The 42,861-nt window shown below is 56.3% G+C and carries 39 protein-coding genes and 3 tRNA genes (1 of these 42 cut by a window edge); 23 read left to right on the top strand and 19 right to left on the bottom strand.

The window, feature by feature from the left end:
• On the bottom strand, positions 1 to 257 hold a 257-nt coding region (locus tag BLV11_RS17045), incomplete at its 3' end, for a transposase (protein ID WP_139173231.1).
• A 66-nt stretch (positions 258 to 323) separates the two neighbouring features.
• Between BLV11_RS17045 and BLV11_RS17040 the strand changes: the two genes are divergently transcribed.
• From BLV11_RS17040 to BLV11_RS18670, 3 genes are all read left to right on the top strand, one after another.
• A complete protein-coding gene (locus BLV11_RS17040) occupies positions 324 to 2,252 on the top strand; it encodes a hypothetical protein (RefSeq protein WP_091817313.1) in 1,929 nt (642 codons plus the stop codon).
• Positions 2,253 to 2,381: 129 nt separating this feature from the next.
• Positions 2,382 to 3,353 (top strand): viperin family antiviral radical SAM protein, encoded by a 972-nt coding sequence (locus BLV11_RS17035; RefSeq protein WP_091817311.1) that lies wholly within the window; start codon positions 2,382 to 2,384, stop codon positions 3,351 to 3,353.
• Positions 3,350 to 3,586 carry a type II toxin-antitoxin system HicA family toxin gene (locus tag BLV11_RS18670; RefSeq protein ID WP_139173251.1) on the top strand — a complete coding sequence of 79 codons (237 nt, stop codon included), beginning with the start codon at positions 3,350 to 3,352 and terminating at the stop codon, positions 3,584 to 3,586. The genes BLV11_RS17035 and BLV11_RS18670 overlap by 4 nt, the downstream gene beginning before the upstream one ends.
• A gap of 172 nt (positions 3,587 to 3,758) precedes the next feature.
• Here the strand turns inward: BLV11_RS18670 and BLV11_RS17030 are convergent.
• A protein-coding gene (locus BLV11_RS17030) for an IS3 family transposase (RefSeq protein ID WP_091817308.1) occupies positions 3,759 to 4,834 on the bottom strand; the annotation gives its coding sequence in 2 pieces (ribosomal slippage) (positions 3,759 to 4,582 and positions 4,582 to 4,834; 1,077 coding nt in all).
• Between the two features lie 290 nt (positions 4,835 to 5,124).
• Positions 5,125 to 5,739 carry a tyrosine-type recombinase/integrase gene (locus tag BLV11_RS17025; RefSeq protein WP_011786646.1) on the bottom strand — a complete coding sequence of 205 codons (615 nt, stop codon included), beginning with the start codon at positions 5,737 to 5,739 and terminating at the stop codon, positions 5,125 to 5,127.
• Between the two features lie 541 nt (positions 5,740 to 6,280).
• Here BLV11_RS17025 and BLV11_RS17020 point away from each other — a divergent pair.
• The 8 genes from BLV11_RS17020 (at position 6,281) to BLV11_RS16990 (ending at position 14,769) form a co-directional block, all read left to right on the top strand.
• On the top strand, positions 6,281 to 6,670 hold the full coding sequence (locus BLV11_RS17020) for a GtrA family protein (protein WP_091817305.1): 390 nt from the start codon (positions 6,281 to 6,283) through the stop codon (positions 6,668 to 6,670).
• Positions 6,654 to 7,682: a glycosyltransferase family 2 protein gene (locus tag BLV11_RS17015; protein WP_091817302.1), complete on the top strand. Its 1,029-nt coding sequence runs from the start codon at positions 6,654 to 6,656 to the stop codon at positions 7,680 to 7,682. The genes BLV11_RS17020 and BLV11_RS17015 overlap by 17 nt, the downstream gene beginning before the upstream one ends.
• Positions 7,666 to 9,162, top strand: a complete 1,497-nt coding sequence (locus tag BLV11_RS17010; protein ID WP_091817300.1) for an ArnT family glycosyltransferase — start codon at positions 7,666 to 7,668, stop codon at positions 9,160 to 9,162. The genes BLV11_RS17015 and BLV11_RS17010 overlap by 17 nt, the downstream gene beginning before the upstream one ends.
• Positions 9,163 to 9,169: 7 nt before the next feature.
• On the top strand, positions 9,170 to 9,853 hold the full coding sequence (locus tag BLV11_RS17005; RefSeq protein WP_091817330.1) for a response regulator transcription factor: 684 nt from the start codon (positions 9,170 to 9,172) through the stop codon (positions 9,851 to 9,853).
• Positions 9,843 to 11,153 carry a sensor histidine kinase gene (locus BLV11_RS17000; RefSeq protein WP_091817297.1) on the top strand — a complete coding sequence of 437 codons (1,311 nt, stop codon included), beginning with the start codon at positions 9,843 to 9,845 and terminating at the stop codon, positions 11,151 to 11,153. Before BLV11_RS17005 ends, BLV11_RS17000 begins: the two co-directional genes overlap by 11 nt.
• 153 nt (positions 11,154 to 11,306) lie before the next feature.
• The gene (locus BLV11_RS16995) at positions 11,307 to 11,693 is read left to right on the top strand and encodes a YkvA family protein (protein ID WP_091817294.1); all 387 of its coding nucleotides are present in this window, start codon (positions 11,307 to 11,309) and stop codon (positions 11,691 to 11,693) included.
• Between the two features lie 173 nt (positions 11,694 to 11,866).
• Positions 11,867 to 12,037, top strand: coding sequence for a hypothetical protein (locus BLV11_RS18365; protein WP_175528374.1), 171 nt, complete (start codon positions 11,867 to 11,869; stop codon positions 12,035 to 12,037).
• A gap of 554 nt (positions 12,038 to 12,591) precedes the next feature.
• On the top strand, positions 12,592 to 14,769 hold the full coding sequence (locus BLV11_RS16990; RefSeq protein ID WP_091817291.1) for an alpha/beta hydrolase: 2,178 nt from the start codon (positions 12,592 to 12,594) through the stop codon (positions 14,767 to 14,769).
• Between the two features lie 53 nt (positions 14,770 to 14,822).
• Here the strand turns inward: BLV11_RS16990 and BLV11_RS16985 are convergent, their stop codons facing one another.
• Entirely contained in the window at positions 14,823 to 15,362 is a 540-nt protein-coding gene (locus BLV11_RS16985; RefSeq protein ID WP_091817286.1) for a cytochrome b/b6 domain-containing protein, read from the bottom strand.
• A gap of 232 nt (positions 15,363 to 15,594) precedes the next feature.
• Between BLV11_RS16985 and BLV11_RS16980 the strand changes: the two genes are divergently transcribed.
• The gene (locus BLV11_RS16980; RefSeq protein ID WP_091817282.1) at positions 15,595 to 16,236 is read left to right on the top strand and encodes an MBL fold metallo-hydrolase; all 642 of its coding nucleotides are present in this window, start codon (positions 15,595 to 15,597) and stop codon (positions 16,234 to 16,236) included.
• Positions 16,237 to 16,302: 66 nt separating this feature from the next.
• On the opposite strand, the gene BLV11_RS16975 is transcribed toward BLV11_RS16980, so the two are convergent.
• Positions 16,303 to 17,568, bottom strand: a complete 1,266-nt coding sequence (locus BLV11_RS16975) for an alkane 1-monooxygenase (RefSeq protein WP_091817277.1) — start codon at positions 17,566 to 17,568, stop codon at positions 16,303 to 16,305.
• Positions 17,569 to 17,745: 177 nt separating this feature from the next.
• Here BLV11_RS16975 and BLV11_RS16970 point away from each other — a divergent pair, with 177 nt between their 5' ends.
• Entirely contained in the window at positions 17,746 to 18,987 is a 1,242-nt protein-coding gene (locus BLV11_RS16970; protein WP_091817272.1) for an MFS transporter, read from the top strand.
• Here BLV11_RS16970 and BLV11_RS16965 read toward each other — a convergent pair.
• From BLV11_RS16965 to BLV11_RS16950, 4 genes are all read right to left on the bottom strand, one after another.
• Entirely contained in the window at positions 18,942 to 20,177 is a 1,236-nt protein-coding gene (locus BLV11_RS16965) for a porin (RefSeq protein ID WP_091817269.1), read from the bottom strand. The two genes, BLV11_RS16970 and BLV11_RS16965, sit on opposite strands and share 46 nt — an antisense overlap.
• On the bottom strand, positions 20,174 to 21,370 hold the full coding sequence (locus BLV11_RS16960) for a methanobactin export MATE transporter MbnM (protein ID WP_091817266.1): 1,197 nt from the start codon (positions 21,368 to 21,370) through the stop codon (positions 20,174 to 20,176). The genes BLV11_RS16965 and BLV11_RS16960 overlap by 4 nt, the downstream gene beginning before the upstream one ends.
• A 13-nt stretch (positions 21,371 to 21,383) precedes the next feature.
• Entirely contained in the window at positions 21,384 to 22,250 is an 867-nt protein-coding gene (locus BLV11_RS16955; RefSeq protein WP_091817264.1) for an MbnP family copper-binding protein, read from the bottom strand.
• A 199-nt stretch (positions 22,251 to 22,449) separates the two neighbouring features.
• On the bottom strand, positions 22,450 to 22,869 hold the full coding sequence (locus BLV11_RS16950; RefSeq protein ID WP_091817260.1) for a DUF2946 family protein: 420 nt from the start codon (positions 22,867 to 22,869) through the stop codon (positions 22,450 to 22,452).
• A 134-nt stretch (positions 22,870 to 23,003) separates the two neighbouring features.
• Here BLV11_RS16950 and BLV11_RS16945 point away from each other — a divergent pair, with 134 nt between their 5' ends.
• Positions 23,004 to 23,639 carry a hypothetical protein gene (locus BLV11_RS16945; protein WP_091817257.1) on the top strand — a complete coding sequence of 212 codons (636 nt, stop codon included), beginning with the start codon at positions 23,004 to 23,006 and terminating at the stop codon, positions 23,637 to 23,639.
• A gap of 8 nt (positions 23,640 to 23,647) precedes the next feature.
• Here the strand turns inward: BLV11_RS16945 and BLV11_RS16940 are convergent, their stop codons facing one another.
• Together BLV11_RS16940 and BLV11_RS16935 are read right to left on the bottom strand one after the other, a co-directional pair.
• Positions 23,648 to 24,274: an L-threonylcarbamoyladenylate synthase gene (locus BLV11_RS16940; protein ID WP_091817254.1), complete on the bottom strand. Its 627-nt coding sequence runs from the start codon at positions 24,272 to 24,274 to the stop codon at positions 23,648 to 23,650.
• Positions 24,275 to 24,285: 11 nt separating this feature from the next.
• Entirely contained in the window at positions 24,286 to 24,615 is a 330-nt protein-coding gene (locus BLV11_RS16935) for a BolA family protein (RefSeq protein ID WP_091817250.1), read from the bottom strand.
• 142 nt (positions 24,616 to 24,757) lie between these two features.
• Between BLV11_RS16935 and BLV11_RS16930 the strand changes: the two genes are divergently transcribed.
• From BLV11_RS16930 to BLV11_RS16915, 4 genes are all read left to right on the top strand, one after another.
• A complete protein-coding gene (locus BLV11_RS16930) occupies positions 24,758 to 26,908 on the top strand; it encodes a DNA topoisomerase III (RefSeq protein WP_091817246.1) in 2,151 nt (716 codons plus the stop codon).
• Between the two features lie 149 nt (positions 26,909 to 27,057).
• A complete protein-coding gene (locus BLV11_RS16925; RefSeq protein ID WP_091817242.1) occupies positions 27,058 to 27,768 on the top strand; it encodes a response regulator transcription factor in 711 nt (236 codons plus the stop codon).
• A 17-nt stretch (positions 27,769 to 27,785) separates the two neighbouring features.
• Positions 27,786 to 29,444 carry a FecR domain-containing protein gene (locus BLV11_RS16920; protein ID WP_091817239.1) on the top strand — a complete coding sequence of 553 codons (1,659 nt, stop codon included), beginning with the start codon at positions 27,786 to 27,788 and terminating at the stop codon, positions 29,442 to 29,444.
• A 20-nt stretch (positions 29,445 to 29,464) separates the two neighbouring features.
• A complete protein-coding gene (locus BLV11_RS16915; protein WP_091817235.1) occupies positions 29,465 to 32,056 on the top strand; it encodes a CHASE2 domain-containing protein in 2,592 nt (863 codons plus the stop codon).
• Between the two features lie 10 nt (positions 32,057 to 32,066).
• Here BLV11_RS16915 and BLV11_RS18565 read toward each other — a convergent pair whose 3' ends face one another.
• Both BLV11_RS18565 and BLV11_RS16905 read right to left on the bottom strand, forming a co-directional pair.
• Positions 32,067 to 32,465: a fibronectin type III domain-containing protein gene (locus BLV11_RS18565; RefSeq protein WP_245726061.1), complete on the bottom strand. Its 399-nt coding sequence runs from the start codon at positions 32,463 to 32,465 to the stop codon at positions 32,067 to 32,069.
• Between the two features lie 446 nt (positions 32,466 to 32,911).
• Complete coding sequence (locus BLV11_RS16905) at positions 32,912 to 34,240, bottom strand: acetyl-CoA C-acetyltransferase (protein ID WP_175528373.1); 1,329 nt, start codon at positions 34,238 to 34,240, stop codon at positions 32,912 to 32,914.
• 265 nt (positions 34,241 to 34,505) lie between these two features.
• Here BLV11_RS16905 and BLV11_RS16900 point away from each other — a divergent pair, with 265 nt between their 5' ends.
• Positions 34,506 to 35,915, top strand: a complete 1,410-nt coding sequence (locus BLV11_RS16900; RefSeq protein ID WP_091817229.1) for a 3-oxoacyl-ACP reductase — start codon at positions 34,506 to 34,508, stop codon at positions 35,913 to 35,915.
• Between the two features lie 178 nt (positions 35,916 to 36,093).
• Here BLV11_RS16900 and BLV11_RS16895 read toward each other — a convergent pair.
• From BLV11_RS16895 to BLV11_RS16870, 6 genes are all read right to left on the bottom strand, one after another.
• A tRNA-Val gene (locus tag BLV11_RS16895) sits at positions 36,094 to 36,169 on the bottom strand.
• Positions 36,170 to 36,180: 11 nt separating this feature from the next.
• A tRNA-Asp gene (locus BLV11_RS16890) sits at positions 36,181 to 36,257 on the bottom strand.
• Between the two features lie 66 nt (positions 36,258 to 36,323).
• Positions 36,324 to 36,399: transfer RNA gene (locus BLV11_RS16885), tRNA-Val, on the bottom strand.
• A 212-nt stretch (positions 36,400 to 36,611) separates the two neighbouring features.
• The gene (locus BLV11_RS16880; RefSeq protein WP_139173250.1) at positions 36,612 to 36,836 is read right to left on the bottom strand and encodes a hypothetical protein; all 225 of its coding nucleotides are present in this window, start codon (positions 36,834 to 36,836) and stop codon (positions 36,612 to 36,614) included.
• A gap of 164 nt (positions 36,837 to 37,000) precedes the next feature.
• On the bottom strand, positions 37,001 to 37,858 hold the full coding sequence (locus BLV11_RS16875) for a DUF2846 domain-containing protein (RefSeq protein ID WP_091817223.1): 858 nt from the start codon (positions 37,856 to 37,858) through the stop codon (positions 37,001 to 37,003).
• Between the two features lie 125 nt (positions 37,859 to 37,983).
• On the bottom strand, positions 37,984 to 38,928 hold the full coding sequence (locus BLV11_RS16870) for a hypothetical protein (protein WP_091817218.1): 945 nt from the start codon (positions 38,926 to 38,928) through the stop codon (positions 37,984 to 37,986).
• A gap of 220 nt (positions 38,929 to 39,148) precedes the next feature.
• Between BLV11_RS16870 and purE the strand changes: the two genes are divergently transcribed.
• The 4 genes from purE to BLV11_RS16850 all read left to right on the top strand — a co-directional run.
• The gene (purE, locus tag BLV11_RS16865; protein ID WP_091817214.1) at positions 39,149 to 39,640 is read left to right on the top strand and encodes a 5-(carboxyamino)imidazole ribonucleotide mutase; all 492 of its coding nucleotides are present in this window, start codon (positions 39,149 to 39,151) and stop codon (positions 39,638 to 39,640) included.
• Between the two features lie 55 nt (positions 39,641 to 39,695).
• Positions 39,696 to 40,811, top strand: a complete 1,116-nt coding sequence (locus tag BLV11_RS16860; protein ID WP_091817210.1) for a 5-(carboxyamino)imidazole ribonucleotide synthase — start codon at positions 39,696 to 39,698, stop codon at positions 40,809 to 40,811.
• 167 nt (positions 40,812 to 40,978) lie between these two features.
• The gene (gene sodB / locus BLV11_RS16855) at positions 40,979 to 41,557 is read left to right on the top strand and encodes a superoxide dismutase [Fe] (RefSeq protein WP_091817207.1); all 579 of its coding nucleotides are present in this window, start codon (positions 40,979 to 40,981) and stop codon (positions 41,555 to 41,557) included.
• A 239-nt stretch (positions 41,558 to 41,796) separates the two neighbouring features.
• Positions 41,797 to 42,861: the 5' portion of a putative bifunctional diguanylate cyclase/phosphodiesterase gene (locus BLV11_RS16850; RefSeq protein ID WP_091817202.1), read on the top strand. Its footprint extends 996 nt past the window's final position; 1,065 of the gene's 2,061 nt are visible here — the first part of the coding sequence; the start codon lies at positions 41,797 to 41,799; the stop codon falls past the right edge of the window.

Raw genomic sequence — 42,861 nt, 5'->3', positions numbered from 1 at the left:
GCTTCGCGCAAAAAATCACGCTCCTTCTTCACACGGGCCAGTTCTCGCTTGAGACGGGCAACCTCCTCGTCTCTGGGAGAGCCAGAGCCTTTGAAGGCCTTGTCCGTCTCCTCATCCGCTTCTCTGCGCCAACGGGTCAGTAGGTTGGGATTGATGCCGATCTCCAAAGCTATTTGTCGACAACTCACACCGGGTTGGCGGGTCAAAGCAATGGCTTCGCGTTTGAACTCTGGGCTATATTTTCTGCGTCTGGACATGAACACTCCTTTGGCACATTGTGCCTCTTTTCAGAAGTGTCCGCAGTAACGGGGTAGAACCCGAATTTGGAGCTGCTGACACGCCATGCGGCAATCCACCAAAACTATGCGCTCTTCGATTTCGCGAAAAGTGTGGCGTTAACGTACTTTTCGGCATCGCCTTATGCCCTCTACAGCTCGATTTTCCAATCTGAATCAGCCACGTACTTACGGATCTCCTATTACCGGTTTGTCTCTGCGTTCTACGGCAAGGAATACTGCTTCTCACCTGCTCTTTTCCAGGACGAAGCACTATGGGCTGAGGGCCTAGGCGAGAGAAACGAGGTTCTCTGGGGTTTGTTTAATGCAATGACCTCATGCGCGAAACACCCTGACAAAGGGTCGGTAGACCCGCTTAGTGCCCAAATGGAGAACCTGGTTTCGGCTGTTTCATTGGAGTATCAACCGGGCCCTCCGACTAGAAGTACGTACGAATTTCTTAAGGGAATGGAGTTCTTGCAAACGTGGGTGGTATGCGATGCAAAATCCGGCCGGCTACGCAGTGAGAGCGAGGGGGTATTCCTGAAGCTGGAGGACGAGTGGTCGAGTCTACGCAGGTTGTTGCGCGCGGCAGGTTCTTCGAACGATCACTATCGAGACATGCTGGATGCTGTCGGTAAATGGTTAAACAAAAGTAAGACTAGGCTTCACGAGGCCTTATATCTCCACATGGACGTGTCCTCTGCTTCTGAGGAGGAAAAGGATGCCTGGGCCGGGCGACTGAATCACATCTTTATCCAACGGACCTATACCTTGGATATGAGCTCTAAAACCCCGGTGGAAAGTGACAACGCTCAAAGCGAGTGCCTGAAAATCTTTTGTGCACACCTGTCCCCACTGCAAATCGAAACGTGGCTTCAGTGGTCTGTCCGGCAGGATATTAAGACGGCACTGAAACATTTCGAGCGGGCAGGCTGTGGAAGGCACGTTTTCGGAGATGAAAGCAGAAAATGGTGGCTGGCAGGTCATTCGGGCGTTTGGAAGGCCAGGTTTCAGGAAGAACTGAGCGGCTCTGATATCGAAACGAGGCTGGCAGTCCTTGCTAGTCTTGGGATGCAATTTAATACAGAAGCAGCCCATCTGGAATTTCACCACTGGTGGAAAAGCCTGCTCGAAAATCTGATTCAGGACCGCGAATTTACGATTAACCTGATCCCACAATGGACCGTTGCTGCGATGGATAGGCTGGACGACGAGTTTGTGGTCCCCTTCATCGACAAAAGCATCGGGGTGCTTCGCGGCCAACTTTCCGGAGATGGAAAGCCAGAGCTTCACGCACAGCTGAAGCTATTGCTGGAAAAACTGGATCGCTTAAAGCCCTCGAAAGCGTTGCGCCATCGTCTGATGTTAATGCGCTCGTCGACCAAACCCATATCTGACGAGTCAGTTATACGATTCAGTCCGGTGAACAGCGACAATGCTGTTGTGTGGTATTTGCCGCTGGATTACCTGGCCAACGTCAGGTGGTCGAATGAGGTCAATTCTGCATCGAGGCCCTCCACCTTTGATGAATACCAACAAGCGGAAATGGAGTGCTACGAAGCGTTTTCGCGTGAACTGGTGGATTTCTGCCTGAGCCGGCTTCGCCTTCGAAAAGGGGAAAAGCCGACTGGCAACAAGTACGAGGCACACCAGGTGACCGAACCGTCCGCCATCTGGCGCCAAGGGTATTTAAAGGCTTTGTTGGAGCTCGGTTTCGATCCGAAAGGAAAGGCCCATAAGACGGTGTATTTCACCAGACAGTCAGATCCAGATGAAAATGTCCGAGCGATTGCCAAGGAGTGCTACCGGGCAGTGCGCCGGGACTCCAAGAAGGAGCGGGACCTGAAGGATTTGAAGCGAGGACTGATCGCGGCCGAATGGTGGTTACTCATGAGCCAGCGGCTCGAACTGAATTTCGATGTGAACTATGAGGAGGCACTCAGGAAACGCCGCGCCAGATTGCGCAACCCATGATAACTGGCTAGACAGCCAACCCTAAACCAAATGGTGTACTGGGGCCCGATGCCCCTACTCTGACGCCCTGCGTCCGCCATGTAGCAACTTCACGGTCCGTTTAAACGGTCCCCGTCAAGGAGTATACGCATGAACTCGAACACCCATTTTGTCGCCAACAACTCTGGCGCCGTTGTCTCTACCAACATTGCCGCGGTAGAGGAGCTAACAATAAACTGGCATGTCACTGAAGCGTGTAATTATCGCTGCCAGTACTGCTACGCAAAGTGGACAAGCCGTCCAAACCCTCGTGAGCTGTTTCATGATCCAGTTCGCACCCGGAGTTTATTGACTGAGTTATTCCGGTTCTTTCACTCTGGAAACCGCAGCAACCCATTACACCAACAACTTTCCTGGAATACGCTTCGCCTGAATCTGGCAGGCGGGGAGCCCTCGATTCTTGGTGATCGCTTGCTTGAAATCGTGCACGCGGCCCGAGAAGTCGGATTTCGGGTATCCATTATCAGTAATGGCTCGCGACTGACCCCTCTGGCGATAGAGCAATTGGCGCCGCACCTGACATCCCTAGGTATCAGTCTGGATTCGGCCGCGCCTGCGACCAACAGGAAGATCGGACGGATCGATGGAAAAGGACGACTCCTTGATATCAAAGAGTTGGTAGAAAACTTACAACTGGCTCGCCAAATCAATCCTCAGCTCGCGGTGAAGCTCAATACGGTGGTGAACCAGCGCAACGTTCGGGAGGATCTGTGTCAGTTGGCTGACCAAATCCGTCCAGATCGTTGGAAAATTCTGCGCATGCTCCCGGTTGTGGATCATTCTTTGGCCGTCAGCGACGACGAGTTTTCGGCATTTGTGGAAAGACATCGCGACTTTGAGTCCGTCCAATGTGTCGAAGACAACCATGATATGTGTGAGTCGTACCTCATGGTCGACCCGTTTGGACGTTTTTTCCAGAACCAGCCTTCGTTGAACCTGGCGTACGTGTATAGCGAGCCCGTTTTATCGGCCGGTGCAGAACGTGCGTTCTGTGAACTGGCATTCAATACCGACAGCTTTCAGTCCCGCTACACGAACGGCGTGGTTGGGGGCAAACAATGAGAAGGTACAGTTCGAACAAAGACTGGAATGTGCTTATCAAACGCCTCATCAGACATGGCTGGACCTACAAGCGTGGTGGCAAGCATGGTCGCTTAACCCACCCGGAGTGTTCCCGGACACTGATTGTTCCAATCTCCCCGAGCGATCGTCGAAGTTTGAAAAATTTCATGCAGTTTCTCAGGACGGCGCGGATTTACCTTGGAAAAATGCCAGTCAAATCTGACTTCAACTAAGGATTGGCGGGAACGTTCCTTTACCTTCTCGGGACGTTCCCGCCCCTCTACCAATGAGTCCCTTATCACTTAGCCTTTCGAAGCGAAGAAGTGCCCTATTGGGAATGGACTTACATCAGACGTTAAATCGAGCGGTAACCCCCCCATTTTTAACCGCAGCTAAAAGTAGAGGTTAAGCCACCATCAGTGGCGGCCTGCCGCCATTGGCTCTGTGGGGGCGTTCGTGATTGTAAAACCATAACCACTGCGTTGCATAATCCTGAACTTCTTCGAGGGTGTCGAACAGGTTTTTACTCAGCCAGCTGTAGCGGATGGTGCGGTTGGCTCGCTCGATATACGCATTCTGCTGCGGTTTGCCCGGCTGGATGTATTCAATACGGATATCGTGCTTTTTCGCCCAAGCGGTAAACTCATGGCTGATAAATTCAGGGCCGTTATCGCAACGAATTACCGTGGGTGTTTCCCGCCATTCGAGTAACTGGTTAAGCACCCGGATAACGCGGATTGTCGGTAGCGAGAAGCCCGCTTCGATGGCAAGTCCCTCACGTCGATAATCGTCGATCACATTGAACAGGCGGAAGCAGCGGCCATCACTGAGCTGGTCATGCATAAAGTCCATCGACCATATCTGGTTAGCCTTGATCGGCTCTTTCAGCGGTTCAGGGGCTTGGCGTTTCAGACGGCGCTTCGGCTTGATGCGTAGATTTAATGCCAGCTCGCAGTAAATGCGATATACGCGTTTGTGATTCCAGGACTGACCCTTGACGTTACGCAGGTACAAAAAGCACTGACCGAACCCCCAGTCACTGTGCAGCTCGGTCAATTCCACCAAGCGTTCAGCGATCTCGGCGTTTTCATCATTGAGCAGCGCTTGGTAGCGATAACAACTTTCGCTAACCGAAAAAGCAGCGCAAGCCAGACGAATACTGACTTGACGATTGGCCACTGCCTGCTGCGCCATCTCCTTGCGCAGAGATGGCTTTACCACTTTTTTGCCATTGCCTCCTGGATGATCTCGGCCTTGAGACGCTCTTCGGCATACATCTTTTTCAGGCGGCGATTTTCCTCTTCGAGCTCTTTCATGCGAGCCATTAAGGAAGCATCCATGCCTCCGTACTTGGCGCGCCACTTGTAGAAGGTAGCGGAGCTCATACCGTGCTCGCGGCAGAGTTCGGGAACGGGCGTGCCTGATTCAGCTTGTTTGAGGATGCTGAGGATTTGGCTGTCGGTGTAACGTGATTTTTTCATGCAGAATCTCCTGCGCGTAGGGTACGAGAAAATTCTACTTTTAGCTGCTTTGGTTTTTAGGGGGGATTACCGAGCAAGTTGTTTCTCGGAAACTACCCAGGCTCCCTAGAGCAACTCATCTCAGGCCTGCAAAAGACCCGTTTTCCCCCTACAACGTGCATCTTTACGGACGGCTTACCAATGTTCGCTTTTGTTTAGCGACGGGAGGAGCCTGTAACCCGAGGGTGATCATCGACCGGGGCTTGCAGCGTCTGAGGCATCCAAAGGGACCAAGGACACAAGTTACGCACCTAGATCTCAATACTCTCAGCTATCTCCAGAGCATCCTCGACCTCGACACCAAGGTACCGCACGGTGCTCGACATATTCGTGTGTCCCAACAGCAACTGAACGGCTCGAAGATTTTTGGTCTTCTTGTAAATCAATGTCGCTTTGCTACGTCTCATTGAATGGGTTGCGTAGACGGAAGGGTCAAGTCCAATGCTCGTAATCCACTTTTTGACAAGACGGGCGTATTGGTGAGTAGTGATATGGTCGAACTTTCGCATCCGGCTCGGCCACAAATAATCCATCCCTGAGAGTCCACGCAACTCGATCCATGCTTCGACCGATTCGCGCGTCTTTTTGGTTATCTCAAACTGAACAGGCTGACTGGTCTTCTGCTGGATGACTTGCGCCCGGTCCAGAACCTCACCGTTTCTGGAAATATCTCGAACCAATAGCTTTACCAGATCGCAGGATCGGAGTTTGCAGTCAATTGCCATGTTGAACATCGCCAGCTCGCGGATGTTCTTTGCTATCTCTAACCGAATACGGATAGCCCATATTTGTTCGAGTTTGAGCGGCAGCTTCTGGCCGACGAGCTTCCCTTTGTTCCAGGGAACTTTGCTGGTAGGAAACGTCATGACGTGGCCCTCTTCGGAGGGTAAGGGCCTTTAAGTATGGCTCAAAAGATTGTTCTCTGCTGGCCAACCTGGTCGCAAAGCGAACATTCAAGCGGAGCGCAGAGCCCTAGTCATTTGGCATAGGATCACTCGACAATCAAAGCTGCCCCCACAGCTCAGATTACAGCGCGTCTCCTCGAATGCGACTGGTCACCTTATCTTGACTAACTCTACAAGTCGCCGTTCCGCAATTCCTCAGTCCAATTCCAACCAAAGATTATTTTTTAGAATCCATGAATTGCCCCCCCCCTCCCAGATTCATGTAGCACCATCCAGACTCAGGTTTGCATAGCCGAGGGGGCGTGTGTGTTGGACTGGCTTGTAGAACGCTGACATTTCCCCAATGCCCCAGCGAATTGCCTGTCTCCACTTGCTTCTTTACGAGGCCCAAGAGTGGCCTTTGACATTTTCTTGACAAAACCTTCAACAAGTTTTGACTGCCCACCCAATACTCTATGTGGAAATCTCCAAAAGCCTCAGTTGCATAGGTGCGACGGCCAGAATGAACAAGGTTTCCTTTAAACGAATAAGTGGATTTATTGCTGCTGGAGGAATGGCAACGCTATTCCATTGGGCGGCCATGTCCGGCTTGATTTTCGTTGGAATGGAACCTGTAGGGGCCACCTTTTCTGGAAGTGTCGTTGGTGCTGTTACCAATTACGGATTGCAGCGGACCCTCGCTTTTCCAAATGCGCGACCACACATCCAGGCCGTCTGGCGATACGTTTTCTCCTGTTCACTCGCATCTCTCCTGAACGTTCTGATTTTTTTCATTCTGCATCAACTGCTCGAAATCCCCGTTGCTCCTGCACAGCTCCTAACCACTGTAGCTGTCGCTGCATTCAACTATGTTGTCTACCAAAGGCTGGTGTTCCATGAACAAACCTCTTAAGACTTCCCGCGTGCCGAATAAATCAGACCTACTTTCTTTGGTGGTTCCGGTTTTCAATGAACGGTCGATGCTCCCTATATTCTTTGAGCATGTATTGCCAATTCTTGCGAGCCTGGATATTCGTTCGGAAATCGTAGTCGTGGACGATGGCAGTGAAGATGGCAGTGCCGAATTTGTGAAGACGGTTATTGAAAAGAGGTCGAGCATCCGCCTGGTTAAGTTAAGCCGTAACTTTGGCAAAGAAGCAGCCGTGACGGCTGGACTGGAGCATGCCAGGGGGGAGGCGGTGATCGTTCTGGATGCAGACCTTCAGGACCCACCTGAATATATTCCCGAGATGGTCAGGAGCTGGAAGTCAGGCTTTGATGTCGTCCTGATGCAACGTCGATCGCGCGTAGGGGAGAGTTTTTTCAAGCGTTGGAGTGCACACCTTTTCTATCGTTTGCTGAATAGGACCAGTCGTACTGAAATACCAGTCGATACGGGTGATTTCCGATTGATGAGCAGGCGGGCGGTCGATGCCCTTCTAAGGTTAGGGGAGCGAAACCGCTACATGAAGGGGCTCTTCGCCTGGGTCGGTATGCCAACGACGATCATCGAATACGACCGGGCATTGAGAGCGGCTGGAGAAAGCAAGTGGGATTATCCGGGCCTGGTTGGCTTGGCTCTCGAAGGGTTGACCTCCTTTTCAGTGTCACCGCTCAGATGGGCAACGCTTGTTGGCTTGCTGGCCGCGTCCGTCGGTGGGTTGTTCGGTTTCTGGATTGTAGTGAAGGCGATAATGCTCGGAGATCCGACTGACGGTTATCCCTCTTTAATCGCCCTCATCAGTTTTCTGGGCGGCATACAGCTGGTGAGCGTTGGGATCGTCGGTGAGTATGTGGGCAAAACCTACATCGAATCGAAACAGCGACCACTGTACCTGACCGAAGAAGTGGTCGAGACCCGGGAGGCTTCGAGCCGAGACCAAATCAGTAACTTTAGAGGCGTCAAAAATGCTAAAGCGATTTGAGCCCTGGTTCTGGGTACTGGCCGCCATATTGTTGAGTCGCTTTATCGGGATGACACTGTTTCCGTTTGTGGATACAACAGAGCCCCGATATGCGGAGATCGCCCGTTTAATGGCTGAAACCGGGGACTGGATAACTCCCTGGTTCGAACCCGGAGTTCCGTTCTGGGGAAAGCCACCCCTGTCATTCTGGGCTCAGGCTGCCTCTCTAAAGCTATTTGGACTGTCTGAATTTTCCCTCCGGCTACCGGCGTGGTTTGCCACGATTGGAATCATCTGGCTGACGTGGTGCCTTGCAAAACATGCGCGGAGTGCTGTGGTCGCTCGATGGTCTACTCTGGTGCTTTCTACCATGGCACTCACCTATATCAGTGCCGGCGCAGTAATGACTGATACATTCTTGGTTTTTGGAACGACCCTCTCGCTGGTGAGCGTGTGGTTTGTGCTTTCAGGGCGCTCTGATTACTGGCGTTGGTGGTTCTTCGTGGGCCTGGCTGTCGGTTTGTTGTCAAAGGGACCGTTGGCTGTTGTACTGACGGTTACCCCCTTGGTGCTCTGGGCTGCTATTTTCAGGCAGCGGTTACAGCCGTTGAAAAAACTACCATGGCTCCTTGGTTCACTTCTTACACTATTGATTGCTTTGCCATGGTACGTGCTCGCTGAACTGAAAACGCCGGGGTTCCTCGACTACTTCATTATTGGCGAGCACTTTAGCCGGTTTCTGGATCCCGGATGGGCCGGCGATTTATACGGTAGTGCCCACAACCGGCCCAAGGGCATGATATGGATATTCTGGCTTTGGGCTTCATTTCCGTGGGGGATCATTGGCTTGGTTGGCTTTGGATTTGCAGCAGCGAGAGGCACAACAAAGGGTATATTCACTGATGCTGTTCAAGATGCCTCAACGCTATATCTGATGTTTTGTGCGATAACGCCAATGCTGTTTTTCACCCTAGCAGGTAACACGCTTTGGACGTACATCCTGCCATCTCTGCCCTTCTCGGCAATTCTGATTGCTGGATGGGTGTCGCAGCTCGATTTACGTCCTTGGTCCAGGATCAGGTCGGGGGCTGTTTGGCTTGCGCCCATTCTCATCACCCTTTTTGTTTTCATCGGTGTTAGTGGCGTAAAGCCATTAAAAACCGAGAAGCAATTGATCAGCCGTTATGAGAGCATCCAGCGACAGGGGGACAGCCCAATTTTTTACATAGGTGAAATGCCATTTTCAGCCCGTTTTTACTCGTTGGGCGATGCTGTGGAAGTTACCTCAACAGAGTTCGACAGCCTGCTGGAAGCTGAAGGTTACGACAGGGTCTTCGCAGCGATACCCAATGATGAGGTGAACGCATTTCTCAATCGGCAATCCCCCGACACTCAGAAGTTAGGGGAAAACAAAAGGTATCAACTATTCTCTATCGATCTTCAACCAAGCAAGAGCCAGAATGGCGTCGTTAGTCCCGAACTAAATTCGAAGAGTGGTTAACTACGATATGTTGAAATTATTGATCGTGGAAGATCAAATCGATCTGGCGGAGAATATCTTTGAATATCTGGGGGAGGATCGTTTCTCGTTAGATTATGCAGCCGACGGTTTAACAGCTTTACACCTGCTGGCAACCCAAACGTATGACATTGTCATACTTGATCTGATGCTCCCCGGCGTCAATGGCTTCGAGATTGCTAGAAAAATCCGCGAGGATCTTCACTGTCCCACCCCTATCATCATGATGACTGCCCTTAGTGACATTAATGATAAAGAAAAAGGTTTTGATGCCGGAGCAGACGACTATCTGGTTAAACCCTTTGAACTGAGAGAACTAAAATTAAGAATAGAAGCGCTTCATCGAAGACATGCTCCCCAAAAGCCAGTGTTGAAAGCAGGCGATATTTTGTTCAACCCCGGAACACTGGAAGCCGAATTCCATGGATTGAAAGCAGAGCTTTCAGGAACTCCTGCGAGACTGTTTGAGCTGCTCATCCGGGAGTATCCAAACTTTTTAAGCCATCAGTCTTTATGCGATGCCCTTTGGGGGACGGATGATGATTTTGAAGGTAAAAGTTTGAGGACGCATATTTACACTCTCCGAAAATCTCTCAAAGACAAACTGGGTCACGGGATGGTGAAGACCGTTCACGGTCGGGGATACAGGCTGGAACCACCCAATGCCGAATGAAGGCAGTTCATCCAAGAAGTCAGTGGCCAGCCGTATTGCTCGGACGATTTTTATCCTCATTTCGGCGACGACCGCGATTGCTATGTTTGCCGTCGATTTCTTCATAGACGATGCGGATGACACCATACTGAACTTGGAATTGCGGGCGGATGCGGCGTTTTTCGAAGAGCAGCTCGCGGCAGGAACCTTTCGTCCGTTGGAAACACCCAGGCTGGAAGTGTTATTTCTGCCAGCTGGCGAATCAGAATCCGGACTTCCTTACTACTTCCAGGGGCTTTCTTTGCCCTACGCCGATGAGTTCGAGGAGAATGGTGTTACCAAACAAGTCATTGCTAGAAAAGTAGAGAAGCCCGCCGGCCAGCTCTACCTGGCACAGGACACTTCAATCCTAGAGAGCAGGCAGGGACTTATTCAATGGATTCTGCTTGGCATCACTAGCGTTATGTTTCTCGCAGCGTTTTTCATTTCCAGAGCCTCGGCAAATTACATCGCTCGGCCCTTGAAACGGCTTACTCATGAAATTCAGAGTATCGAGCCCTCCAAGAACATGCAGCGATGTCACAGCGACTACGACGACTGGGAGTTTGCCCACATTGCGGAGTCATTTAATCTGTTTCTCTCTGAACTTGAGAGCCACATTGAGAGGGAGCGCTCCTTCGTAAAACTCGCTAGCCATGAGCTTCGTACGCCCTTGGCGGTCATTTCCGGTGCTGTCGAAGTTCTCGAACAAAGAGGGGATCTTTCCAGAGCCAATCAGAAAACGATCGACCGAATCCGCACCACGACCCACGCAATGAAGGATGACATGGAAGTTCTTCTTGCACTTGCTCGCAGTGAAGACCGAGAAGAATCGAATCAACTATTCTCAGTGTACCGGCTTGCAAGAGAGCTGATCGTTGATCTGGAGCAAAGCACTCCCGCTTATCGAGGTCGTGTCAAGCTTGAGGACGAAGACAGCGAGGACATCTTTGCTGATCCGTCATTAGTCCGGCTGCTTTTACGTAACCTGATTCAAAATGCGCTTCGCCACACACGCTCGGACGTTGAAATAACCATTAGGACAGGAGAAATCGTGGTGCAAGATTTTGGCTCGGGATTGCCCCTCGAAAATAGGGAACAATTATTCAAACCTGACATACGTTCTTTGGGTGATAAGCAAAAAGGCAACTTCAAGAATTCAACGTTTGGATTATTGATCGTTCGATTGGTGGCAGAACGGCTCGGGTGGACTCTGGAACTCATCCGGTCAAACAACGAAGGGACCGTCTTTCAAATTTTGATTGGAAATGCTGGTACTTAATGAATAGACCGATGAAGAGACTCACCGTGTACAGTGAGCAACCGGACAAAGCTTTATTAGTTAAATCGCTTATCCAGATGGACTTACTGAGCAAGCAGACACGCAGATTGAGTTTGTATTTGTAGCCAGATTATTCCTGCGAGGTCCCAGAACTTGATCGGCAAATTGAAAGCTACTGCCTCGCGTGTCACAAATGATGCGTTAATTGTATATTTTGTGGCACGAGACCCAAACACTCCCCTATTCGTACGCCTGCTTGCACTGGCTATCGCCGCCTACGCCATGAGTCCTATTGATCTCATCCCCGACTTTATACCGATCGTCGGCTATCTTGATGACATTATCCTCCTCCCACTGGGAATCATGCTCGTCATCAAGCTGACGCCAAAGAATGTGATAGAAGCGAGTCGTTCGAAAGCCTCTGAAGTGATAGCCAAACCGGTTAGTCTCGTCGCGGCCGCAGTCGTTATTGTCATATGGCTTTCATGTGCGTCGGGTTTTGGCTTTTTGGTATGGAATGCTGCGGCGGGTCACTCCTAATGTGTAAGTTGTGAAAAGTGTGCCGCGCCTTAGAAATGAAACCGCAGAAAATTCAGCGTTTTTGGGTTTTTGTCACTATACCCCTAGCGGCAGACGTTTTACCTACCAAGCTACCGATCGCAAGTCTCTGGGTACTCGGAAGTTTGGATTTCGGATAGGCGCAGAGGAAAGAAATGGGAGAAATTGGCTGGCTCTCGAATGTTCGCTTTTGTTTAAAAGCGGAACAACAACGACATCGCCCTGCTGCTCCGCGCCGGATGGGATTATGGGCAGCTGAAAAAAATGCTGCAATTGAGTTCTGGCGTAAAAAGCTGGCAGGATGCAAGTCTTTTGCCCTTCCATAACTGGTACAGAGCGAAAGGAATGAATCAACCTGCGATCTAATTGCTTTTTACATATTGATGCTTGCTACCTGATTTCTTGAGGGATTTCGCCTGCGTACACAAATCATTTTGGGGGTACAAATGGGGGCATATATCAAGAAAAAAATAGATTACATATAAACAAAACAATTGCTTGCATGGACCTATGAGTCCTGTCGGGGGTACCATCCACACGCCCCTGCGCTCAAACGAATGCCTCGCAAGAACAGACGACCCCAGTTGTTGTAGCCGTTCCCGGCCGAAAAACATCGTGTCCCCAACAAAGAACGTCGGTGCACAAACACACCGATCGCGCCTGCTTCTTCAATCAGTGATTTCAGGTGTTCCTTCACCGCTGGATGGCTTTTTATGGCTGTGCTGACATAACCAGCGATCAAGATAGCCATTCAGCCTGCGGTCACGGCCCCACATACTTGATTGATGTGGTGTTTCCAGCGGCTGCAGTGTCTCTCGCATCGCTAATGCCCGACGGGTACCCGCACCACAGGCATTGTTAACCCGAAGGAAAACCTCAAATGCAGAAGAACAATAAAGCCGTGCTATCCCTTTTAACGTTACTCCTCACCGCCTGCGGTGGTGGCGGTGACCCTGAACCGGTTGTCGCGTCCGACGTTCACACCAATGTAACCGAGGACACTCCCCCTGTTACTTCATCACTAGTCAGCCACCAGTGCTTTCGCGACAGCTGGGTCGCAGGTACCACGGAGCTGTGTCTGGGCACCCTGACCTATTACGACTACATCTACGATGATTACGGCGCGGACAGTGGCCTGGTCTCCATGACGCCCTCCCTGCTGAATATCCTCAATCGTGGGGGCAACGCCGGTGTGCCTGTGGCCAATACCCCCGGTTTGTTGTCACCTGCAGCGGGCGACCAGCGTTATCCGGAGGGGCTGAAGAATACCGCCGACCTGGTTCGGCTCAGTCTGGCCATCAAACAAAACCGTCTGTTGATCACGGCCGAACTCAATACCATGTTCAACCCTGACGACGCGATCCTCGGCATCGCAATTGACAGCGATCCGCATAGTGTCACCGGCGGCGGCCACTGGGGTCGTATTGATGTCCGCAGCGATGGCTGGGACCAGGTATTTTTCACTGACGTGGGCGACCCGGGGACCAACATCATGAGCCTGAATCTCCCTGTCCCTGAGGGGGAGCAATGGCGCATTCAGGCTGCCATTGCCAAGGCCGATGGTACGGTCATGAACGTGGCGTTTCGTGGCACCGATGAGGAAGCTTCAGCCGATGGGGCGGTGAATCAGGCTCTGCCAGCCTCCGGTAATTTCTGGGAAGACCGGCAGGCGTCTGTGCTGGCTGGTGGAGACATCAGCGAATTTGGCGCAGCCGTAACGGTAGAAGACCTTCGCCGGCGGGTTACCCGAATCGCTGAAGCGCCAACCGGCTTTCAGCAGCGCGTGTACACCTCCAACTATTCCCTCGGAGAAGGCATTGCCATACCCGGGATTACCGGGCGTGACGGCGGTGGTTTTTTCTGCGGTCAGTCATTCAATTATCTGGGCAAGTACCAGCCCTATGGCGTCTATGTACCAGACGGTATTGAAACAGCGCAGTCCAGCCCCGGACTGATGGTGGTGATGCATGGTTGCGAAGCCAATCACGCCAGCCAGATCAATCAGCCCAACATGCAGCGCCAGTTCGGTGATGAACTCGGGCGGATTCTGGTCACGCCACTCGGCCGGGGGCCATACGGTTTCTACACCGGGATCTCCGAGCGTGATGTACTGGACGTAATGGCCGACATTGAGGGGGTCTATGATATCGATCCAGACAAGGTCTTCGCTTCCGGCTACTCCATGGGTGGCTTTGGTGCACTGCACATGGCGACTCACTACCCGGATCGGTTTGCCGGCATGGTCGGCTGGGTCGCCCATACGGGCGACCTGATGAACAGGCCCAGTGTCCAGCCGCTGGTGGATGAGCTGCTTGATCCGGCTCTGGAGTCACTGCTGCGACCAGTACTGGCCTCCATACTTGGCAGCATTGCCGACCCTCAAGTCGGCACCGAGAATGTGATCGACTATCTGGCTAACCTGCAACATGTGCCCAGCGCGTATCTTTATGCCGCAGCCGATGAACTGGTACCCATCCACGAGTCCCTGGCGGTTGCCCAACGGCTTGCCCTTGCCGAGGAGGTCGATTACCACTTCTACCTCCATCCGTTGGCTGAGCACCTGACCCTGCTCATGCTCGATGAATGGGGCAAGGAGGCACAACTGAGTGCGGACTGGCGTCGGGTAACCACGCCAAACCGAGTCAGTTACCTGTTTGACCCAAGGTTCAACTACCCGGATCTCGGCATTGTCCACGACAAGGCTTACTGGATCAGTGACCTGCGGGCGCGTAATGCCAGCCAGGCGCTGGTTGACCTGTCAGCCGCTGGCTGCGGTGGGCAGAAGCGATCATTCGCCACCGGTACTGATCAGGGCGCCACACCGCTGCCCTGGGCTGGCAGCTATCGCCACGTACAGACTGAAACCCAGTTGGCGCCGGCGCTGACGCTCAGTGGCGTATTGACCAATGTCGCTTCCGCGGCCCTGGACCTGGCCCCGATCTGCTTTGAAGGCATGGCGGTTCACTACGACATCGACAGTGATGGTCCGGCGACGCTTGCACTGAGCGATGGCCGGATTGTGGAGCTGGTTGCTGGCAAGAATCAGGGTATCTTTTAGGAAAAGGTTGGCGGCCAGCGGATGCTGGCCGCCATTATGGGAGACATCCGTTATCAGGCAATATCGTCGCTTTCCGGCGGCCTTTTCTGACCGGTTACCATCGCGCGGGCGAGGTTCTCTCCGTGCCTCAGGCTGGCAATGATGACACCGCCCACATGGAACGCAACAAGGACCAGAAGGCCGTTGGCAAAGAACTCGTGAACCTCTTCGAGCCACTCATCATTGGCAAACCAGCCAATGTGATAGAGCCACCCGCTCAGGCAGGCGATCGCCAGAGACAGAATCAACACCACAATCATTGCCGCCCCCGCCGGGTTGTGGCCAAGGTAACGTTTTTCCTCGCCCCGGCTCATATCCTTCAGGTACGCCAAGGTACTGGATGGCCGCGCGATGAACTGCGCAAACCGTGCATAGCGGGGGCCAATCAATCCCCACAGCAGGCGAAACGTCAGTAGCCCGGCAATCACATAGCCACTGATTTCATGAACTTCATCCCACTCGTCGCCGGTCAGCCACGACACCGTGAACGCGATCACCAGCAACCAATGAAACACCCGCAACATCGGGTCCCAGACTTTCATCCCTTCAGACATTCGCTTGTTCTCCATGCGCGTACATCTAATCCGATTCAGAAATAACGACCGCGTGGCACCCCCTGGCGCACCCCACGTCCGCAGCCGTTGCCTCCACGAAGGCAGACCTTAGAAGGGTTTACTTAACAGAAACTTAACGGTCCGAATTTTTGAGGCTCCCGTGCAGGCATTTGAATCACCCCCGCCCCCGTACTACACTGCCCGCTTCCGATAGCTGCAGGCTCTCTTCCCGATGAATTACCGCATTATTCCTGTCACACCTTTCCAGCAAAACTGCACCCTGATCTGGTGTGATACCACCAGACAAGCCGCGGTCGTGGACCCCGGTGGTGACCTGGATCGCATCAGGGCAGCAATCGCTGAGGAAGGCGTCAGTGTTGAAAAAATTCTGCTGACTCACGCGCATATAGATCACGCCGGAGGTACGGCGGAACTGGCAAAGGAGCTGAGCCTGCCCATTGAGGGTCCGCAGAAGGACGATGACTTCTGGATTCAGGCCCTGCCGCAACAGAGCCAGATGTTTGGCTTTCCGGTTCCGGAAGTGTTCACCCCGGACCGCTGGCTGGAAGATGGTGATACCGTTACTGTCGGTAATGTCGAACTGCAGGTTATCCATACGCCGGGCCATACCCCGGGACATGTGGTGTTCTACGAGCCTGCAACTCAACTCGCGCTGGTGGGGGATGTGCTGTTTCAGGGCTCCATCGGACGGACGGACTTCCCGAAGGGTGATCATGACACCCTGATCCGCTCCATTCGCGAGAAGCTGTTTCCGTTAGGAGATAACGTGCGCTTTATTCCCGGCCATGGACCGATGTCTGATTTTGGTACGGAGCGACAGACCAATCCCTTTGTGTCTGATCGTTGGGGCTGAAGGTAACCAGAGCGGCCGCACAAGGCGGCCGCTGAATCTGTTGAACCCTCGGTATAGCCTGACTGATCAGGCGGCATTCTGATTTACGCTTGCCGCTTCCGTTTCCCCGGCCTCATATCGGGCTGCGACTTCAGCAGCGAAGTCCCGATACTTCTCCATCAACTCTTCCCGACGGTCCGGATCCATATTGATCCGTGACAGATCACCCTTGTAGTGCTCGATCACCCGCTTGTCCATCAACTCGAACCACTGCGACGGAATGTACGCCGGAAGCAGCATGGACGCGTAGCCTCCAGGCAATTGCGGGGCATCCTCGAAATGCCGCAGGGCCTGGAAGCTGCGGGTTGGATGGGCGTGATGATCGGAATGACGCTGCAACTGGTAGAGGAACAGATTGGTTACGATGTGATTGCTGTTCCAGCTGTGCTCAGGCTTGGTCCGCTCATACTTTCCGTCCTCATCCTGCTGACGCTTGAGGCCATAGTGTTCCAGATAATTGATGACTTCCAGCAAGCTGGCACCGTAAGCCGCCTGGGCCGTCATAAACGCCAGACCACGGGTACCACAGGTCAGCGTGACCGCTCCGAACAGACCCGCGGTCATCGCCCACCCCTGCAGGAGCTCATTGTCCCGACTCCAGAAGCCTTTGCCGCGACGGGCAAGACGGGCCTTTTCAATTTCGACAGCTGACTTGATGCCGCCCACCACAGTGCGCGGCAGGAACTTCCAGAAGCTTTCCCCCATGCGGCTGGTCGCCGGATCTTCCGGGGTAGCGACCCGCTTGTGGTGGCCATAGTTATGCTCAATCACAAAGTGGGTATAGCCGGTCGGAGCAAGGGCGGCCATGGCGAGCAGTTTGTCCAGCCGGGAGCCCTTGTGCCCCAGCTCATGGGCCGTATTAATGCCGATGCCATTGACCGCTCCGACCGTCAGCGCAATACCGATCCGGTCGCTCATGGGCGTCTTCTTGCGGCTGGCCAACCAGGCCCCCAGGAACGTCATGGCGTACTGGGTAGGAATAAACGCCTTTACGATGCGGCCGTAGTATTTGTCATTTTCCAGCTGACTGACCGCAGATTCCGGTGGGTTGCTCTGATCATCACCGATGATCCGGTCGAGGGCCGGAATAACACCATGCACCAGGGCCGGCCCCGTCCAGGCCAGGGCGCGCAGCTTTTTGGGGGCGATGGCATAGCCCGCCAGAGCGGTGAAACCGATCACTGGCAAACCCGGGCCAAGCAACCACATATAACGCTTCGGGTCTTTCCAACCCGCGGAATTCGGGACCTTTGGATCGTTCAGTTTCGCTGCTTCGCTGGCTTTAGCGTTCATGGCACCCTCTTCTCAAATATTAATTGATTTATTGTAGGACAATACAACAATAAATCAGTTTGTTTAAGAAATGCCATGTCAAGTTGGGACAACTTCAGGTTGAATGACTCTTGCTCAAAACCCGATGAACCGTAACCATAGCCCCAGTTTCCTTTCCGAGCCTCAATTGACCAGACCATGACCAACCACCCCACTCGCCCTTGCGCCACCTCTTTTGCAGCGCTGGCCGCGTTGTACGTCTCCCAGGGCTTACCGTCAGGACTGTTTGCCCATGCATTACCGGTATTCTGGCGCGAAGCCGGCGTGTCACTTGCCTGGATCGGAGCTTTGAAGCTGCTCGCCCTGCCATGGGTGCTGAAAGTGTTATGGGCGCCGGCCATCGATCGAAGCCTGCAAAAGGGCACAACGCCCTTGCAGTGGATTAGCGGATTGCAGCTTGGGGCCGTCTCGGCACTCGCCCTGCTGTCCTTTGTCGGACTATCCCCCGCCGGTAACCAACTGATACTGGTGGTGGCGCTGATTCTTACCATCAATCTGCTGATGGCAACGCAGGACGTCGTGACCGATGGTCTGGCCGTGCGGTGGATCCCTCCCCACTGGCGCGGGCTAGCCAACACGCTTCAGGTCGCTGGCTACAAGATCGGCATGCTGGCTGGCGGAGCATTGCTGCTGGTACTTGCGGAGCTCGCCGGTATTGGCACGGCCTTGCTGGTGCCGGTACTGCTGTTGTTGGTGTGCTACCTGCTTGTTGCGCGCGTCCAGCGGCTACGCCGTCGCGTCGAGGCCGGCTCCCCAACTGCACAAACCCTGCGCGAGGGGTTCACCGGATTTCTGTCGCTTCCGGGCATGATGCCCTGGCTCGCCCTGCTGGCAACCTACAAGATCGCCGATGCCATGGGTTCGGGACTGATACGCCCCATGCTCAGCGATGGTGGCTGGAGCCGCGCCGATATCGGCACCTTCACGCTGGTCACCAGCCTGGCAGGCCTGCTGGGCGCCGCTGCCGGAGGCTGGCTATACCAGCTAGCCGGGAGCCGCCGCAGCCTGATCTACCTGGGTTTGGCCCAGGCACTCACCATGACGGCCTGGGCCCTGGTGGCCGAACGTGGAACTGCATCTGGGCTGGTTTACTCCGTAGGCATCCTTGAGCAGATCGCGGATGGCGCCTCAACCGTTGCCCTGTTCGCGGTGATGATGAGCCTGTGCCGGAAAGGGTGGGAAGGCACCGACTTCACGGTTCAGGCGTCCATTCAGGTGGTGTGCGCCGGCGTATTCGGATTGATCGGCGGCCTGATCGCCGACGCCACCGGCTACACCCCCTTACTGATACTGGCAGGAACCCTGGGAACCATGGTCATTGCGATCCTGGCCCTTCAATCCCGGGGCTTCCACCAACCGCCGGTGGACGACCACAGCTGATGTGCCCAGTAGATGCCAAATCCCAGGTAATCCTCCGCTTCACCAGTTGAGCGGTTTCGGGTCCACTCGGCTCGCACACCAAAGCCGTCCTGCAACTGGTAGCGATAACTCACCCCCAGCCAATCAGGGTCTGTGCCGTTCTGGAGAAACCCGGCATCCTCCGCGAGAACCGGTCCGCCAGCACCAACCAGATGGTTATCCAGCACCAGTTGCACGTAGCGAACGGCGAGTGCATGCTGTTGCCAGCGCAGCTCCGGTTGCAGCCACCACCCCAGATAGTCGCCCTCAAGGTGGGCTTGACGCTGGCGGTCCCTGAGTTCGCCATCGACCTCGACCTTGACCACCTCGCCAGTCAAACCTAGTGACCAGGCACTCCGGCCCTGCCACAACAGGGATAACCGGGCTCCGGCACTGTCCTGCTGGCCACTGAATACCAGGTCTGCTTTCTGATCCGCGCTGACAGTATGGCTATGGCCGCCCACCAGGCGATCATCCGGCCGTTCGCTGGCGTCCGCCAGCATCACCCAGGCTCCCAACCCCAGCACCCACGGTCCTGCGCCCCCATACCAGTGGGCATAGGCGTCCTGGGCCATGCCCTCTTTCCCTTCCGTTGCCGGGTAGTGGCCGCCACGCCAGGCTTCAACGCCAAGTTCAAGACCGGCAACCGGCCTGCTGCTCACTCGCGCACCTTCGTCGACATAGTGAGCACCATAGAAAGCGTCGTAGATCAGGTTGTTTTCACTGAACGGGCGCGTGTAGGCATGAGCGCGGTTTTCCGCTGAAAACCGCGCCTTCATCCGACCCGCTTCCAGCATTACGTTCCCCGGATCGGCTATCCGGTAGCCCGCCAGCGCTTCCTCCAACGCGACGTCTCCATCATGGTGAGAGCCAATATCGAGCGAGGCATGCGCCCGCTGTGCCCCATGCCACTTGAGATGAATATTGGCACCGTCCAGGTTGAAGGTATCGCTGGCACCATAGGCATCGGCACCCATTAGGACACCGGGGATCTGCCACACCCCGACCGTCGGCACCACCGTGCCGGTGCGATAGGTTGTTGAAAAACCGGCGTCGACGCTCAGGCTCGACACCTCAGGCGCGGCTGGCATCACATGGCTCTCTCCGGCATGGCCATGGGCCAAGGCCGGGGCAATCAATAGGGGAAACAATCTCAGTTGCACAGCGTTCATTCCGCAGCCTGCCATGGGTTAGAAAAACGGGGATCGGTGATAAAACCGACGTCGGTAAGGCTTTCAAGAAAGGCCATGAGGTCGCTTTTGTCCTGCTCCGTCATGGTAAAACCGTTGACAAAGCTATCCTTGAACGGATTAACACGACCATCACCGGCGTTCTCACCGGAACTGATCAGCCGGCCGCCGGCGGCGTAGAATTCCAGTACGGTTTCCAGGTCCGCCATACTGCCGTCGTGCATATACGGGGCCGTCAGCGCAACATTACGAAGCGAAGGCGCACGGAATTTCCCCATGTCTGAGGGGTCACCGGTGATCTCAAAGATGCCCTGGTTGCCATCCGGGTAATCGCCGGTCCCGCCAATGTTGAACAGGCCGGTATTATGAAATGGCCGTTCGACAAAACTCATGGTGCGGTCCAGCGTGGAATCGCTGAGGTTGTAGCCGCCATGGCAATGAAAGCATTCAAGGTCTTCACTGAAGAACAACGCTCGCCCACGCTGGGCGCTGGCGGATAGCGCAGCGGAATCGCCGCGTTCGTAACGATCAAAGGCCGTTTCGAACGACACCATACCGCGCACAAATGAGGCCAGCGCTTTGACAATCGTCCCGGTGTCGAGCGGTGACCCGGTCTCCGGAAACGCGGCTTCGAACAGCGATGGGTAGACGGGGTCACTGCGCAGACGCTCAAGCACGTCTGCCAGGTTCTCCTCGGTCAGGCCCTGCTCAACCGGCGCCTCACCAAACAACGGCACCAGAATCTGCTGTTCCAACGTCAGCAGTGAGGGATTACCCCAGGTTTTGGTGGCATGGTAGGCCACATTGAGCAACGGCTGAGCATTGCGTGGATGCCGCTGCCCCGTTGAGCCAAGGGAGCGCTCGACACCATCCGTAAAGCCCAGATTTTGCAGGTGGCAATCAGCGCAAGCCTGGGAGCCATTACCGGACAGCCGCCGGTCGAAGAACAAATGCCGCCCCAGCTCAAACTTGGCTTCGGTCATCGGGTTGTCCAGGGGCTCCAGCGGCAACGGCGTTCCCGCCGGCACCCGCCAATCAAAGGCCGTCGCACTAACAGCCGAATCGTCAAAGGTCGTTTCACCGTCGCCACCACAGCCAGTCAGGCCCACCACTACTGCAAGGAGCAGGCACCGCTGGCTGAGGCGGGAACGATGGGACTCCGGGAATGTCCGCATCGTTCACCTCCGATTATTTAAGACGGAAGACCGTCTGGGCTGACGTTGAACGCCCGGTCCCGAGATCGAGGCCGAGGGCGGTGAAGACCGGATCACACTCAGGATCGGTTACGCCAGACATGCAGCCCGGTGCGCCACCGTCGTCAACACCATCAATGGCGTTGGCGACCAGCACCCCGTAGTCGATCACGATCACATCCTGACCAAAGTTGAACGTGGGGAAGTCGATCTGCGGACGATTACTGCGAGAGCAGGTGACCGTTTCGCCAACCGTGGCATCGCCAGTGCAGTCCGTGCTGCCCAAGTGGACGTTGAAATCGTCTCCGCCAATCACACTGACATCCATCCGCAGGAACTTGTAACCCGTTTGCCAACTCCAATGCAGCGTAGGCACGTTCAGGGGTGTCGGCGCGCTGGCCAGGTTGTTGTGGTTCAGGGTTTCCGGCACGCCAACGGTGAACGATGCGCCTGTCAGATATTCCCCATCCTCCAGGTTTACCGACCCGGTAACCTGCGTGCGGGGCAGCTGTGGCTCTGTTCCACAGGAGATGTAGCCCCGGAAGTCCAGCAGGGCCACGCCTTCACCCTGCCAGTCGTTGGTGTCCAGTGACACCGCCAGCTCTCTCTGGAAGCTTGTCACCACCGTCACACCGTGAACATACAGGCGAAAATCCAGCAACTCAGCGTCTACGCCAGCACCAAGACCGCTCATGGTGCCGTCACAGCTTATGGGGTCATTGCCGCTGTTGTAGACCGCCTCAAAAGGAAGAACCACTCCGGTCGTTGTAACACTGGTTTCCGAGGTCGAAGACGAGCCACCGCCACAGGCTAGCAAGACGGATGAACAAGTCACCAAAGACACGGCTTTCAATACAGACATAACGATTCCTTATCGCGATACCGCCGTTTCCCCATTTGCCGACGCAAGCGCGCAGTCAACAGGGAACCCGCGGATTCAGGTTGTCCAGCAAGGATCAGCCCCGACGTTGCCGGGACCATGCAGCCGCTAACGGGACAGACAGGCGCGAACAGGCGCTGGTCCCAGTGCGAAACTGCGATCAATCAGGAAATGAAAAAGGTCAGACGGTCTGTATCGGGGGAGCCCGAGAGTCAGGAAGGCGATATGTGAGTGAACCGGCAGCCACCCGTGCGGCGGTTGCCAGGGGAAGGGATACGGTGCGGGGTGCTTGCGGCTGAACCCGCGTTTCCGCAACGGCTGCCACTTGAGCCACCACGGAAAACACACAGTGGGTTTGTTCGTGAGCAAAGTCCGGGTGGTCAGGGGCGGTGTCGGGGAAAGCCCCAAGATCGAGAAGCTGCTCAAGGCCCGGAATCGGGTCGCCACAAAAACCCAGGGCCGGAAAGCCGGTGGTGCTGGCGGCTGGCATATAGCCGCGGGGGCTCAGGGCCTGGACCAGGAAGCAGCACAACACCAATACCAGCCAGGCCTGTTGCCGACGGGCATACGCAGGTGTTTGAAAACGCTGGAGACTGGTCATTCGTTGCTCAATTGTGTGGACGGCGCCGATTAAGCCACAACTGGCAGGCAAGTTCAAAAAGGATTTTTCAGGCACGCTCCTTGCTTGATGCAAGTCAAACGTTGGTTATTTGTCGACACCGGAGGAAACTTGCCGTGTCTCTGCTCACCTCTCTTGCCCGTATGAGCGCTGGCCTGCAACAGGCAGCCAGTCAACGCGCACAATCACAAGCCGACACCGCTCCGGTCAAGGAAAACAAGGCCGACAGCAGTCAAAGCCAGGACGATGTCACCCTCTCCGGGGCACCCGCTCCCAAGGCTTCGTCACGCCTGGCCATCAACCAATACAAGACCAGTGTGGGCCAGGATACCAGCTATGTACGGGAGACCCTGCGGCATAAAATTGCCGAGTATGGCATTCACCCCGGCACCCGGATGTCGGTCAGCAAGGCCCCTGAAGGCACACTGGCGCTTCAGGCCGCCATCCCGGCTGAGAAGCGTCAGCAAATTGAGCAGGATCTGAACAACAACCAGACCTTTCGCGATGCCTTTAGCCGGCTTAGCACCAACGAACCGACGGTCTCCTTCGTGGATACGGCGATGAAGCTGAACAAAGCGTACGGGGTGAGCAATCCCCTGCTCGACTCACTGGTCAGCGAGAATGAGCAGTTCAACGGGCTCGGCGACCTGGTCCACCGCTACGACAGCATTCGCCGCATGGTCGGCGCCGAGCAACTGGAAGCTGCCGGCACCCAGCAGAACTACGCTTTCAGCCTGAATGCCCGCGTCTGATTGCGTCCTCAGGCGTTTTCGAACGGCTCCGGGTCACCCTTGCCCACGCGGGTAACTTCCGGAATATCTTCAAGCATGTTCACCACGGTGGTCGCCTCAAATCCGCAGAACCCCCCATCGATGATCAGATCCAGTTCATGCTCAAGGGTTTCACGAATTTCATAAGGGTCCGTCATCGGCTCAGTTTCCCCAGGCAGGATCAGGGTACTGCTCATGATCGGCTCGCCCAGCTCTGACAGCAATGCCTGAACAATGGCATTGTCCGGCACTCTCAAACCGATGGACCGCCGTTTGGGATGCAGCAGCCGACGCGGAACTTCACTGGTCGCATTGAGAATAAACGTATACGGTCCCGGGGTGTAAGTCTTCAGCAAGCGGTACTGACTGTTGTCGACCTTGGCATAGGTACCAATCTCCGACAGGTCCGCACACACCAGGGTGAAGTTGTGTTTGTCATCCAACCTGCGGATCCGCTTGATCCGGTCCGCCGCCTGCTTGTCGCCCAGATGGCAACCGATAGCGTAAGCGGAGTCCGTTGGATAGACGACAACACCGCCCTTACGGATGATGTCGACCGCCTGGTTGATCAGGCGCTTCTGGGGCGTTTCAGGATGAATCTGGAAAAATTGACTCATGACAGGATTCCTTATCCTTTCATAGCGGGATCGTGCTTGGACCCACCCATACAATTCGGTGACGCCGGTGCTGCGCCAACCGCAGCCCACTCCCCGGGCGTATAGAGATGAAGAGCCAGGGCATGAACGCCGCCTGCCAGCTCCTCTGCCAGAACCCGGTATATGGCCTGGTGGCGCTTGACCTTGCCCTGCCCCTCAAACACTCCCGATACCAGGGTCACTTTGAAGTGGGTCTCGGAGTTCGGTGGCACGCTGTGCATGTGGCTTTCATTCTCCACCTGCAGGAAGTCCACACTGAAGCCATCATTCAGTTTCTGCTCAATGGTGTTTTGCACCGACATGGTATTAACCTACTCCTGATATCCGTTCTGATTACAGATCCCCAGTCTACTACACCCCGGCCGCCTCCCGCTTGACAGTTTCCGGGTAAACCGCCATCGTCCGTTTCCCTGAGACCTCCAGCCCGGAATACCGCCACCATCCATGCGCCTGTACATTGCCGAAAAACCCAGTCTAGGTCGCGCCATTGCTGCGGCCTTACCCGGTCCGCTGGAAAAAGGCCCCGGCATGCTCCGCTGCGGCTCTGGCGAGCAGGCGGTCGTCGTGAGCTGGTGTATAGGCCACCTGCTGGAGCCCGCCGAGCCGGGCCATTACGACGCGCGCTGGCAAAAATGGCGTCTGCAGGACCTGCCGCTGTTTCCGCAACGCTGGCAAGTGATGCCCAAGGACAGTGTCCGCCAACAGCTGAACGTGCTGGAATCGCTGATCCGCAAGGCGGACGTCATCGTGCATGCCGGCGACCCGGATCGGGAAGGACAGTTGCTGGTGGACGAAGTCATCCGCCATGCCGGTGCCGAGTGTCCTGTGGAACGGGTGCTGATCAATGACCTGACGCCCGCCGCGGTCGCCCGCGCTCTGCAGGCCCCTCGTGATAACCGGGAATTCCGCCACCTGTCGGATTCCGCGCTGGCGCGGCAGCGCGCAGACTGGCTGTACGGCATCAACCTGAGCCGTTTCTACACCCTGTCGTATCGTGAACAGGGCAAAGACGGCGTGTATTCGGTGGGCCGGGTGCAAACGCCGGTACTGGGCCTGGTGGTGGAGCGCGATCAGACGATTGCCAATTTCGAGCCCAAGCCCTACTACCGGGTGCTTGCGCACGTTCGCGACCTGGAATCCGTCGCTGGCTCTGCGACATTCGAGGCCCGCTGGTTGCCCGATGAAGGATTACAGGACCACCTCGACGATGAGGGCCGCCTGCTCGACAAATCGCTGGCGGGGCAGATCGTCGCCGAAGTTGAGGGTCGCCCCGGACGGATTACCGAGGCCCGCTTCCGCGACCGTAAGGAACGGCCACCGCTTCCGTTCTCCCTGTCTGCGCTGCAGATTGAAGCCGGCCGGCTGTTCCGGATGGGGGCAAAGGATGTGCTGGATGCCGCCCAGAGCCTTTACGAACGCCATCAGCTGATCACTTACCCCCGTTCCGACTGCCGCTACCTGCCCGAGGGGCACTTCGAGCAACGCCAGTCGGTCGTCCAGGCCATCGCCAGGGTAGACGAAGACCTGGGTCAGGCGTGCGATGGCGCCGACACCGCCAGGCGTTCCAGTGCCTGGAACGATGCCAAGGTAGACGCCCATCACGCCATCATCCCTACCAGCCGAGCAGCCGCCAAAGGCAAGCTGAGCCAGGCCGAACGCAACATCTATAACCTCATCAGCCGATACTATCTGATGCAGTTCTACCCGGAAGCGATCCACCGGGAAGGCCGACTGACCCTGATCATTGGCCAGCACCAGTTTCGGGCCAGCGAAACGGCCATAGCCAGCCCAGGCTGGAAACAGCTGGAGATACACCAGCGCGATGCCCGTGAGGAACCGGCAAAAGTACCCCTGCCCCGGCTCAACGTGGACGATGCCATCGTCTGTGACCGGGCCGAATTCAGGGAACGGCTGACGAAGCCCCCGCAGCACTTCACCGACGCCACGCTGCTGGCAGCGATGACCAACATCGCCCGTTTTGTGAGCGATGCCGATCTGCGCAAAACCCTGCGCGAGACCGACGGCCTGGGCACCGAGGCTACCCGCGCCGCCATTATCGAAACCCTGTTCCGGCGCGAGTACCTGTATCGAGACAGTCGCCACATCAAGTCGACGGAGAAAGGCCAGACCTTGATCAACGCCCTTCCCCGTGGCATTACCAACCCAGACATGACAGCCGTGTGGGAGGCCACGCTGGAGCGGATCCGCCAGGGCGAAGGGGATCCCCGTGAGTTCCTTGGCGAACTTCAACAGCAGATCCGCGGCTACATCGACGCGCCTGCCGGAGTTGACGCAGATCAGGATGCCTCAGGCAACGCTGCCGTACACTGTCCCAAGTGCCGAGCTCCGATGCGCATTCGTGAAGGCAAATTCGGGCAGTTTCACGCCTGCACCCGCTTTCCGGATTGCAAGGGCACCCGCCCGCTGGAAGCACGGGCACCGCAGGATGGCACTGGCCAGAAGCCCATTCCCTGCCCCAACTGTTATTCGCCGCTGGTGCGCCGCCAGGGGCCAAAAGGTTGGTTCTGGGGCTGCAGTAATTTCCCGTCCTGCCGACAAACAGTTAATGACAACGACGGCAAACCCGCCCTGTAAACACATTGCACTGGGGCCAGCCGCCACATGGTTACTGAAAAGCTACACAACATCACTGACGCCGACATCGGAATTTGTCAGAATAGTCAGTAACCTGGCGCCGCTGTCAGTTGTCCCGGCGCCCTCTATGAATGACAGGAGATTCGCGGATGCGCATTGCTCTGCTGGAAGACGAGCAGGAACAGGCCCAGCATATAAAAACTCTGCTGGCCGAACGCAATTACGAGTGCGACGCCTACCCGACCGGCCAGGCCTTCATCAGCTCGGTACTTCACCGCAGTTACGATCTGCTGATCCTCGACTGGCAGATTCCCGATGGTACCGGCCTTGAGGTTCTGAAAGTGGTCCGGGCGCAACTGAGCTGGCGCATTCCGGTGGTCTTCCTGACCCAGCGAGACAGCGAGCAGGATATTGTCCAGGCTCTGGATGCCGGCGCAGACGATTACCTGTCGAAGCCTGCCCGCCCGGCCGAGCTGCTGGCGCGGATCAATGCCCTGGCCCGCCGCACCGGCCCGGAAGCCGAAAAGGAAGTCCTGCAATTTGGGCCGTTCAGCATCAACACACAGCTCCGGACCATCGCCCTGAACGACGAGCCATTAACGCTCACCGACAAGGACTTTGACCTCACCCTGTTCCTGTTCCAGAACCAGGGACGACTGCTGACTCGTGAGGTTCTCCTGGAGCGGGTCTGGGGACTGACCCGGGACATCAACACCAGAACCGTGGATACCCACATGAGCCGCCTGCGCCGTCGCCTTGGTCTGAATCCGGACAATGGCTACCGGATCAAGACGATCTATCAGCGCGGCTATCGCCTCGAGGCACTCAATGCCATGACTAACGAAGTGATCCAGGATTGAGTCAGGACCGGCAAACCATGTTACGTTCGCTGTTACCACGTTGCGCCCGACACCGTTGCTCCCCGGTCATTGCGCTGATCGCGCTGGCCACCCTCAGCGGCACGGCCACTGGCGAGCTTCCGCTGACCCGGGGCTCCCAACTGGCGCCGACAACCGCGATACAGCAAGCAGGTACCGGCACCGACTGGACGTACACGGTCAAAGAGGGCGAGCTGCTGGATACCCTGGCCCGGGAACTGCTGGGGCCAGCTCACAGTGGCGCCCAGTTGCTTAGCTATAACCAGCTGGCAAGCCATACCGTGCTCGCCCCCGGGGACACCCTGAGGATTCCTGTCGCGTGGCTGAAACAACAGCCGGAACCGGCGAAGGCCATTGCGGTCACCGGTAGCGTCCACCTGATCACCGCCAGCGACGGTCGCCAGCGCCCGCTTACCGAGAACAGCCACATCCGCGTGGGTGATGAGATTCTGTCCCGCAGTGGCAGTGCCACTATCGCGCTGGCCGATGGCTCAACGGTTAGGGTCAATCCGAACTCCCGACTTATCTTCAACAAGCTTACGCAATACGGCAAGGCCGGTATGGTCGACACCCGGCTCCGGCTGGATCATGGCGGCATCAGCACTCAGGTACAGCCACTGGAACGTGGCGGCGCGCGGTTTGAGGTGGAGACTCCGTCAGCGGTAGCCGCCGTCCGCGGCACCGCATTCTCGCTACAGGCACACCCCGGCACGACCGATCTGCAAGTCACCGAAGGGGTGGTTGCATTCGGACCCGCTGGCCGGACCCGCAACATTCCTGCTGGCTACAGCGCGAGCGTGGACAGCCGCCGTCCGGGCATCGTCGACATCTTCCAGCTACCGCCACCGCCAAAGCCCAACCCGCTGCCCCCGCAACTGCAAACGCTACCGGCTGAACTGAGCTGGATAGATAATGGCGCGCCCCAGCACCGGATTGATATTTTCGAGGCCGACAGCGGCCGCTGGATCCGTAGCGACGCCATCAGAGGCAGCCAGTACACCCTTAACTACCTCGACAACGGCCGCTACGCCATCAACGTCGCTTCCCTCAATACCAGGGGCATTGCAGGCATGCCGGCAACCGTTGCGGTCGATATCGACCTCACTGCCCGCCCCGCGACTCTCGTAAGCCCGGCGGCAAATGCCGACATAAACGATGACCTGCCAGCGTTCCGGTGGGATTACCGTGGCAACAATGAAGTGGGCCGAGTCGAGATTGCTGAATCGGAAGACTTCAGCAACCTTGTGGCCAGCAGTGAATGGGCACCGGATAACAGTGCGCTGCCCTCCCGCCCACTGAACCCCGGGCAGTATTACTGGCGCGTGGTCACCGAAGCCGGCGGAAACTCGGTCGCGACCTCGGCGCCCCGCCCCTTTGTCGTCAATGGCACTCTTCCGCCGGTGCATATCCTCAGTATCAACTACATCGACAGCCAGGTTCGGATCTTCTGGGAGAAGGCTGATACTGCCGACGGGTACCTACTACAATTGTCAGAAGGCCCGGAATTCAGGAACATAGTGAAGGAAGCTACAGTCCAAGATACCACTGCGGCCTTGCGTTTGATTCCCGGAAGACGTTATTTTGTCCGGCTGAAGGCTTTGTCTGATGGGCCGCTGGCAAGCCGCTGGGGACCCGGACGGGAGCTATTTATCGAATAACAACAGCAACAGAACTTTTCATGACGCGAGACCAGCTTCCCACCACCAATGCATTCTGGACGCTTGGCCTCTCTCTCCTCGCTATCCTGTTGTTATTACAGCTGACTACGATTCCCCAGCGCATCAACCTCTGGCTTTATGACGCTCTGATCACCACTCATCCGGCCAAGGTTGCAGACAATGTCGCGATTGTGGCCATTGATGATGCCAGCCTTGACCGCCTCGGAGGTTGGCCATGGTCACGATCCACCCACGCGGACCTGATCCGCAAACTTGATGATGCCGGCGCGAGAACGATCGTGTTCGACATACTGTTTCCTGAACCTTCCGCTGATGATCAAGACCTGGCTGAGGCCATGAAAGCACACGGCAATGTGGTGCTTCCTATTCATCTGTCGCCGCCATCCCAGGGTGAGACCATCTCCGAATACCTGCCTACCCCGACGCTGAGCCAGGCTGCAGCAGGTCTCGGCCACGCCCACGTCGAACTGGATCCCGACGGCCTGGCACGGGGACTGTACCTTTTTAACGGACTCGGGAAACACCTCTGGCCCAGCCTCGCCCTGGCTGCCCATGGTGCCGGCAACGGCAAGGTCGCCCCGCCGGAGTTTCCTCAGGACAGCGAACTGCCACCCTATGTCAATGTTCGTTCAGACTATGTCGCAGTGCCGCTGGCTGGACCGGCGGAAACCTATCCGATGTACTCATACGCCAACGTGCTGTTATCACCACCAGCGCCACGGGAGTTCAACGGCAAGACCGTATTCGTCGGCGCGACAGCTCCGGGCTTTGGCGACGTACTTCCAACACCGTTCTCCAACATGGCCTTGCCGCTTTCCGGAGTGGAATTTCATGCCAACAGTTACGCGGCACTAGCAAACCAGACCCTGATCAGACCGAGCTCCGGTATCATTGCTGCGTTTCTTTCCCTTGCCATCATCCTGCTGGTGGCATCTGCCTTGCCCCGCCTGCGGCCTACCCAGACATTGCTGTTGTGCACCACGCTGGCAGCTGCCTTGCTCGCACTCTTTACGACCCTGATTCTGGTCGCCCATCGCTGGATTCCGGTCGCCAATGCCCTGCTGGTGCCGCTGATCGCCTTCCCATTATGGAGCGCCCGGCGTCTGGCCATCACTACCCGCTTCCTCAACCGGCAGCTGGATGAGCTGGGCCATGGTCCGCAACTGTCGCTGCGGGAACTGTCAGAACGTCATCCAATCCAGCTGCTGGATTATCTCACCGAGCTGTTCACCCTCGATGGCTGGCTGCTCATGGAAGACGACAAAACGCTGTCCCACCACAACCTGTCCCGGGAGAGCGTCCCCCCGCGCCTGCCCCGTAACGCATGGATTCATCGCCAAAACCTGAGCTGGCTCAACATCGATCGCTGCGACAGCCATTACGTGCTAGGCCTGAAGCTGCCCGATTCTCTGAGCGGGGAAGCCGTCCAGCGCTACCTGCGCCAGCTGCCTTTGTCCGCAGACCTCGCGGACAAAGGCACGCTTACATCCTCCAAGGAAAACATCACTGCTCGTATAGAGCGGGTCCGCCAGGCGACGGAGCGGATGAATAACATGCAGACGTTTATTCTCAAGAGCTTCGAGCACATGCCTGATGGCATCATCGTTACCGATGAGCTCGGGGTCATCCAGTTTGCCAACCGCCATATCGAGGAATGGTTCGACGAACCTCGCCCAAGCCTGACCGGACTCCCTCTGACCCGCCTGCTCCAGGGACACGACCCTCGCAACAACCCTGCCTGGAAGGAAACGCTTGCGGAAACCCTGACCCTGGCGCAGAGCCGGACGGTCGACCTACGCATCCGCGGCAAGGATTTCCTGATCCACCTGGCGCCGTTTGAAAGCTTCCACACCCGCCAGCAAGGCCTCATTGCCAATATTTCGGATATCACCGAATTGCGGGAGCAGCAGCGTCAGCACCGCGAGGCCATCGACTTCATCTCCCATGATGTTCGCTCCCCGCTGGTATCCCAGCTGGCGCTGATCGAGCAACTCAAGCGCCACCCGACGGATATCGACACTGACCAACTCGAACAGCTGGGCCGGCTCGCCAGACGAAGCTATCAGCTGGCCGAGGAATTCGTCCAATTGGCGCGGGCCGAACAGCTGACAGAAACCCGGTTCTATGAATGCGAGCTGCTGAGCATTGTTGAGAACGCCAGAGACAGCGTGATCGAGCAGGCCTTCGGCAAGGACATCAAACTCCAGCTTCAGGGCTACGAGGACCTCTGGCTGAAGGGCAATGCGGAACTACTGGAACGGGTAGTCATCAACCTGCTAACAAACGCCGTACAGTACAGCGATACAGGATCGACGATCACAATACAGGTGTATCAGGCCGGGCACCTGGCCTGCCTGACCGTCAGTGATGAAGGTGCGGGAATTGCGCCCGAAGAAGTACCCCATCTGTTTGATCGCTTTCGACGCCAGAAAAGCAGCGAGTTATCAGGCAACCGGGGGGCCGGGCTGGGATTGTCGTTTGTTAACGTGGTGATTGAGAAACACCGGGGTCAAATCGAGGTTGAATCTACGCTGGGAGAGGGGTCGTCCTTTACCATCAAGCTACCCATAGCTGCCCCAATACCCAACTGACAGGAAGGACTCAGATTGTCTTGCTGACCACTTCTGAAGGCGCACTGACCAAACCATCCACATCCACGACCTGAATGGTGAAATACCAGGAACCGTTACCGAGCCCGCCAACCGTGTAATCCATAACACTGGCGTCGCCGATTTCGATCCGGTTGTCCAAATCATCGGCCTGCTGCCCGTACCGGATCACGTAACCCTTCAGCTCCCCCATGGCCAGACCATCACCATTAACCCGCGTTGCCGGTGCGTTCCAACTCAGGGTCGCAGTATCCAGGCCGCCCGCAACACCCTGACCGTTTGAGTAGACGGAATCGCTTTCACCGGAGCCGCCGCCCCCACAACCCACCAGGACCGCCCCAACAAGAAAAGAAGCCAATGTCGTTCGTGACTTTTTAATGACGCTATTCATAGCCTATCCGCACCATTTATTTGTCTAAATTAGGAAACTGTTCAAAACGCGAACGATTATCCGGGGGCGGAACGTCATCTTCCTAATTACGAAACTGTCAACTTTCCGACAGGAGCCGGTAAGAAAAACGCCAGCGTACTGAATTTTTTAGAAAATTTTGAACAAAGCGTTCATTTTTTAGACAATAAAAAGATATTTAATTGGCATTTTGTGACAAGCTCCCTTGCTATGGAGCTCATTTTTTTATAGCGACCAAGCATAAAGCAAAGGGATTTTCAGTCCAAGCCTTATAACCCGATGACTTGCATGACACGCAGAAAAGCCCTGGCACCGATCCCACCTCAAACCTGACCACCTCCCTGGAGCACTTGCCGCCACCACCGATTTTCAGGCAAAAAAAAGCCAGTCTTTCGACTGGCTTTCGAGACGGCAACGCCAGCTCTGGATTAACGCTCCAGAATGGCCGTCACCCCCTGACCTCCGGCAGCGCAGATCGAGATCAGACCACGACCGCTACCCTTCTCCTCCAGGAGCTTCGCCAGAGTGGCAATGATACGGCCACCTGTGGCAGCAAACGGGTGCCCGGTCGCAAGGCTGCTACCCTTGACGTTCATCTTGCTGCGATCAATGCTTCCCAGCGGCTTATCCAGCCCCAGACGCTCCTTGCAGAAGGCAGGATCTTCCCAGGCCTTCAGCGTGGACAGCACCTGAGCCGCAAATGCCTCGTGAATCTCGTAAAAATCGAAATCCTGCAGCGTGATCCCGGCACGATCCAGCATACGCGGCACCGCATAGGCCGGAGCCATCAACAGACCTTCTTTCTTCTCCACAAAGTCGACTGCAGCCACTTCCGAGAACGACAGGTAGGCCTGAACCTCGAAACCATTCTCCTTGGCCCACTCTTCACTGGCCAACAGCACACAAGACGCCCCATCGGTCAGCGCGGTGCTGTTTGCCGCTGTCATGGTGCCGTTTTCACGATCAAAGCAGGGCTTCAGTGTCGCCAGCTTTTCCAGCGAGGTATCCGGCCGCAGGATATTGTCCTTCGCAAGCCCCGCCAATGGCGTCACCAAATCGTCAAAAAAGCCCTCGTCATACGCCGCCGCCAGCTTCTGATGACTTTCGTATGCCAACTGGTCCTGCTCATCACGGGGAATATTCCACTCATGAGCGGTCACCTGACAGTGATCACCCATGGACATACCAGTACGGGGCTCGCCGTTCTCGGGGATGGTTGGCACCAGGTGGCTTGGGCGGAAACGACCCAGAATCTTCAGCCGCTCGGCATTGGTCTTGGCCCGGTTGAGGTCCAGCAGAATCTCCCGCAAGCCTTCACCGACGCCAATAGGCGCATCAGACGTTGTGTCAGTACCGCCAGCGATACCACACTCGATCTGACCAAGCGCGATCTTGTTGGCAACCAGAATCGCCGCCTCAAGACCGGTTCCGCAGGCCTGCTGAATGTCGTAGGCTGAAGTTTCCGGCGCCAGACCAGAACTCAGAACCGCTTCCCGAGTCAGGTTGAAGTCGCGGGAATGCTTGATAACCGCACCGGCAACCACCTCACCCAGCCGCTTGCCTTGCAGGTCGAAACGATCAACCAGCCCCCTCAGGGCCGCAGTCAACAACTCCTGGTTGCTGATTTTGCTGTAGGCGGTATTGGAGCGGGCAAATGGAATCCGGCTGCCGCCGATCACAGCAACCCGACGCACTCCCCCTGCCTTCGCAGCCGGAGTAGAACGTTTACGCGGGGTAGAAGTTTTAGTCTGTGCCATAGTGGTATCCTGATTGAATGAATTCAGCAATAAAGTGCTGCCATGCAGTCTAACGCCCCAACACCGGCGCTCATTGGCAGCCCTGACAACACCCCCCATGCATTAAGTCAATTCAAATAGTTGCAGTTACTTTAATCTAGGGGGCCTCTGAAGCCGCCCCGAACCCATCGTTTATTTCCGACTGGGCTCAAGTGCGCACCAATTTAACGGCATCTGCCCAATACAACGCGTGGCGCGTTCAAGGCGCCAAGAAAGAGGACCAATAATGTCAGACCTGTACCTGAAATTCGTCAACACTCCGGTCGGCAAATCTGCCGCCCAGACCCTGGGACTGCCATCTCCGGTCACCCTTAACCGCTGGAAGCGTGCAGACCAGCCCTTTATCGAAGGCGATGTTCTGGTTGGCGCGGCCCTTGGCAGCAAAGCTATCGCCAGCCTTGGCGCCATTCTTGGCGCAAGCCCGGCCAACCTGTTCCACGCCAGCGGCACCGACTCCCTGGCAGATTCCTCAAAGGCCGGAAACAAAGCGACCGCGCTCGACCTGAGCGGCGACATCAGCCAACGCTTTTCAGCCCTCGTGTTCGACGCCTCCGGCATGAAGGACACCACCGAACTGCGGGCACTGTACGACTTCTTCCATCCGACCATCCGCAAACTGGCAGGCAACGCCCGGGTACTTATCATTGGTCAGGATCCTGCCAACTGCAAATCCGCCGCCCAGGCCGCCTCACAACGCGCACTGGAAGGCTTCACCCGCAGCATTGGCAAGGAAATTGGCAAAAAAGGCTCCACCGCCAACCTGTTGTGGCTGGCACCGGGTACTGAGAAGCAGCTGGAAAGCAGTGTTCGCTTCTTCCTGTCTCCGCGCTCTGCCTACGTATCAGGTCAGTTCGCTCGCATCAGCAAATCCACCCACAATGCCCCGGCCACCAACCCTGTCGCCCCGCTGACCGGCAAGGTTGCACTGGTGACCGGCGCCTCCCGCGGCATCGGTGAGTCCATCGCAGACATTCTCGCCAGAGACGGAGCCACGGTTATTGGCCTGGATATCCCGCAAGCCATGGAAGACCTGCAGAAAGTGACGGACCGCATCAAAGGCAAGGCCCTTGGCTGCGATATCACCAGCGCTGACGCGCCCAAGCAGATCGCAGCGTTCGTCAAGGAGCACTTTGGCGGCATCGATCTGGTGATCCACAACGCAGGGATCACCCGGGACAAAACCCTTGGCAATATGCCAGAACATTTCTGGGACATGGCCATTGCCGTCAACCTGACCGCCGAAGAGCTCATCGATGAAGAGCTGATGGAACAGGAACTGTTGCGGGATAACGGGCGTATCGTCTGCGTATCGTCCATCAGCGGTATTGCCGGCAACTTCGGTCAGACCAACTACGCCTGCGCCAAATCCGGCGTAATCGGTTACGTTGAAGCCATGGCCAAGCAACTGAAAAACGGCATTACCATCAACGCTGTCGCTCCGGGCTTTATCGAGACTCAAATGACCGCAGCAATGCCGCTGACCATCCGTGAAGCCGGCCGGCGCATGAACAGCCTCTCCCAGGGCGGACAACCGGTCGACGTGGCCGAAGCCATTGCCTGGTACTGCAACCCGAGCTCTGTCGGCGTAAACGGGAACGTAGTGCGGGTGTGCGGCCAATCGTTGATTGGAAAATAAGCCACTCCCCCATCAGCCGGGCGCCTTCAGGCCCCGGCTGAGCCCCAGACTTTTCCTCGCCGCAATACCACAGCCAGAAACACAAAGCAGAAAATCCAGACGCAAGAAATTCCCCGGACAGATCGGATTCTGTATCGGGAGACATTTGCAATTGGTGATTTAAAAACGAGAAAGGAAATGGTGGGTGGTACTGGGATCGAACCAGTGACCCTCGCCTTGTAAGGGCGATGCTCTCCCAGCTGAGCTAACCACCCAGGGAAAAAGTTGGCGGAGCGGACGGGACTCGAACCCGCGACCCCCGGCGTGACAGGCCGGTATTCTAACCAACTGAACTACCGCTCCGCATTGATCTAAAGCCGCGAACAACTTTAAATCATAGGCCGGAATGTATCCCGGCAAGCTGAAAATTGGTGGGCGGTACTGGGATCGAACCAGTGACCCTCGCCTTGTAAGGGCGATGCTCTCCCAGCTGAGCTAACCGCCCAACTTTCAGCACTGACCAAGCCAGCTCGTTGCTGTCTCAACCAATTGAGACGCGCATTTTAAGCATTTGATGGCTGCTGTCAAACCTTTTCAGGAAAATTCTTTAAAAAAAATGAAATACACCCGAATTTGTTCAACTTTCAAACACTTTGCGCGAAATTAAGACAATTCCAACGACCACCCAGAGTTCCGGATACCGAACCCCGAGCCATCTCACTTACGCTTTTGGCCCGCCACCCTGGCTTTCTGTTCAAGCACCAGATCTCGCACCCGCTCCCGCCGCCCTTCCGGCAACGCTTTACTTGCCAGTGAACGATTCAGCTGGTCGAACCGGGCACGAACGGCGTCTATCTGCCCACCGATGGACTCTTTAAGGCCCGGCACCCACTCGCCGGATACCTGACGCAAACGGGCGACCACGGAGTTTTTCAACGACATGTCCTTCATCCTCATACCTGTTAGATCTCCGGCCCAATCAGCGAACTGGAGATCTGGCGACTTTCCCTAGTCTAGTAGCCGTCTTCCGGAGGAACAATTGCAGAAGATGATTTTATCAACATTTTTCGGCCAACAATTCTGCGACCAACATCACGCTTTATGCACTAAAACGGCCACCAACCTCCTGAAGCCTGTTCAGCCATGGCTTGCTGCCGCTCACGCTCTTTCTCCAGCATCGCGTAGGCGTTTTCCCGCTCGCGAATCCTGCGGTCGGATTCAAGGGGCACCGAGGGCCCACCGCCAAATGGCCAGTACCAGGGTGAGTCCTCATATTTCCCTTCCGCCATCAGCCGTTCAATTTCTTCGTTCCGCTCTTCTTCCAGCCGCTCAATGTCTCGCGCGTAGGCCGCATCCTCATTTTCTTCAACAATCGACGTCGCTGCATGGTTCGGTGCCAGAAGGTCGCTATTAAGGAACTGGGTGGAAACCAGCTCACCTGCGGCCATGGCGACTTCCCGGGTTACCAGCTGCAGATCACCGCTGGCCAGTGGATGCTCCGGATCAAGTTCAGGGTGAGGCGCTTCAGGCTCTGACAACTCGTTGTAGCGGAGGTAATAGATTCTTCCCGGCTCTACCGACAAGGTGGCATCGGCAATCAGGCTCAGACTGAAGTTGCCCAGCCCTTCGAGCCCCAACAGCGGCCGGCGCATGGCGATGTGGCGCTCGCCTGTGCTCACCTCAAGCCAGGTGAAGCTGTCAGCGCGAATATTAAAATAGTGCTTGTCATCGATATAGACGCTGGGCGCCTCGATTTCGTCAGCGGCCCATTGCGAGTGAGTTCGGTAAAAATACAGCAGCGCGTTATTCCGATCCCACTCATCGTCAGCAATGTGGACAAAGTCGTGACCAGATACGGGATGCAGAAAAGAGCCCGTGCTTTTCCCGATGGACTGGTACAGACAACCCGATTGCAGGATAAGGGAACTGACAACGGCCACCTTGGCCAGCAGGGATAGGTTCATTGTTGTAACTCTCCAGCTCCGGTGGTGAATGTCGCCATACTAGCAACTGTTCACACCGGGAACTGAGAGCTACCTCTAGAGATGACTACATTCTGTTACACAAACCCGAACGGTCCCGGGACTTGTTATTGGGCACGGGTTTCCTGACGCAGACGGTCGACTTCTTCCGACAATCCGACCAGACGGGAAGTCAGCTGTGCCCGCGAAGCATCAATGGCCTTGACGGTCTGTTCAATATCGGCGAGCTGTTCCCGCACCTGAGCGAGTTCAGCCGCCCCGGCCTGCTGGTCCATTCGACGCTCCAGGGAAGCCAGCCGACTAGCCACTTCCTCATCGGCCAGGCGACGTTCCTGAACAAAGCGCTGCAAACGGCGGTCGATCTGCTCGTCCACCAGATCGAAGCGTCCGCTAACCTCGGCTAGCCGCTCAGCCAGCTGCTCAGCCTGAGTGTCAATTCGCTGGCCGAGTCCCGCGACATCTTCGCCCAGCCGTTCGCCCTGTGCGTCAATGCGGCCGACCATGCCACCAAGCTGCTCTCCCTGTTCTGCCTGACCGGCCTGCAGCGCGGCAATGGAAGACTGCACTGTCTCTAGAGACGTCTGATGCTGATCCAACTGTTGACGGTTACGCTCGTTTGCCAGCACCCACAACTTGCGGATTTCGCTATCGACGGTGTCCAGACGTTCTCCCATCGACGCCCCGGTCTCTTCCAGGCTCTCGCCAGCCTCACTCAAGGCTCCTTCAAATCGGGCCAAAGCCAGCTTGCTTTGACGCGCCCAGTAATCGGCTTCTTCCAACTGACCTTCCAGAGCTTCGATGCGCTGCTCCTGCTGATACCCCAGGAATCCGCCAACCCCGACAAACGCCAACAGCAGGATGGCCAACCAGGTCACCGCCCTTGCCCCTCCTGGTTTAGCCTCAGCGGGCTTCTCCTTTTTCGCGGGCGCCTTGGCCTTATTTGCTTCGCCGCGGGCACGATCTCCCTTATCACTGGCACGGGCTGGCCTGGACACGGCCTCAGCCGCCATTCGACTTCTCAGCTCATCCTCATCGGGACGAATCGGCTCCATAACAACCTCTTCTGACTGGACTGCGCGACCCCACAGTCAAAAAAACGACTCAGGAGTCAGGCTCCGGGCATCGCCAGCAGAGCCATTCTCCACTAAAATTAAGGCCTTGATGATACCCCCGCTTAAGGCTCGCGACCAAGGGAGTCCGGTGGTATTTGCATGCGCTACTGGCAGTACATACAATGGCCGGCTTTCTTGATAACCTTCGGGACCACTACTTATGCAAGCGCAGGTAGGACTCATCATGGGCTCCAAGTCGGACTGGCCGACCATGGAGCACGCGGCTGATATGCTGGATAAACTGGGAGTACCGTACGAAACCCGTGTGGTATCGGCTCACCGGACACCAGATCTGTTGTTCGATTACGCAAAATCCGCCTCCGAACGGGGCCTCAAGGTCATCATCGCAGGTGCCGGTGGCGCAGCCCACCTTCCCGGTATGGTTGCCTCCCAGACGTCACTTCCGGTGCTCGGTGTTCCGGTTCAGTCAAAAGCCCTGAACGGGCTTGATTCGCTCCTGTCCATCGTACAGATGCCTGGTGGCATTGCCGTCGGAACTCTGGCGATTGGCAAGGCCGGCGCAACCAATGCAGGCTTGCTGGCAGCCCAGATCATCGGCACCTTTGACGATACCGTGCGTCAGGCGGTTGAGACCTTCCGCGCCCAGCAAACCCAGACGGTGCTGGACAACCCTGACCCGAAAGCGTCCTGAGTGTCTGCGGCACGCTGAATCCAAGCCCTTTTATAGAGAATTTCGGGAGATCTCCATGCGAATTGGTGTTCTAGGCGCCGGACAGCTGGGCAGAATGCTGGCCCTGGCAGGCTATCCGTTGGCCAAGACCTTCGTTTTCTACGACCTGTCCGGAAGCCCCAGTGTCGGTATTGGTGAAGTCATCGTCGATCGCGACGGGCGCTATCTTGATGACTTCCTGAGTCGGGTTGACCGGGTCACCTACGAATTTGAACACCTGCCGGTCGAGGTTGCCGAAAAGATCGCCGCTGAGAAGCCGGTCTATCCTTCTCCCCGGGCGCTGCAGGTGTGTCAGAACCGGGAAGCCGAGAAAACCCTGTTTGGCGAACTGGGCATTCCCACCCCTCAGTGGAAGATTGCGACCTGTGCGGACAGCCTTAAGAAGGCAGCCGAGGAGCTGGGCTGCCCGGTGGTGGCGAAATCCAACACCGAAGGCTATGACGGCAAGGGCCAGGCCGTGCTGCGCTCACCTGAAGAAGCGGCAGAAGCGTGGAAGTCCATTGGTCATCCCCGCCTGATTGTCGAGAAGTTTGTCGAGTTTTCCCGCGAAGTGTCGATGATTGCGGCTCGCGCTGAAGATGGCGACATTGCCTTCTACCCCATGGCGGAAAACACCCACCACGAAGGTATCCTGCGCTACTCCATTGCCCCGGCTCCTGGCCTGTCTCCGGACACCCGCAGTGAAGCCGAGCGTTACATCCGCGCCCTGCTCAGTGAGCTCGACTATGTTGGCGTGCTCACTCTTGAACTGTTCGAGACGGAAAACGGCCTGGTCGCCAACGAGATGGCACCACGGGTCCATAACTCCGGCCACTGGACGATCGAGGGAGCTTCCACCAGTCAGTTTGAAAACCACATTCGGGCTGTCAGCGGTCATGCCCTCGGCGATACTGCCGCCCGGGGAGTCAGCTGCATGATCAACATCATCGGAGAGCACGGTGATATCGACAGCATTCTGAGGCTGCCCTACGCTCATGTTCATTTGTACGACAAAGGCGAGCGCCCGGGCCGCAAGCTGGGGCACATCAACATCCTGGCAGACAGCTATGAAGAGCTGGTCTGGCGGGTACGTAACTGCGCTGAATTTCTGCCGGGCTCGCCCGAGTTCAGTTGTTCGCTCACCCGGGGTTGAATTTGGCACAACCGCCCCGATACTCTTTTTTTGTCACCAGAATAATCAGTTACGACTGGAAACAGGTCACAACGCTGCTTAAGCTGTCACCTGCGTCTGTTTGAATACCCATTCGGCGGGCTCCTTACCCCGCCGATCCATAGAGAGAAACCAGGGAGAACGACCTCATGGCATTTGAACTTCCCGCACTGCCCTACGAAAAGAACGCACTGGAACCACACATCTCTGCTGAAACGCTTGAGTACCACTACGGCAAGCACCACAACACCTACGTCACCAAGCTGAACGGCCTGGTTGAAGGCACTGATGATGCCAGCAAGTCCCTGGAAGAAATCATCAAGAACTCCAGCGGCCCCCTGTTCAACAATGCCGCTCAGGTCTGGAACCACACGTTCTACTGGCACTGCCTGGCCCCCAACGGCGGTGGTGAGCCTACCGGCGCAGCTGCAGACGCCATCAACCAGGCGTTCGGTTCCTTTGAAAACTTCAAGAAGGAATTCACCGACAAAGCCGTTAACAACTTCGGCTCTGGCTGGACCTGGCTGGTGAAGAAGGCTGACGGCAGTGTTGCTATCGTCAACACCAGCAACGCAGAAACCCCGCTGACCACAGCTGACAAGCCTGTGCTGACCGTTGATGTCTGGGAACACGCCTACTACATCGACTACCGCAATGCTCGTCCGAACTACATGGAAGCATTCTGGAACCTGGTTAACTGGGATTTCGTCAACGAAAACCTGGCCTGATCCCTAACCGGATCGATGTTCCAGAAACGCCCGCTTATGCGGGCGTTTTTTATTGGGTCACGGTAATCAGAGCGCATCCAGTTCTCAAATACGCCTCAACCCGGTATCAGAATTGCCTGAACCGGGTAAGCTGACGCATACTCCAATACCTTGGCATAAAAAACAGGATTGCTTTGCAGCGGCGGCGGCCTGAACCGGGGCTACCAGGGAAAGGGCATAACAACAAAGTTTGGGCGTGAATGAAAAGCACATTCCAGATTGAACACCGTCTTGGTTACCGTATTTTGCGCTGGGTACTGTCGATTGCCCTGGTGTCAGGGGCCTTGCTTAGCGCAGCTCAGATTGTCATCGACGCACGCCGGGTGTCATCAGAACTCGATACCCAGGCCGAGCAAACCATGGCACTGGTTCGCGAAGCCGCGACCCAGGCCGTCTTCAGCATTGATGATGAGCTCGCACAACAGGTGGTGGACGGTCTCTTTGAGCAAGGCTCAGTCCGTTTTGCCAACATCAGCCATCCCGACGGCGAGCCACTTGGCCAGCAGGCCCGCCCCCTTGCCAATGCCCCGTACCGTCAACTGACTGACTCCATCTTCCGGGCAGAACGCAGTTACCGGATTGCGCTCACCCGCAGTGAAGACCCCAACATCGTCTACGGTCACCTGGAAGTCCGTTACGATACCGGTCCCACCGCCGCCAGCTGGCTTGAACGTGCCACCCTCACCTTTGGCTCCGGACTTGCCCGCGCCACGATCCTGGCACTGGTATTGTTCATGGTCTATCACCTGTTATTGACCAAACCTCTGCTCAAAATTATCGATTCGCTGACGAAGGTCGACCCGGCCTTCCCCGATAACCGCCTGATCACCCCGCTCAAAGGCCACAAACAGGACGAACTTGGGCTCTGGGTCAACGCCACCAATAATTTGCTGGTGGCCATCTCGGACAGCCAGAAGAAGCAGCGGGAAGCCGAAGAACGGGTCAGCCGACTGTCACGTTACGACCAGTTGACCGGCCTGCCCAGCCGCGATTACCTGCTCGGCTTGCTCGGCGCCGCGATGGAAGAGACCAGGCGCAAAAACAAGATACTGTCGGTATTCTGCTGCGGCATCGACGACTTCAAGAGCATCAATGACCAGTTTGGTTACGAGTCCGGTGACCTGATCCTGCAAAACATTGCCGACCGACTTGAGGAAAGCCTCCCAGGTAGCCAGTTTCTCAAGGCGCGATTGGGCAGCGATCAGTTCGTTGTTATCGAGAAAGATCTCGACAATGACTACCAGGCCACCATTACTGCCGAAAAA

It is taken from the genome of Marinobacter mobilis (genome assembly GCF_900106945.1).
Lineage (GTDB): Bacteria > Pseudomonadota > Gammaproteobacteria > Pseudomonadales > Oleiphilaceae > Marinobacter > Marinobacter mobilis.
The sequence above is the reverse complement of the archived record's forward strand: the minus strand, read 5'-3'. Positions and strand labels throughout refer to the sequence as shown.

Excerpts from the sequence above, each read along its gene's own strand:
- BLV11_RS18565 (WP_245726061.1), bottom strand. The coding sequence starts at position 32,465 with ATGAATAGCGTCATTAAAAAGTCACGAACGACATTGGCTTCTTTTCTT.
- BLV11_RS18365 (WP_175528374.1), top strand. The coding sequence starts at position 11,867 with ATGGGAGAAATTGGCTGGCTCTCGAATGTTCGCTTTTGTTTAAAAGCG.
- BLV11_RS16980 (WP_091817282.1), top strand. The coding sequence starts at position 15,595 with ATGAATTACCGCATTATTCCTGTCACACCTTTCCAGCAAAACTGCACC.
- BLV11_RS16950 (WP_091817260.1), bottom strand. The coding sequence starts at position 22,869 with ATGACCAGTCTCCAGCGTTTTCAAACACCTGCGTATGCCCGTCGGCAA.
- BLV11_RS16875 (WP_091817223.1), bottom strand. The coding sequence starts at position 37,858 with ATGAACCTATCCCTGCTGGCCAAGGTGGCCGTTGTCAGTTCCCTTATC.
- BLV11_RS16940 (WP_091817254.1), bottom strand. The coding sequence starts at position 24,274 with ATGAGTCAATTTTTCCAGATTCATCCTGAAACGCCCCAGAAGCGCCTG.
- BLV11_RS17020 (WP_091817305.1), top strand. The coding sequence starts at position 6,281 with ATGAACAAGGTTTCCTTTAAACGAATAAGTGGATTTATTGCTGCTGGA.
- BLV11_RS17005 (WP_091817330.1), top strand. The coding sequence starts at position 9,170 with ATGTTGAAATTATTGATCGTGGAAGATCAAATCGATCTGGCGGAGAAT.
- BLV11_RS16990 (WP_091817291.1), top strand. The coding sequence starts at position 12,592 with ATGCAGAAGAACAATAAAGCCGTGCTATCCCTTTTAACGTTACTCCTC.
- purE (WP_091817214.1), top strand. The coding sequence starts at position 39,149 with ATGCAAGCGCAGGTAGGACTCATCATGGGCTCCAAGTCGGACTGGCCG.
- BLV11_RS16965 (WP_091817269.1), bottom strand. The coding sequence starts at position 20,177 with ATGAACGCTGTGCAACTGAGATTGTTTCCCCTATTGATTGCCCCGGCC.
- BLV11_RS16915 (WP_091817235.1), top strand. The coding sequence starts at position 29,465 with ATGACGCGAGACCAGCTTCCCACCACCAATGCATTCTGGACGCTTGGC.
- BLV11_RS16930 (WP_091817246.1), top strand. The coding sequence starts at position 24,758 with ATGCGCCTGTACATTGCCGAAAAACCCAGTCTAGGTCGCGCCATTGCT.
- BLV11_RS16985 (WP_091817286.1), bottom strand. The coding sequence starts at position 15,362 with ATGTCTGAAGGGATGAAAGTCTGGGACCCGATGTTGCGGGTGTTTCAT.
- BLV11_RS17025 (WP_011786646.1), bottom strand. The coding sequence starts at position 5,739 with ATGACGTTTCCTACCAGCAAAGTTCCCTGGAACAAAGGGAAGCTCGTC.
- BLV11_RS17015 (WP_091817302.1), top strand. The coding sequence starts at position 6,654 with ATGAACAAACCTCTTAAGACTTCCCGCGTGCCGAATAAATCAGACCTA.
- BLV11_RS16975 (WP_091817277.1), bottom strand. The coding sequence starts at position 17,568 with ATGAACGCTAAAGCCAGCGAAGCAGCGAAACTGAACGATCCAAAGGTC.
- BLV11_RS16905 (WP_175528373.1), bottom strand. The coding sequence starts at position 34,240 with ATGGCACAGACTAAAACTTCTACCCCGCGTAAACGTTCTACTCCGGCT.
- BLV11_RS17010 (WP_091817300.1), top strand. The coding sequence starts at position 7,666 with ATGCTAAAGCGATTTGAGCCCTGGTTCTGGGTACTGGCCGCCATATTG.
- BLV11_RS16960 (WP_091817266.1), bottom strand. The coding sequence starts at position 21,370 with ATGCGGACATTCCCGGAGTCCCATCGTTCCCGCCTCAGCCAGCGGTGC.
- BLV11_RS16900 (WP_091817229.1), top strand. The coding sequence starts at position 34,506 with ATGTCAGACCTGTACCTGAAATTCGTCAACACTCCGGTCGGCAAATCT.
- BLV11_RS17000 (WP_091817297.1), top strand. The coding sequence starts at position 9,843 with ATGCCGAATGAAGGCAGTTCATCCAAGAAGTCAGTGGCCAGCCGTATT.
- BLV11_RS16920 (WP_091817239.1), top strand. The coding sequence starts at position 27,786 with ATGTTACGTTCGCTGTTACCACGTTGCGCCCGACACCGTTGCTCCCCG.
- BLV11_RS16970 (WP_091817272.1), top strand. The coding sequence starts at position 17,746 with ATGACCAACCACCCCACTCGCCCTTGCGCCACCTCTTTTGCAGCGCTG.
- BLV11_RS16955 (WP_091817264.1), bottom strand. The coding sequence starts at position 22,250 with ATGTCTGTATTGAAAGCCGTGTCTTTGGTGACTTGTTCATCCGTCTTG.
- BLV11_RS18670 (WP_139173251.1), top strand. The coding sequence starts at position 3,350 with ATGAGAAGGTACAGTTCGAACAAAGACTGGAATGTGCTTATCAAACGC.
- sodB (WP_091817207.1), top strand. The coding sequence starts at position 40,979 with ATGGCATTTGAACTTCCCGCACTGCCCTACGAAAAGAACGCACTGGAA.
- BLV11_RS16870 (WP_091817218.1), bottom strand. The coding sequence starts at position 38,928 with ATGGAGCCGATTCGTCCCGATGAGGATGAGCTGAGAAGTCGAATGGCG.
- BLV11_RS16935 (WP_091817250.1), bottom strand. The coding sequence starts at position 24,615 with ATGTCGGTGCAAAACACCATTGAGCAGAAACTGAATGATGGCTTCAGT.
- BLV11_RS16925 (WP_091817242.1), top strand. The coding sequence starts at position 27,058 with ATGCGCATTGCTCTGCTGGAAGACGAGCAGGAACAGGCCCAGCATATA.
- BLV11_RS16860 (WP_091817210.1), top strand. The coding sequence starts at position 39,696 with ATGCGAATTGGTGTTCTAGGCGCCGGACAGCTGGGCAGAATGCTGGCC.
- BLV11_RS16880 (WP_139173250.1), bottom strand. The coding sequence starts at position 36,836 with ATGTCGTTGAAAAACTCCGTGGTCGCCCGTTTGCGTCAGGTATCCGGC.
- BLV11_RS17035 (WP_091817311.1), top strand. The coding sequence starts at position 2,382 with ATGAACTCGAACACCCATTTTGTCGCCAACAACTCTGGCGCCGTTGTC.